Source organism: Intestinimonas sp. RTP31139st1_F5_RTP31139_211217, assembly GCF_040226735.1.
In the GTDB taxonomy this organism is placed as follows: Bacteria; Bacillota; Clostridia; order Oscillospirales; family Oscillospiraceae; genus Intestinimonas; species Intestinimonas butyriciproducens.
The window spans coordinates 22,311-64,400 of sequence record NZ_JBCOAQ010000017.1 but is presented as its reverse complement, the minus strand read 5'-3'; the positions used below and the strand labels follow the sequence as shown (position 1 = coordinate 64,400).

General features: G+C 59.9%; 36 protein-coding genes, 1 tRNA gene and 1 pseudogene. 25 read left to right on the top strand and 13 right to left on the bottom strand.

Annotated elements, in window-relative coordinates:
* Positions 1–405 precede the first annotated feature (405 nt).
* Positions 406–642 (top strand): helix-turn-helix domain-containing protein, encoded by a 237-nt coding sequence (locus ABUA09_RS11435; RefSeq protein ID WP_279202647.1) that lies wholly within the window; start codon positions 406–408, stop codon positions 640–642.
* Between the two features lie 3 nt (positions 643–645).
* On the top strand, positions 646–1,947 hold the full coding sequence (locus ABUA09_RS11430) for a tyrosine-type recombinase/integrase (protein WP_279202646.1): 1,302 nt from the start codon (positions 646–648) through the stop codon (positions 1,945–1,947).
* A 228-nt stretch (positions 1,948–2,175) separates the two neighbouring features.
* Here ABUA09_RS11430 and ABUA09_RS11425 read toward each other — a convergent pair.
* Positions 2,176–2,264 (bottom strand) — tRNA-Ser (locus tag ABUA09_RS11425).
* Between the two features lie 13 nt (positions 2,265–2,277).
* Entirely contained in the window at positions 2,278–2,481 is a 204-nt protein-coding gene (locus ABUA09_RS11420; RefSeq protein WP_279202645.1) for a hypothetical protein, read from the bottom strand.
* Between the two features lie 86 nt (positions 2,482–2,567).
* Here ABUA09_RS11420 and ABUA09_RS11415 point away from each other — a divergent pair, with 86 nt between their 5' ends.
* The 7 genes from ABUA09_RS11415 (at position 2,568) to ABUA09_RS11385 (ending at position 13,813) form a co-directional block, all read left to right on the top strand.
* Entirely contained in the window at positions 2,568–4,556 is a 1,989-nt protein-coding gene (locus ABUA09_RS11415; protein WP_075703569.1) for a DNA gyrase/topoisomerase IV subunit B, read from the top strand.
* A 50-nt stretch (positions 4,557–4,606) separates the two neighbouring features.
* Positions 4,607–7,072, top strand: a complete 2,466-nt coding sequence (locus ABUA09_RS11410) for a hypothetical protein (RefSeq protein WP_279202644.1) — start codon at positions 4,607–4,609, stop codon at positions 7,070–7,072.
* Positions 7,073–7,140: 68 nt separating this feature from the next.
* Positions 7,141–8,868, top strand: a complete 1,728-nt coding sequence (locus ABUA09_RS11405; protein ID WP_279202643.1) for a stalk domain-containing protein — start codon at positions 7,141–7,143, stop codon at positions 8,866–8,868.
* Between the two features lie 33 nt (positions 8,869–8,901).
* Positions 8,902–11,151, top strand: a complete 2,250-nt coding sequence (locus ABUA09_RS11400; RefSeq protein WP_033117797.1) for a DNA gyrase subunit A — start codon at positions 8,902–8,904, stop codon at positions 11,149–11,151.
* Between the two features lie 20 nt (positions 11,152–11,171).
* A complete protein-coding gene (locus tag ABUA09_RS11395; RefSeq protein ID WP_033117796.1) occupies positions 11,172–12,041 on the top strand; it encodes a YitT family protein in 870 nt (289 codons plus the stop codon).
* An 18-nt stretch (positions 12,042–12,059) separates the two neighbouring features.
* The gene (locus ABUA09_RS11390) at positions 12,060–12,647 is read left to right on the top strand and encodes a lactate utilization protein (RefSeq protein ID WP_033117795.1); all 588 of its coding nucleotides are present in this window, start codon (positions 12,060–12,062) and stop codon (positions 12,645–12,647) included.
* Positions 12,648–12,679: 32 nt separating this feature from the next.
* Positions 12,680–13,813 (top strand): hypothetical protein, encoded by a 1,134-nt coding sequence (locus tag ABUA09_RS11385; RefSeq protein WP_349949370.1) that lies wholly within the window; start codon positions 12,680–12,682, stop codon positions 13,811–13,813.
* 162 nt (positions 13,814–13,975) lie between these two features.
* Here the strand turns inward: ABUA09_RS11385 and ABUA09_RS11380 are convergent, their stop codons facing one another.
* A complete protein-coding gene (locus ABUA09_RS11380; RefSeq protein ID WP_195615112.1) occupies positions 13,976–15,358 on the bottom strand; it encodes an MATE family efflux transporter in 1,383 nt (460 codons plus the stop codon).
* Positions 15,359–15,588: 230 nt separating this feature from the next.
* On the opposite strand from ABUA09_RS11380, the gene ABUA09_RS11375 reads away from it, so the two are divergent.
* Together ABUA09_RS11375 and ABUA09_RS11370 are read left to right on the top strand one after the other, a co-directional pair.
* Positions 15,589–16,290: a gamma-glutamyl-gamma-aminobutyrate hydrolase family protein gene (locus tag ABUA09_RS11375; RefSeq protein WP_195615113.1), complete on the top strand. Its 702-nt coding sequence runs from the start codon at positions 15,589–15,591 to the stop codon at positions 16,288–16,290.
* 20 nt (positions 16,291–16,310) lie between these two features.
* A complete protein-coding gene (locus tag ABUA09_RS11370) occupies positions 16,311–16,889 on the top strand; it encodes a xanthine phosphoribosyltransferase (protein ID WP_033117793.1) in 579 nt (192 codons plus the stop codon).
* 103 nt (positions 16,890–16,992) lie between these two features.
* On the opposite strand, the gene ABUA09_RS11365 is transcribed toward ABUA09_RS11370, so the two are convergent.
* From ABUA09_RS11365 to ABUA09_RS11345, 5 genes are all read right to left on the bottom strand, one after another.
* Entirely contained in the window at positions 16,993–18,516 is a 1,524-nt protein-coding gene (locus tag ABUA09_RS11365) for a DUF4153 domain-containing protein (protein ID WP_349949369.1), read from the bottom strand.
* 100 nt (positions 18,517–18,616) lie between these two features.
* Complete coding sequence (locus ABUA09_RS11360) at positions 18,617–18,835, bottom strand: helix-turn-helix domain-containing protein (RefSeq protein WP_033117791.1); 219 nt, start codon at positions 18,833–18,835, stop codon at positions 18,617–18,619.
* An 11-nt stretch (positions 18,836–18,846) separates the two neighbouring features.
* The gene (locus ABUA09_RS11355; RefSeq protein WP_075703560.1) at positions 18,847–19,395 is read right to left on the bottom strand and encodes a DUF2975 domain-containing protein; all 549 of its coding nucleotides are present in this window, start codon (positions 19,393–19,395) and stop codon (positions 18,847–18,849) included.
* Between the two features lie 125 nt (positions 19,396–19,520).
* The gene (locus ABUA09_RS11350) at positions 19,521–20,249 is read right to left on the bottom strand and encodes an NAD-dependent protein deacylase (RefSeq protein WP_195416827.1); all 729 of its coding nucleotides are present in this window, start codon (positions 20,247–20,249) and stop codon (positions 19,521–19,523) included.
* Positions 20,246–22,840, bottom strand: a complete 2,595-nt coding sequence (locus tag ABUA09_RS11345; RefSeq protein WP_349949368.1) for a diguanylate cyclase domain-containing protein — start codon at positions 22,838–22,840, stop codon at positions 20,246–20,248. Before ABUA09_RS11345 ends, ABUA09_RS11350 begins: the two co-directional genes overlap by 4 nt.
* Positions 22,841–23,228: 388 nt before the next feature.
* Here ABUA09_RS11345 and ABUA09_RS11340 point away from each other — a divergent pair, with 388 nt between their 5' ends.
* Complete coding sequence (locus ABUA09_RS11340; protein WP_338135495.1) at positions 23,229–25,004, top strand: Na/Pi cotransporter family protein; 1,776 nt, start codon at positions 23,229–23,231, stop codon at positions 25,002–25,004.
* A 44-nt stretch (positions 25,005–25,048) separates the two neighbouring features.
* On the opposite strand, the gene ABUA09_RS11335 is transcribed toward ABUA09_RS11340, so the two are convergent.
* Positions 25,049–25,849: a hypothetical protein gene (locus ABUA09_RS11335; protein WP_195615118.1), complete on the bottom strand. Its 801-nt coding sequence runs from the start codon at positions 25,847–25,849 to the stop codon at positions 25,049–25,051.
* Positions 25,850–26,037: 188 nt separating this feature from the next.
* Between ABUA09_RS11335 and ABUA09_RS11330 the strand changes: the two genes are divergently transcribed.
* The 5 genes and pseudogenes from ABUA09_RS11330 to ABUA09_RS11310 all read left to right on the top strand — a co-directional run.
* Positions 26,038–27,105, top strand: a complete 1,068-nt coding sequence (locus tag ABUA09_RS11330; RefSeq protein ID WP_195615119.1) for an FAD:protein FMN transferase — start codon at positions 26,038–26,040, stop codon at positions 27,103–27,105.
* Positions 27,086–27,487, top strand: a complete 402-nt coding sequence (locus ABUA09_RS11325; protein WP_058117332.1) for a NusG domain II-containing protein — start codon at positions 27,086–27,088, stop codon at positions 27,485–27,487. The genes ABUA09_RS11330 and ABUA09_RS11325 overlap by 20 nt, the downstream gene beginning before the upstream one ends.
* 14 nt (positions 27,488–27,501) lie before the next feature.
* Complete coding sequence (locus tag ABUA09_RS11320; RefSeq protein WP_058117331.1) at positions 27,502–28,017, top strand: Gx transporter family protein; 516 nt, start codon at positions 27,502–27,504, stop codon at positions 28,015–28,017.
* A gap of 86 nt (positions 28,018–28,103) precedes the next feature.
* Complete coding sequence (locus tag ABUA09_RS11315) at positions 28,104–29,375, top strand: polysaccharide deacetylase family protein (RefSeq protein ID WP_195615120.1); 1,272 nt, start codon at positions 28,104–28,106, stop codon at positions 29,373–29,375.
* Between the two features lie 248 nt (positions 29,376–29,623).
* Positions 29,624–29,773: pseudogene (locus ABUA09_RS11310) on the top strand (RNA polymerase sigma factor); the annotation flags it as partial.
* A gap of 426 nt (positions 29,774–30,199) precedes the next feature.
* On the opposite strand, the gene ABUA09_RS11305 reads toward ABUA09_RS11310, so the two are convergent.
* Positions 30,200–31,366, bottom strand: a complete 1,167-nt coding sequence (locus tag ABUA09_RS11305; RefSeq protein ID WP_195969534.1) for a tRNA(Met) cytidine acetate ligase — start codon at positions 31,364–31,366, stop codon at positions 30,200–30,202.
* A 154-nt stretch (positions 31,367–31,520) separates the two neighbouring features.
* Here ABUA09_RS11305 and ABUA09_RS11300 point away from each other — a divergent pair, with 154 nt between their 5' ends.
* The 6 genes from ABUA09_RS11300 (at position 31,521) to ABUA09_RS11275 (ending at position 37,837) form a co-directional block, all read left to right on the top strand.
* Complete coding sequence (locus tag ABUA09_RS11300; RefSeq protein ID WP_033119262.1) at positions 31,521–32,726, top strand: acetate/propionate family kinase; 1,206 nt, start codon at positions 31,521–31,523, stop codon at positions 32,724–32,726.
* 278 nt (positions 32,727–33,004) lie between these two features.
* Positions 33,005–34,354: an NADP-specific glutamate dehydrogenase gene (gene gdhA / locus ABUA09_RS11295; protein WP_058117327.1), complete on the top strand. Its 1,350-nt coding sequence runs from the start codon at positions 33,005–33,007 to the stop codon at positions 34,352–34,354.
* A 358-nt stretch (positions 34,355–34,712) separates the two neighbouring features.
* Positions 34,713–36,293 carry an NAD(P)/FAD-dependent oxidoreductase gene (locus tag ABUA09_RS11290; protein ID WP_349949367.1) on the top strand — a complete coding sequence of 527 codons (1,581 nt, stop codon included), beginning with the start codon at positions 34,713–34,715 and terminating at the stop codon, positions 36,291–36,293.
* A gap of 27 nt (positions 36,294–36,320) precedes the next feature.
* Positions 36,321–36,776 (top strand): AlbA family DNA-binding domain-containing protein, encoded by a 456-nt coding sequence (locus tag ABUA09_RS11285; protein WP_033119259.1) that lies wholly within the window; start codon positions 36,321–36,323, stop codon positions 36,774–36,776.
* An 11-nt stretch (positions 36,777–36,787) separates the two neighbouring features.
* Positions 36,788–37,297 (top strand): hypothetical protein, encoded by a 510-nt coding sequence (locus ABUA09_RS11280; protein WP_349949366.1) that lies wholly within the window; start codon positions 36,788–36,790, stop codon positions 37,295–37,297.
* 27 nt (positions 37,298–37,324) lie between these two features.
* Entirely contained in the window at positions 37,325–37,837 is a 513-nt protein-coding gene (locus tag ABUA09_RS11275; protein ID WP_349949365.1) for a hypothetical protein, read from the top strand.
* Between the two features lie 56 nt (positions 37,838–37,893).
* Here ABUA09_RS11275 and trxA read toward each other — a convergent pair whose 3' ends face one another.
* Genes trxA through ABUA09_RS11260 form a run of 3 tightly spaced genes read right to left on the bottom strand, consistent with a single transcriptional unit; the run spans position 37,894 to position 39,409 of the window.
* Positions 37,894–38,211, bottom strand: a complete 318-nt coding sequence (gene trxA / locus ABUA09_RS11270) for a thioredoxin (protein ID WP_058117324.1) — start codon at positions 38,209–38,211, stop codon at positions 37,894–37,896.
* A 53-nt stretch (positions 38,212–38,264) separates the two neighbouring features.
* Entirely contained in the window at positions 38,265–39,113 is an 849-nt protein-coding gene (locus ABUA09_RS11265; protein WP_058117323.1) for an NAD(P)/FAD-dependent oxidoreductase, read from the bottom strand.
* Entirely contained in the window at positions 39,068–39,409 is a 342-nt protein-coding gene (locus ABUA09_RS11260; protein WP_033119265.1) for an ArsR/SmtB family transcription factor, read from the bottom strand. Before ABUA09_RS11260 ends, ABUA09_RS11265 begins: the two co-directional genes overlap by 46 nt.
* Before the next feature lie 159 nt (positions 39,410–39,568).
* On the opposite strand from ABUA09_RS11260, the gene ABUA09_RS11255 reads away from it, so the two are divergent.
* Both ABUA09_RS11255 and ABUA09_RS11250 read left to right on the top strand, forming a co-directional pair.
* Entirely contained in the window at positions 39,569–40,645 is a 1,077-nt protein-coding gene (locus ABUA09_RS11255) for a linear amide C-N hydrolase (RefSeq protein WP_058117322.1), read from the top strand.
* A 189-nt stretch (positions 40,646–40,834) separates the two neighbouring features.
* Positions 40,835–42,052 (top strand): S-layer homology domain-containing protein, encoded by a 1,218-nt coding sequence (locus ABUA09_RS11250; protein ID WP_058117321.1) that lies wholly within the window; start codon positions 40,835–40,837, stop codon positions 42,050–42,052.
* Positions 42,053–42,090: the final 38 nt, after the last annotated feature.

Here is a 42,090-nt window from a genome sequence, read left to right as displayed (position 1 = left end):
TTTCCTTTTGTACTCATATGTGTACCGCATAATAATACCCCCTCTACTGGGTGTCCAGTAAAGGGGGTACATATCAAGTATAGGGCAAATCGGATACGTTCCTTTTGCGCCGAGCCACGCGGCGGGTGCGCCATGACACTTTTCCCCATAGGGGAAAAGCCGAGCGACCAACACCGACGCCGGAAAACAGGCATAGCAGCTTGTAGGCCACGACGCGCAAAATACATAATGATACTCCTGTATAGCCACAGTCCGAGCGTTAAAAGCGTCGCAGGCAATGGGTACAGCTCTGGCAGACCGTCGGAGGGGTGAAACGCCCGTGAGGTTGCTGCTAACAGCCGTCCGATCTAAAGCCCTCTTTTCGTATCAAACCTTTTAGCCATTTTACGAAAGGGGGATTTTCCTATGGCGAAAAAGGAATCTATAAGCCAAGCTGCCCCAATTCTTCCCATGCTCAAAACCGTTGAGCAAATGAGCAGGATTAGCGGCATTGGCGAAAACAAGCTGCGCGAGCTGATGGACAGCGGCGAGCTTGAATATATACAAAACGGGAATCGCCGCTTGCTTGCCGACGCCGCTATTTGGGATTGGTACGAGCGGGCGAAAAGGCCAGCGAAGCCCCCCGAACAAAAGGAGGGTTAGCCTATGGCAGTATCAGCAAGAAAAGTACAGAACAAGCGGGACGCGAACAGCGTTCTGACTGGAAAGCCGGGTACCGTCTACGATGTGAATATCAAGTACAATTCCCCGGAGGGAAAAAAGACCTATTCCAAAAAAGGATTTGCGACCAAGAAAGAAGCGACCCAGCATGAAGCGGAAATGAAAGTAAAACTTTCAAATCCCGTCTATACGCCTGTTGTCGCTTCACAGGGGAAGCAGACCGTCAAAGAGTATTTGGAGGAATGGGTAGAGAATCATGGTAAAGCGAACTTGCGCCCAAGCACTTTTGCGGGCTACAAGAGCCATATCAAAAACCACATCGTGCCGTACATCGGTCATGTGCAGCTCAACCAGCTAACTCCTGCCATGCTGGACAATATGTTTCAGCAGCTATTTGACAAGGGCTTATCCAACAGCACCGTCCGCTATGCACAGCGTATTTTAAGCGTATCAATGGAACACGCCCGCAAGTATCGCTATATCGAACATAACCCTGCCCGTGACATTATTACCAAATTTGGAAAGCAAAGCAAGACCCCAGACCCATACACTGTTGAGCAAATGCAGCAGTTTATGAGCAACGTGATCGGTACGGAGTGGGAAATGCCCGTTGTTCTTGCGGGAATGTACGGTTTGCGCATGAGTGAGATTATCGGTTTGCGGACGACCAACATTGACCTTGAAAAAATGCAATTTGGCGTTGTGGAGCAAATGCCCTTTAAGGTGCCGCCGGGAACAAAGATCATTACCGAGATGGCACCGACAAAATCCAATGACCGCATTTTGCCAATTACCGAGGAAACACTACCGTACTTTCTGCGGCAGTTTGATTTGATTGAACGGCAAAGGGAGCTGATCGCTGCCAGTGGCGGCGAATACTACGACAATAAGCTATTTATCGCAAAGCCGGACGGCTCACCGCAGCGGCGGGATAGAATGTCCGCGAACTTCGGACAGCTTATCCGTCACCTTGAAATGCCGCATATCCGTTTCCACGATTTACGCCACACCGCAGCGACCAATATGCACCAGCTTACAGGCGATTTCTACACCGTAGGCGAGATTTTGGGGCATACGCTGAAAGGCATTGGTATGTCGCTGGGTATCTCCACCAACCTTGAAGCGGTAACGGCACAGTACGTTGATGTGCGGCTGGAACGGAAAAAGGCGGTGCTGGAAACCTACCACAAGGCCCTACACCCGCAAAAGGCCGCGCCAAAAAAAGACGCAGCCAGTAAGGACACCCCCAAGAAAGCAAAAAAGAGAAGCAGCGGAATAGAGCTGTGAGGGATGTATCTCTTTACCGCTCCGCGCTGCTTTTTATATGTTTTTAGGGAATCCGGGCACCATCAGGGCACCACAGCATACATTTTTACAGAATGAATTGCATACGGCAACCTTTGCGGGGCACCACAAATCAGGGCACCACGAGCACCATTTCAGAAAATCCAGCAGAACAGGGCACCACAGGAAGCAAGAAAAAAGCCTTGAAAACGAAGTGCTTTCAAGGCTTTGTGGCGGAGGCGGTGGGATTCGAACCCACGAGCCCTTGCGGGCTACCTGATTTCGAGTCAGGCTCGTTATGACCACTTCGATACACCTCCGTGGGAAATTTATTCAGTTTTCGGCACAGATAACATGATTTCGAGTCAAGCTCGTTACGACCACTTCGATACCGCTCCATATCATAGCTGCGCCGGTGTCCCAGAGGATGCCCTTCTCAATGCCTTCTACCGGCGCTTTTAAAAAGATACCCCATTTTGCCCCGTTTGTCAATGCCGCTGTACACGCATCGGGCAAAGAACCGTCGGTCCCGGTCATATGGCGTCCCCTTCCTTGACACAGGACCCTGAAATGGGATAAACTAAGATGATATCGTATAAATATTGGAATGTGAGGGAAGTCCAATGCCCAAAAGCACTGGCAAGCAGCAGTATGGCAACGACTCTATCTCCGCCCTCAAAGGGGCGGACCGGGTCCGGAAACGGCCCGGAGTCATCTTCGGGTCCGACGGCCTGGAGGGCTGCGAGCACGCCGTTTTTGAAATTCTCAGCAACGCCATTGATGAGGCCCGCGAAGGCCATGGAGACACCATCACCATCACCCGCTACGAGGACAAGTCCATCGAAGTGGAGGACTTCGGCCGGGGCTGCCCGGTGGACTGGAACGAAAAAGAGCAGAAGTTCAACTGGGAGCTGGTTTTCTGCGAACTCTATGCCGGAGGCAAGTACAACAACCTAGAGGGAGACAATTATGAGTACTCCCTGGGTCTCAACGGCTTGGGCACCTGTGCCACACAGTATGCTTCCGAGTATTTTGACGCCCTGATCCATCGCGACGGCTTTGAGTACAGCCTTCACTTTGAAAAGGGTGAAAATATCGGCGGTCTTCAAAAGGCCCCTTGGAGCGGCAAAAAAACAGGGTCTCGGTTCCGTTGGAAGCCGGATCTGGATGTGTTTACCGACATCAACATTCCGGTAGAGTTCTTCCTGGATGTACTCAAGCGCCAAGCGGTGGTCAACGCCGGCGTCACCTTCCGCTTCCGCAACCAAGTAAACGGCAAGTTCGAGACCACCGACTTCCAGTATCAGAACGGCATTGTGGACTATGTTCGGGAGCTATCCGGCGAGAACGCTCTCACCACCCCCGTCTTCTGGCAGACCGAGCGACGGGGCCGGGACCGGGTGGACAAGCCGGACTATAAGGTCAAGCTCTCCGTTTCCTTCTGCTTCTCCAACACGGTGAACATCATCGAACACTATCACAACTCCTCCTGGCTGGAACACGGCGGTTCTCCGGAGAAGGCCATGCGCTCCGCTTTTGTCTCAGCCATCGACGCCTATCTCCGTCAGCAGGGCAAATACCAGAAAGCGGAGAGCAAGATCACCTGGAACGATATCCAGGATTGTCTGGTCTTTGTCTCCAACAACTTTTCCACCCAGACCTCCTATGAAAATCAGACGAAAAAGGCCATCAACAATAAATTCGTCCAGGAGGCCATGACCGATTTTCTCAAAAGTCAGATGGAAGTCTATTTCATCGAAAACCCCTTTGACGCGGGGAAAATCGCCGAGCAGGTCCTCATCAACAAGCGCAGCCGCGAGTCCGCGGAGAAGGCCCGGCTCAACATCAAGAAGAAGCTCTCCGGCAATGTGGATATCTCCAACCGGGTTCAGAAATTTGTGGACTGCCGCACGAAGGACACAGAACGCCGTGAGCTCTATATCGTGGAGGGCGACTCGGCCTTGGGCTCGGTCAAGCTGAGCCGGGACGCAGAATTTCAGGGCATCATGCCGGTCCGCGGCAAGATCCTCAACTGCCTGAAAGCGGATTTCGGCAAGATCTTCAAAAGCGAGATTATCACCGACCTGCTGAAGGTCCTTGGCTGCGGCGTGGAAGTCCACGACAAACGGGCCAAGGATATGGCGGACTTCGATCTCATGAACCTCAGATGGAACAAGGTGGTCATCTGTACCGACGCAGACGTGGACGGCTACCAAATCCGAACCCTTATCCTCACCATGCTCTATCGGCTTACCCCCACCCTCATCCAACGCGGTTACGTCTATATTGCCGAGTCCCCTCTTTATGAGATCAACTACAAGGAAAAGACCTGGTTCGCCTACAATGAGACGGAGAAGACCAACATCCTGTCTGAACTTGGAGACAGGAAGTATACCATTCAGCGCTCCAAGGGACTGGGCGAAAACGAGCCGGACATGATGTGGCTCACCACGATGAATCCCGCCACCCGCCGGCTCATCAAGGTCATGCCGGAGGATGTGGAGCGCACCGCTCAGGTCTTTGACCTCCTGCTGGGAGACAACCTCAGCGGCCGAAAGGACCACATTGCAGAAAATGGGTATAAATATCTAGAACTGGCCGATATCTCTTGACCCGCCGGAGCGGTGCCGCCGCTTCTGAAATGATAGAAGGAGGTCCCACGATGAAAAAGCTGCTCACATCGATGCTCGTTCTCGCTATGTCCCTGTCCCTGCTCACCCCCGCTCTGGCTGTCGAAGCGCCGGAGATCCCCTCTGTTCCGGATGTGTTTCCGGACGTCGCTGTGGCCGTGACCACAACGCCCGACGAATCGCTTTCGGATGGAGAGCCCGAATGGGAGGCGGAGAAAACCGCCTGGCTGGCCGCCCACCCCGAGGAGGCCGCTTCCTTTGACGCCGACGCTTGGTTCGCGTCCATCTACGGCGACTACTCTACCAAGGAGGACTACCTCTATTGGAACGGGTCCACGGAGGAGGACTTCCAACAGGAGATGCTGGATGAGTACATCGCCTTCCAGCTCTACCAGGAGGAACGGAGGACCACGGTGGAAGCGTACGAGACCGCCCACCCCGGCACTTTGGCCGCCTTTGACGCCGATGCCTGGTTCGAGACCAACTACGGCGCTTACGATTATACCAAAGAGGAGTATATGGTCCTTTATGGCCTGGCGACCGAGGAGGACTTTCTCCTGGACATGCAGTATGAGTATGTCTCCGGCCTGCTGGAGGCGGACAACCGCCGGCAGCGGGTAGAGGCGTATGAGGCCTCTCACCCCGGCGCTTTTGCCGCCTTTGACGCCGACGCCTGGTTTGCCCAGCATCATCCCTACTATGAAAAAGAGGAGTACATGAGTTCTTTTTCCAGTGCGAAAGACGACGCGGCGTTCCGGGACATCATGTTCTGCGAGTACCTGGACGAGCTGGACCTGAAGCAGGCCCAGAGGGACGAAGTGGCCGCCTACGCATCGGAGCACCCCGGCGTACTGGAGGGGTTCGATCCCATGGCCTATCTGGCCGACCACTACGACTATCAGGATCCCAAGGCCGCCTTTATGGAGGACTACGGACTTTCTGATGATCAGGAGTTCCTGGAATACCTCCAGTACGCCTATGTCAGCGCCCTAAAGGCCCGGGAGGAGCGCGCTGTACGCATCGCCGACTATGAAGCGGCAAACCCCGGCTCCACCGCGGGCTTCGACGCCGACACCTACTTTTCGGAAAACTACTCCTATTATACCAAGGAGCGGTTTATGCTCAGCCGGGAGCTGGACACCGAGGAGGACTTCCACGATTATCTGCTGTGCGAGTGGATCGACTACCAAGAGTACGGCGACTGGTGGTGGGGGGCTCCTGCCGACTATGATGCGGAAAAGGAACTGCTGGGCGGCGTCCCCGGAGAGCTGGGCATCATGGTAAACGGCGTGTACCTCCAGTTCGGGTCAGATCAGAAGCCCTACGCCCAGGACGGCACCACTTTTGTGCCCTCCGAAATCCTGGCCCAGGCCCTGGGGCAGACGCCCAGGACCGTCACCACGAACGGCTACTCCCCCCTGCGCGCCTCCGCCGAAGAGGCCGGCTATACCGTCTACTGGGATCAAAACTTCGAGACCGCTGTTCTGCTGGACCCGGAGGAGGCTGCGGCGGCCATGGATGAATCGTTCACCATTCTCAACGGGGCGCTGGCGAAGTGGGCGCCCGCCTCGGGGCAGAATCACCAGACCGACTGCACCATCGCTTTGGATACCACCCTCTTCAACTCCATCGACGGGGACAAGACCTATGCCGTCTCCGCCGCCTTCCGCCAGCTTCTCTCCCCGGCCGGCATGGAACTCTCCGGCACCTACGACCTCTCCGAGCTGGAAGAGCTGATCCGCGGTCTGCTGGGCGACGAGATGTACGACTATCTCTCTCAGGATGCGGGCACGGAGTTCCAGGCCCTGATGGATCTGCTTCGGGCCGGAGACTTCCAGATCCGGGCCGACTATGAAAGCGGAATGCTCTATCTCACCTCCTCCTCTTTCCCCTCCCTCTTCTCCATCATGGGCAAGACCTACCCCAAAGACGTGTGGTTCTCCTGGGACAGCGGCCTCACTTCCGCCGGGGCTACCGCTACCGTCGGCGCCGCAGTAGCCGCCGCCTCCCTGGCCTCCGATCTGCAATCTCCCTACATCTCCCCCGTCTACTATTATCAGAACATCCTGAATGCCGGGTCCATGACGGCTGCGGTACTGGGCGACGACCAATTCGAGGCCAAGGGCAGCGATCATGTCCTCGCACTGGACGCCGAAGAGCTCACCGCGCTCTTCTACGGCGTTCTCGGCGATTCCTATTACGACCTCTCCTTCCGGGAGCTGTCCCTGACGCTCACCGTGGGCGAAGACGGCACCATCGACGGCAGCTTTGCCCTGCGGCCCGAGAGCGAATATTCCTTCCTGCTGGACATGCGTCTGGCCGGCGACTGGTCCTTCAACGGGAAAGAGGATTCCTTCCACCTGGAACTGCATGTGAAAAACCTCTGCAAAATGGCCATCTCCGTGGAAAGCGAGACCTCCGTCACCAGCCAGGAGCCCCAGACCACCCCGCCGGAGGGCGACGCCGTGGTCCCTGTGGATGAATCGTTTGGCGGCTGATATCCCGTCTCTCCGCCCTGGCATGGATCCGCTTCCTGCGTTTTCCCGGTGAAGAAAGGAGTTTTTCAATGAGACGGCGTCTGTATTCTTTTGTCACCGCGCTGGTCTGCCTGTGTGCTCTGCTGCCCGCCGCCTTTGCGGCGTCGGACTCGCCCACACCGCCGGGCTGGATCCCGGAAAAAAACTATGTGGTGCTCCCCGGAGACGAGGTCTACCAGTCTGAGAACTGGGCCAAGGTGCTCTCTCTGCGCGCCGAGGCCGAGGCCGGGGCCCAGCTTCCCGACGCGGGCGCAGAGGTGGCCGACACCTCCGCGGGCATGTGCTATGAGACCGGACTTTTGCGGCTGCGGTATGCCCAGAACGCCCCGGATGCCGCCGGGGCCCAAAGGGCCTACTACTCCGCCTACCGCGCCTTCAGCGCGGCTGCCAGCAACTGGAAGGACCAGAACGGAGACCAGTTGGACTCTGTTTATTACGCCCTGAGCCTCTGGTCGAATCGCGCGGCCCTGCTCTATGATTTCGACTACAGTCCCTATCTGGCCGTATCCCTGGACCGGAACCTCACCGCCCTCGGCCTGACGCTGGCCGACTTCTACGATGCGCCCTATATGGATCAGGTGAGCGACGGGGACCGCGAAAAGGTCGCCCAGGCCGTCCATGCCTATCAGAACCGAGTGGCCCTCTATCTGGACGGACATCAGCTCTTTGCAGGGTACAACGTGGGGGGCGTAACCGCGGCACAGCCAGAAATCCGCAATAACCGCACGATGATCCCCATCCGCACGCTGGCGGAGCACTTGGGCGCAGATGTGGAGTGGGTGCAGGAGACCAGCCAGGTCGTGATGACCCGGGCAGGCGTCCAGGTAATCATGACCCTGAATCAGACCACCGCCACAGTGGACGGCAAGGCCATTCAGATGGACGTAGCTCCATACGCCGCCGACGGCCGCACCCTGATCCCGGCCCGTTATGTCGCGGAGTTCTTCGACCAGAGCGTGACTTGGGATGCGGAGAATCGCCGGGTTGACGTTCAGGAGGACAAAACGGCGGTCGGCGACTCCAATCTGGAGGCCTGGGCGCTTCCCATGGGGGCCATGCTCTCCTCCCTGAATGCGGGTGACCCCTCCTGGTTCGGCCTTTATTCCCGGGGGCTGCCGGTCGCCGGCAGCGGCAGCGGGGCCTACACCACCAACGATCCCCCCTACAAGAGCTGCCGCCGGACCCTCTCCGACGACTGGGGCATTGACAGCCGGGAGGCCCTCATCACGACCGTCTGCTCCATGACGCTCCACGGTCACAACGATTCCTTCCAGGAGGCCGCCGGACTGGTCAACGGCCTCAGCGCGTCCGGCTATCAGGAGCTGCTGAATGAAAGCGGGGAGGTGGACCGCTATATGTGGCCGCAGACCAAGGCTCTCTCGGAAAAATGGGGGGATCGGGGCATCCTGTGCTGGGACCTCTTCCGCATGAGCAATTTGGTCCAGTGGGGTTATGAGGCGGGCTATCTCACCTACCCCGAGGCTCTGGCCCTGCTGGAGCCCGCCGCCGTGCGCCTGAAGGAAGCCTTCTCTTCCTGGGATGAAGCCTATGAGAACTATCTGGACGGCTACAACTGGTGGGCCCGCAACGATATGACTGGGCAATCCGTCTGGGAGACTTCCCGCGGAAAACGCTATCTCCTCCTGAAAGAGAGCGAGGCGACCTCCGCCCTGTTTGACGACGCGCTTTTCTCCTGCGCCGTTCTCCCTGTCCCCGGGCTAAGCGCCGCGTCTCTCTCCGCCGCCCTCTCCGCATGATCCGTCTCTATTTTTCGCAAAGGACTGATACCATTGGCTAAGAAAAAGGGCCCCCAGGAGGGGGCCAAACGGGTGGACAATCCCAATGTGCAGGGCCTCCATGCCGAAGTGCTGGAACAGCCCATTACCCAGACCCTGGAAATCAATTATATGCCCTACGCCATGAGCGTCATCGTCTCACGGGCCATCCCGGAGATCGACGGGTTCAAACCCTCCCACCGGAAGCTTCTCTACACCATGTATCAGATGAAGCTGCTGGGCGGAGCGCGGACCAAGTCCGCCAACGTGGTGGGCCAGACCATGAAGCTCAATCCTCACGGCGACCAGGCCATCTACGACACCATGGTCCGCCTCTCCAGGGGCTATGGAGCCCTCCTCCACCCGCTGGTGGACTCCAAGGGCAATTTCGGCAAGGTGTACTCCCGCGATATGGCCTGGGCGGCCTCCCGCTATACGGAAGTCCGGCTGGATGCCATCTGCGCCGAGCTCTTCCGGGACATCGACCAGGATACGGTGGACTTTGTCCCCAACTACGACGGCACCCTCCAGGAGCCCACCCTTCTGCCCACCACCTTTCCAAACGTGCTGGTATCCGCCAACCAGGGCATCGCCGTGGGCATGGCCTCCAACCTGTGCGGCTTCCATCTGGGCGAGGTGTGCGACGCCACCGTGGCCTATCTCAAAAATCCCAACTGCGACCTCACCGCCACCCTCAAGGCCCCCGACTTCCCCACCGGCGGGGAGCTGCTCTACGACGCGGAAGAGCTCTCCGCCATCTACCGGACCGGGCGGGGCTCCTTCAAGGTCCAGGCAAAGTGGCGGTATGTCAAAGAGGAAAATCTGATCGAGATCTATGAGATCCCCTATACCACCACTGTGGAGGCCATCATGGACAAGGTGGCCGAGCTGGTAAAGGGCGGAAAGGTCAAGGAGATCTCCGACATGCGGGATGAGACCGATCTCACCGGCCTCAAGCTTGCCATCGACCTCAAGCGGGGCACCGACCCCGACAAGCTGATGGCCAAGCTCTTCCGCATGACCCCGCTGCGGGACTCCTTTGCCTGCAACTTCAATATCCTCATCGCCGGCATGCCCCGGGTCATGGGGGTGCGGGAGATCCTGGAGGAGTGGACGGCCTGGCGGATGGAGGGCGTCCGCCGCCGGACCTACTTCGTTATGAAGAAAAAGCAGGACAAGCTCCACCTTTTGAAGGGCCTTAAACGGATCCTGCTGGATATTGACCGGGCCATCCAGATCATCCGGGACACCGAAGAGGACGCCGAGGTGGTGCCCAATCTGATGATCGGCTTCGGCATTGACGAAGTCCAGGCCGAATATGTGGCCGATATCCGCCTGCGGAACATCAATAAGGAGTATATCCTCAAGCGCATCGAAGAGACTTCCTCACTGGAGCAGGAGATCGCTGATCTTCAGGACATCGTGAACCGCCCGGAGCGGGTCAAGGAGATCATCATTTCAGAGCTCGCCAACGTGAAGAAGAAGTATGCGGTCCCCCGGCGCACTGCGCTGGTCTACGAACATGCGCTGGAATCCTCCGATCCGGAGGAGGACATCCCCGATTATCCGGTGAACGTATTCCTCTCCCGGGAGGGCTATTTCAAAAAAATCACCCCCCAGTCCCTGCGCATGAGCTCGGAGCAGAAGTACAAGGAGGGCGACGGTGCCTTTCTCTCCTGGGAGTGCGGCAATCGGGACGAGCTGCTGGTCTTTACCGACAAGCAGCAGTGCTATAAGACCCGTATGAGCGACTTCGACGACGCCAAGGCCAGCGTACTGGGCGACTACCTTCCCACCAAGCTGGGCTTCGACGAGGGCGAGAGCTTTGTCTGGGCCTGCATCCCCGGCGACTACAGCGGAAATCTGCTGTTTTTCTTCCAAAATGGCAAGGCGGCCCGGGTAGAACTCTCCGGTTATCAGACGCAGACGAGACGCAAGCGCCTGACCGGGGCATACTCTGATAAGAGCCCGTTGGTGACGGCCTATCTGCTGCGGGAGGAGATGGAGATGGCCGTCTGGTCCACCGAGGGCCGCGCCCTGATCTTCCACACCGCCTCCCTTGCCCCGAAAGCCACCCGCTCTACCCAGGGGGTCAACATTATGACGCTCAAGCCCAAATACCGGCTGGAGGGTGCCGCCCCGCTGTCCGCCACCCCTATCCAAAATGCCGCCCGCTATCGGGCGCGTTCCCTGCCTGTGGCCGGCGCCCTGCTCAGGGAGGAGGACCGGGGCGAGGAGCAGATGTCCCTGATGGAACTGTCCTGATTCTCTTTTGAGGTGCTGCTATGAAACAATCTCCGGGAAAAACCTTTTTGACCTATGTCTGGATCACCCTGGCCTCCGTCGTCTATGCGTTCGGCTTCAACTGGTGCTACGCGCCCAACCACATCGGTTTCGGCGGCATCACCGGCGTGGGCCAGATCATCAATGCCATCCTCCCCTGGGCTCCCATCGGCACGGTGGTCATCATCCTGAACATTCCCCTCTTCATCCTGGGGTGGAAGTTCATTGGAGGGCACCTGCTGGTGACCTCTCTCTTCGCCATGTTCGTCTCCTCCGCGGCCATCGACGCCCTGAACGCCATCTATACCTTCCAGCCCATGGATCCCATGCTGGCCACCATTTACGGCGGCGTCCTCATGGGTCTCTCCCTGGGCGTGGTCTTCCTTCAGGGCGCCACCACCGGCGGTACCGACCTCATCGCCCGGCTGCTGAAGCTGAAAATGGCCTGGCTGCCCATGGGCAAGCTGCTGATGGTCATTGATCTCGTAGTCATTCTGGCCGTGGCCGCCGCCTTCGGCAATGTGGACAGCGCCCTGTACGGCGTGGTGGCACTGTACATCTCCTCCATGGTGATGGATATGGTGCTCTACGGCCTGGACACCGCCAAGGTGGCCTATATCATCAGCGACCGGCATAAGGAGATCGCCGACACCCTGGTGCGGGACCTGGACCGGGGCGTTACCATCCTCCACGGCGAGGGTGCCTGGTCCGGTCAGGAAAAGCAAGTGCTCATGTGCGCCTTCAAGCAGCGGCAGATCGTCACGATGAAGCAGCTGGTGAAGGAGCTGGACCCCGCCGCCTTCCTCATCGTATGCGATGCCCATGAGGTCATGGGCGAGGGTTTTCGGGAGTACAAACAAAACGATCTGTAAAGAAGGGAGCGACCCTTGATGGCCAACTTTGCACGGGTAAGAGAACACTTAGAGGCACGGGGCTTCACCGTCTCCTGCTTCGCCACCGCGGCGGAGGCCTGCGACTACCTCGACCGCACGCTGGACGGAGAGAGCATTGGGATCGGCGGCTCTGTGACCATCCGGGATATGGGCCTTGCCGAGCGGCTGGGGACGCATAACCGGATCGTCTGGCATTGGGCCGGCGGGACTGCTCAGGAGGCGTCTGAGACCCAGATATACCTCTCCTCTGTCAACGGTCTGGCCGAGACCGGCGAGATCATCAATATCGACGGCACCGGCAACCGGGTGGCCTCCGGCCTCTACGGCCACAAAAAGGTCTATTTCATCGTGGGGCGGAACAAGCTGGCCCCCGATTACGACGCGGCCCTCTGGCGGGCCCGGAATATTGCCGGGCCCAAAAATGCCCAGCGCCTCCAGAAAAAAACGCCCTGCGCTGTCAAGGGCGACAAGTGCTATGACTGCAAGAGCCCAGAGCGCATTTGCAGCGCGCTGGTAGTCTACTGGCGCAAGCCCTCCTCGATGGACTTCGAGGTGGTGCTGGTGGATGAGGACCTGGGTTTCTGACTCCCTTGACGCATCAAAAAGGAGGTGTGCCCGTGAAAAAGCGGCTTCTTGCACTGTGCCTGTGTCTGTCTCTGTCCCTCACGGGCTGCGCCGCCATGCTGGAGCGGGATTATCTGTCGGTCACGCCCCACGCCAGGCTGCCGGCGGCTGCCGATGACTCCACCACCGTGTGGGTGGAGACATACCCGGAACTGGTGGACGCCATTTTCAGCCTGGTGTCCGAGCACCGGGAATCCGGCGTGATCCGACTGCGTAACTGGGAGGGAAATGTGCGGCAAAATCTCTCGGACGCCTGTGATGAGGTGAGCCACGACGATCCTCTGGGCGCCTATGCAGTGGACCGGATCAAGCCTGAGTTCGTCCGCATCGCCACCTACTACGAGGCTACGGTCAGTATCGATTACCGCCGCACCGCCGAGCAGGTGGCCTCCGTCAACACCGTCGCAGGCAGCGGCGCCATCCGCGGAGAACTTCGGGACGCCCTCACCTCCTTCGTGCCGGAGACCGCCTTCCGCGTCAACTACTTCGACCAGGCCCAGGGGGACGACTACATTCCCCGGCTCATCCGTCAGGCCTACTACGACAGTCCCGCCGCCGCCCTGGGTCTGCCGGAGGCCGTGGTGAACCTCTATCCCGAAAGCGGTCAGCAGCGGGTGGTGGAGGTGCTCTTCACCTATCCAGAGGAGCCGGAGCTCCTGCGGGAAAAGAGTCAGGCCCTCACCTCCGCCGCACAGGTCCTGGTGGACCCCTACCGCACTGGCCTGCGGGATTCCGCCCTCATTCCCGTCCTGTACCGCGCCCTGCGGGAGCATACCGGGCTGGGAGAAGCGCAGGACGCGCCGCTCCCGGCGCCTTCCGTATCGGGTTCCACCGCTTATGCCGCCCTGGTAGAGGGCCAGGCGGACAGCGAGGGGCTGGCATTGGCCTATAAGCTGCTCTGCGACCTGGCCGGTGTGGAGTGTACTGTGGTGGATGGGACGCTGGAAGGGACCCCCAGGTTCTGGACCATCGTTACGGTGGAGCAGAATGTCCACCGCCACGTGGACCCCTCCCGTGCCGAAGGGCTCCTCCTCACCGACACCCAGATGTCCGAGTCCGGCTTTGTGTGGGACACCCAGGAATACCCCTCCTGCGGGGAATCCCTCTCAGAGACCTCGACCACATAATTTTCCGCACCATATCCGCCGGTTCCCCCGTCCGGATAAGGTACGATAAGTTGCGCAAATTATCGTACCTTATCCCCTTTTATCTTAATGTGTTGATTTCATTCTATATGAATTTACTTCATATAAGCTACATTCTGTTATTCCCTCTATAATTTTACAGTCTTATGAACATTCACGCAACCACTTCCATAGCATAATACCTGCTATTGTAAGCGCTATAAAAGCCATAATCGGTGATGCCCAAAGAATGTATTCTGTTCCGAACAGTTGTCTTATTACAAAGAACAGTGGAATATCAAAAGAACCTTTATGTAATAAAGACAGCAAAAACGGTTTTTTACTTTGTCCTACTGCCTGAAAGACAGCTATAATGACAAACAAAGCCGGATATATCGCTACGGCAATACACAGAACTCTCAAAAATTTTGTACCATAAAAAATTGTTGTGGAATCATCAATAAAGAAGCGAATTAAATATGGTGCAAAAGCAAAAGAACATATACTGCTTACGAGGGAGAACCCAACCGTACAAACCGTTGAAAACCCGATGACCGATTTCATTCGCTTATGGTTATTTGCTGCAAAGCAGTAAGCTACAATAGGAAGCATGCCCTGCGTAATTCCCTGATTCACCGAATAAGCAAGCGAATCAATCTTGCGAACAACACCTATACCTGCAATAGCAGCAGAAGAACCCATATGACCCAGCATACTGTTTAAAACCAAGTTGGATATCTGGCTTGCTCCAAGCAATGTAAAGCTCGGCAGTCCGCATTTTAATATATCTGACAATATTTTACCGTTTTCTGTATGCTTCGGCAGAGAAAATCGAAATACTTCCGTGCTTCTGTTTCTGCACACATACGCGATGAAATATATCATTGCAACGCAATTGGAAAGCGCAGTGGCAATCGCAGCTCCGATTACTTCGTTACCCTTTGGCAAAATCACAAACATAAACAGGGGGTCTAAAACCATATTCAGAATTGCCCCCAGCGTAATACCGAAGCTTGCAATTTTTGGTTGTCCTGTGCTTCTGATTAAATGCGCAAGTATAGCAGACAAAATGGTAGGAATACCGCCGATGATCATGGTGATCCGAGTGTACCAAACGGCATAATCAATACTGTCTGCTTCACCGCCAATCATCAGCAGAAGCGGCCTTGCGAACAATAGCAGCGCAAGCGAATAAATAACTGTGACAAGAAATGCGCCCCTGAGTGCAAGAGAATATGCCGCCTGAGCCCGGTCAGTCCTTTTTGCGCCGATTGCTCTTGCTATTACACTGGAGCCTCCAATGCCGAAAAGATTTCCGATAGCGGTCATGATACAGTATACGGGCAAGCACAACGATATTGCCGCAACCGTCGCCGCATTTCCGGTAAGTCCTACATACCAGGTATCCGCAAGATTATAAATAACCGTTATTACCTGACTGATAACCGTTGGAATTGCCATTGCCGCAACAGCTTTTCTGACAGGATATTTCTCAAATATTTGCTGTTCACGGCTTAAACTTTCCAATTCTTCACAATCCTCTTCCATTTTTAATCAGCCTCTAATGGTTTTATTTTCTAATGCCCATGCAAATTCCAGTTTGTCTTTCGACTATTTTACCATATGTTTCCTCTCGTTTCAACGATCAGTGAAATTGCCGAAGTTTGGGCCGCCAACACATTAAGTTAAAAGGGACTCAGGCGGCGTCCACTTGCAGTTCTCCGCTGTTTCAGGTATAATGGGAGTCTGGACATCCCTTTTCTCGGGAGGAAGCATCTATGGAACGCCCTTGCATTCTGCTCTCAGCCTCCCGCTCAGGCTGGCAAAACTATGAAAACGCGGTTCTCCGGGCCGGGGGCAGCGTGGCGGGCGGCTATTGTCCCCAGCCTGACGCCGGGTATGACGGCCTGCTGCTCTGCGGCGGCGAGGATATTGATCCCGACCGCTATGGCCAGAAAAACTGCGGCTCACTCGGCATCGATCCCGACCGGGATGCCGCCGAGTTCGCTCTCGCGGAGGCCTATGCCGCGGCTGGAAAGCCTATCTTCGGCATCTGCCGGGGGCACCAGGTATTGAATGTGGTCCTAGGCGGTTCCCTGCTCCAGGACCTCGGACCGGAGCGGAACCTGTTCCACCGTCGGACGCCCGGCACAGATGTGGACAGAATCCACCCGCTGCGGACAGAGGAAAACTCCCTGCTCCGCCGCCTTTACGGGCCAGTCTTTTCCTCCAACAGCTCCCACCACCAGGCCGTGGACCGGCTTGGAGACGGTCTGCACCTCACGGCCTGGTCGGAAGTCGGGATTGCGGAAGCGCTCGAACACGAAACCCTCCCTCTTTTTTCCGTGCAGTTCCACCCCGAGCGAATGAGCTACGCTATGCGCAGGCCAGACGCCGCGGACGGTGCCCTTCTTTTCGAGTGGTTCATCCGCCTCTGCGCCGGCCCGATCCCATCGACCCCTCATCTTGCTATGAAATAACGGAGGAAATCTGACACACTATGGATGAGCTGAAAAAACGCATTTTAAAAGACGCAGAGCTGGGAGACGGGGACATCATCCGGGTGGATATGTTTCTCAACCACTGCATGGACGTGGCGCTTCTGGAGCGGGTGGGCAGGGCTCTGGCCAAACGCTTCAGAGGGGAAAAGATCACCAAGGTCCTCACAGTGGAATCCTCCGGGATTGCCGTCGCCTGCTTTACGGCCCTGGCCCTGGGCGTTCCGGCGGTATATGCCAAGAAGTTCCAGACCGGCTACATTGACCCCTCGGTCTACACCGCGGAGGTCCACTCCTTTTCTATGGAGAAGTCCTATACCATCCGGGTCTCCCGGCGGTATCTGGATGAGGATGACCGGGTCCTGCTAGTGGACGACATTTTGGCCAGCGGGCAGGCTATCCTGGGCCTCCTGGAAATCGCCTCCAAGGCGGGGGCCGAAATCGCCGGGATCGGCGTCGCCATTGAAAAGGCCACCAAGGATGGAGGAGACGTTCTGCGCCGTATGGGCATGCGGGTGGAATCCCTGGTCACGGTGGACCACATCGAGGACGGGCGGATTATTCTGGCGGAAGACGACTAGGACTTGCCCCAAAATAGTTGCCCCTCCCAAACACCGGGCACAGGGCTGCCATACAGACAAATTCTGAAAAGCGGTGCAGTTTACAAAAACTGCACCGCTTTTTTCAACCGCTCCGGGCCGCCCTCCATGACGCCAGATTCCATGTGCGCCAGCTCCCCGCCATCCGGGCCGCATGTACCCTTCTCTCTTCCAGCAGCCGCCCCACGGTATTCCCTTCCTCGTACTCGTATACGGACATATCCGCCGGCAGCCGTGCCAGTGAGGGCAGCGCCTCGTCGGAGAGTCCGGCCAGGTATGCCACATCCAGGGCAGAGATATTGCCTGTCAGGTAGGCCTCCACATTGTACTCCGCTACCACCGCGTCCACGCGGAGGAGGTTGAGCAGCAGCCATCCGCTTACGCCTGCCGCCAGCAGCACCCGGAAGAATCCGAAGTCCCGGCGCCAGATCTTGAGGAGTGCCGCCCCGAAAAATACCGCCAGCAGGGCCATTCCCCAGTAGGTGAGCAGGCGCTTGACGGACAGTCCGTAGGTGCTCACATAGAGCGTCATGCGCCAGGCCGCGGAGACCAGCATGAGGCAGGAGAGGGCGACCATCCCCGTAGAGAGGGCCCAGACCACCAGCCACAGCTTTCCCTCTCTGCGGCAGAAGTGGACCGCCGCCACCACCACCGCCAGGTTGATACAGGACACCCATACAAGCTGGAAAAACCCGCTGCGGGCATACTCCGCATAGCTGATTCCTGCCGCCTCCAGATAGGCGCTCCCCCTAAAGAGGGCAGCGGACTGCACCGCGGCAAACAGGACATAGAGGAGGTCCAGGGGAAGCAGCACCGTCACCGGCAGGGCCGGGTCGACCACAAAGGTTCCCGCCTGCCCCGCCCCGGTCGCCCGTGCCTCCCCCCTGCGGAGGAAGTAGAGCAGACTGAAGAGAAAGGGAGCCAAAAACAGTCCCAGCACCAGCCTGCCCAGCAGGCTCCCAAAGTGCTCATAGAGGAATCGGAGCGTCTCCGCCGTCAGCCGGTCGAACAGCGCGTCCGCAGAGGCCAGAAGGGGCGCCACCAGCATCAGCAGCGGGATCACACAGCACAGCCCAAGCAGGATGCAGCGCCGCCGGCGGCCCCGCTCCCGTTTCCTGGACAAGAGCAGTTGGAAAGGAGCGCCGAGCTGTCCGAACAGGCCGTCCAGGAGCAGGAAGCCCCGCTCGGCCAGCATAAGCGGAGAACTCCACGCCCGCCGCGCCGGACCGAAGAGCTGAAACATTTGCAGGACCAGCAGGGCCAGCAGAGCGAGGGCGTTCAGCAGCCAGAGCCAGCTCACGCACAGCGAAAAGCACAGTCCCAGCAGCACCACCGCCACAGTCAGGCCCAGGCCCGCCCCCCGCTTTGCCTTCTCCGGAAGCCCGGTCCCCTCCCTGGCATACCACAGCAGTGTTCCTTCCCAGAGCAGTACCAGCAGCGTGACCCCCAGCGCCGGTACCCCGTACCACATCGCCAGGCACAGGTCCGCCGTCAGAAAGCCCAGCCCCAGCGCCAGCACCAGCAGCACCCGTTCCCTGCCGTCCGTTTGGTAGTGCCTCCTGCTCCCCGCCGGGTGGGAGGGCATTGGCAGCGCATTGGATTCCGTCATCTATATCACCCTTTATTTTTCATATTTTTAATTTTATGGTATTTCATATCGTGACAAATACCGGAGGCGCACGGCGGCCGCGCCTCCGGCTGGCGTTCCCCTATTTCGTCGTCTCCTCCGGCACATATTCCAGAATGTCTCCCGGCTGGCAGTCCAGCGCCCTGCAAATGGCCTCCAGTGTGGTAAAGCGGACCGCTTTGGCGTGGTTATTCTTCAGAATGGACAGATTGGCCAGGGTGATGTCCACCCGTTGGGCCAGCTCGTTCAGGCTCATTTTTCGCTTTGCCATCACCACATCCAGGTTGACTACAATCGGCATGGTCCCGCCCCCTAAATCGTCAGGTCGTTTTCCGCTTTCAGCTCCGCCGCCTGGCGGAAGAGCGCGGACATGACCAGGCACAGCAGCCCTCCCATCAGAAAAACCGGGCAGAAGAGGGCGTTATAGGTGAACAGCGGCCTGAGAGAGGCGTAATAGCCGAAGCCCCACACCGTCCGGACCAGCGCCGCCGCCGCGATCAGAAAGCAGCACACCGCCGCCCTGCGCAGATTGCGGGCGTTGGGCATGGCGAAGGGATCGCCCGCCAGAATGGTGTTGAGGACCCTTCGTCCCTGCCAGAGGATCACGGCGGTGCATCCTCCGCAAAACACCAGAAATACGGACAGCACATATCCATATTCGTTCATCTCCCCCGCCCGCGCCAAAAGCAGGAGGCCGCCCAGTCCCGGGTCAGAAGAGAACAGGCCCAAAAGTCCCAGTCCCTCCCTCCCGATCATGACAAGAACAGGCACCACGGGAAGCGCCGCAAGATTGCAGATAAAGGTAATGGTCACCAGGACCTTCAGCACGCCGGCCAGTCTCTGTACCCCTGTTTTTTCCATGGGACTTTCCCCCTTCTTGCGGCCATCATACCATTCATATCTCTGTATGTCAATATATTTTTACTGTTTTTCAATAAAAATATTAAAAAAGAGCCGGACGACCCGCAGGTCGTCCGGCTGTCCGGTCAGTTCACTTGGATCTGCCCAAGCACCTCGCCGATGGGGCCGGAGATGACCAGATCGGCCCGCATGTCCATAGCGGTGGGGCTCTTATTGATGAGGACCAGCTTATCACCCTGGTAGTAGTTCACCAGTCCGGCCGCCGGATATACCACCAGAGAGGTGCCTCCGATGATCAACACCTCCGCCCGCCGAATATAGTCTACCGCCCGGTACATAAGATCGCTGTCCAGCGCCTCCTCATAGAGGACCACATCCGGCTTGAGCATCCCGCCGCAGGCGTCGCACACGGGAACGCCTTCCGCCTTCTTGACATAGCGGGCGTCAAATTCCCTGCCGCACCTAGTGCAGTAGTTACGGTGGACGGAGCCGTGGAGTTCCAGTACCTCCCGGCTGCCCGCAGCCTGGTGGAGCCCGTCTATGTTCTGTGTGATCACCGCACGCAACCTGCCCGCGCGCTCCAGCTCCGCCAGTTTTCGATGGGCGGCATTGGGCGCCGCGTCCAGATAGAGCATCCTGTCCTTATAAAAGCGATAAAACTCCTCCGGGTCCCGTTCAAAAAAGCTATGGCTGATGATCGTCTCCGGCGGATAGCGATAGCTCTGGTTGTAGAGCCCGTCCACGCTCCTGAAATCCGGGATCCCGCTCTCGGTGGATACTCCGGCTCCTCCGAAAAAGACGATGTCGTCGCTGCCGTCCAACCAGCTCTGCAGCGTCTCCAGTTCCGTTTTCATCCACTGCCTCCTCCCTCTCCCTCCACCGGGTAGCACGAGATCAGATAAGCCCCCCGCCTCCCCCGCCAGGGGATCTCGGTCGCCACCGCCTCTACCTCCCGGCCCAGCAGACGGCTGAAGATGCGCCTGCCTGTCCCGTCCGCCTGCTCATCCCCCAGAGGACAGACCGGGCAGGGGGTGTCATTGCCGAAAAAGGCACGGTAGCAAGTGTCGCCCAGCCGCAGTTCGGGTGCCGCTTTTCTCGTTCTGTCGTTAACGAACAGGACCGCGTGGGTGTCAGGATCCACCACATAAATACACGCCTGCTGATGATTCAGGATCGCGGTCAGGTCCTCTGCCACCCGCTCCGCCTTCTCCCGCGCCCGGTAGCGGACCAAGAACGTCCCCACGATGTCTGCGACCAAAGAGAGTACCTCCACCTGCTCCTTTGTCCAGACATAGGCCCCCCGGCACTCATCGAACCCCACCGTCCCCTTGAACGTGCCGCCACTGCGGACTGCGCACTGGAGCATAGCGTGAATGCCCTGGGGTTCCAAGATCATCCGTGTGCCGCTCTCCTTGGGCAGTTTGGAGACATCCCGGATATATAGTGCACCCCTTTCCTTCAGCACGTCGACGGAGTCCTTGATCGATTCCAGCTCTACGCGCTGCAGGTTGCCGATCTCCGGCTGCGTCTGCTCATCACACCATTCAAATGTGTTGCGCAGATACTGTCCGTCCTCCTCCAGCTCAAAAATATAGGCGCGGCTCACGCGCATCTTTTTCCCGATAATCTCCAGCAAAAGTGCGATGGCCTTCCCCACATCGTCCGCCTCATACAGCGTCCGGAATACATACCCGGCCAGATCTCCGGACTGGAAGCCTTCGCCCCGCTCCGATTCGATCTCTCCCCGCTCCCGGACCAGGGTCGTCCCCTTTCGCTCTGACCAGCCCATACCATGCACATAAAAGGTAACCTGGTTCTTTCCCTTGTCTTTTGCACAGTAGAGGGCGGCGTCCGCATTTCGAAAGAGGCTGTGATAGTCCTCTCCATCCTGCGGGCTCACGGCAACGCCGATGCTGCAGGAGAGGCAGTGCCTGTCCTCCCGTTCCATCAGGCGGCGGAACAATTTCAGCATCTCCTCCGCCTTTTGCGCCAAAATCTCCCGGCTCCGGACCCCGGAGAGGTAGACGCAGAACTCATCTCCGCCGATGCGGACCACGATATCCTCCCCCCGGAAGCTCCCTTTGAGGGCCCCTGCAATATCAGTGAGCACCGCGTCTCCGCCCAGATGACCGTATCGGTCGTTGACCAGCTTGAAGTCGTCCACGTCCAGAACAAAGAGCGCCCCCATCTCTCCCGGCACCATACCCTCCAGCTTCTGGGCGATCAGTTCCTGGGCAGTCCTCCTGTTGTAGATGCCGGTGAGGGTGTCCTGCTCTGCCATGCGCCGTAGCTTTTGAGTCTGGCGCTTTATGGAGTCGATGTCGATGACGATGCCCACGGCCCTCCGGCGCGTCCCCCCTTCCAGATGCTGAAGCGTGATCCGTATCCGGTACCAGGAGTGGCGGCCCTCGGCGTTTGAGATCCGCGCCTCCGCCTCCGCGTAAGGCACACCGCTCTTCACCCGCCGTGCCAGCTCATAGAGGTTTTCCCGATCCTCGGGATGGATCCGTTCATCCCACTGCGTTCCCGCCTCCGGCGTGTCCAGCAGCGGAGGATATCCGAATTTCTGCCGCCAGTTCTCGGAATATCTGACTGTGTCATGCTCCAGATCCCATTCAAAGATCACGTCATTGGTCTGGGAGGAGATGATCTGATACCGCTCCAGACTGTCCTGGAGCTTTTGCCTGGCGTGCTTGTCCTGCGTCTCATCCATGAGAATGCAGTGGAAGGCACCCTTCCCGTCTCCCTTTCTCACCAGACGACCTCTGTCCAGGACCCAGATCACCGCCCCGTCCTTCCGGCGGATGCGGTATTCGACTTCCCTGTCGGCGCCTCGGCTGAGCTGCTCCCCAATCTGTCCCCGCGTACGCTCCAGATCCTCGGGCAGAATCATTCCGGCCAATTGGCCGTCAAAGCGGTCACGCACCTCCTCACGGGTATAGCCGGCCAGGCGCAGAAATCCCTCGCTGTATTGCAGAAGACGCAGCTCCGGGCTATTGTCGCAGCAGATGATGGCCCCGGGCAGATCCAGAGACAGCAGGTCGGCCCCCGGGCCCCATCCGTCTGCGGGGCTCCGCTCCGGTCCGGAGGCCGAGGGCTCCCCCTGTACCGAGGTATGCACGTGCAGAAGCCGCATCTCATCTTCAACACAGAGGCACAACGCGGAAATCCGCAGTGCCGCTGTCCGGCGGGAGGGGTCTTCCCCCCGCACTGCGGCCGTTCCCGTCACCAGACACAGCCCCTCTCCCAAGGAAGACGGGATCAGCTCCATTCCGTCCACATACAGCCGCGCCCTTCCGTACAGGGCCTCCAGGCAGTCTTTTCCGGCCCAGTCCGTGCCCTCCGCCAGCGCAGCCCAGTCCGGCCCCAGACCCGGGTGCTCCCCATATCCGCGCACTTTCCTCTCCACAAGCTCCAGCGCGGCGCGTTCCAGTTCCATCTCCATGGGGCGCTCTCCTTTCCATCTCATGTCGGCCCTCGTGCCGCAAGAGCGTTTCCCAGCAGATCTCTCCGATTTGTCTTTATCATACCGCATCTTGCGGAAAAGGACAAGGATAACCCTGCTTTTTCTGCGCAAGGGCCGTATCCCCGTCGTCGTCCTCTTCTCCCGCCGTCTCCAGGTTTTTGACCGATTTCTACGAAAACCCCCACACGGTTTTAGCCGAAATGTAAAACTTGAGGAAAGTGCTTTACATGGGATTTACGTTTACGGAAAACACGGATATAATTTATGTTGGGGCAATGAGGCGATCCTCTCTATCTCCGTGCCCGGAGCATCGTTCCGGCCGCCCCTAACGCAATTTGACAGAGAAGTCAGATTTGGAGGCAGACAGGTGAATATAACGGACGTGATCACCCTCATCGGAGCCATCGCTACCTTCCTCTTCGGCATGTCCACCATGACCGACGGCTTGGAGAAGCTGTCCAGCGGCCGTCTGGAGGGCATATTGGAACGGCTGACCAGCAATGTGTTCCGGGGCGTCCTGCTGGGCGCGCTGGTCACCGGATTGATCCAGAGCTCCGCCGCCACCACCGTCATGTGCGTCGGCTTCGTTAACGCGGGCATCATGAAGCTGGAGCAAACCGTCGGCATCATCATGGGGGCCAATATCGGCACCACCGTCACGGCACAGCTTCTGCGCCTGGGGGATATCTCCTCCGACAACCTGCTTCTTTTGCTGCTCAAGCCCTCCGTACTGGGACCCCTCCTGGCTGCGGCGGGCGTTGTGCTGTATCTGTTCCTGCGCGGCGGGCGCAAACGCATCGTGGGGCAGATCATCCTGGGGCTGGGCCTTCTCTTTATCGGCATGAACACGATGGAGCGCGCGGTCTCCGGTCTTAAGGATCTGCCCGAATTCCAGGAGCTCTTCGTCGCTTTCTCCAATCCCCTCCTGGGGATTCTGGCGGGTGCCGCCGTCACCGCCCTGATCCAGAGCTCCTCGGCCTCTATGGGCATCCTCCAGGCCGTGAGCTCCACCGGTGTGGTTCGCTTTTACACCGCCATCCCTCTTATCATGGGGCAGAATATCGGTACCTGCGTCACCGCCATTCTCTCCTCCATCGGTGCCAGCAAAAACGCCAAACGGACGGCCATGATCCATCTTCTCTTCAACGTGATCGGCACCCTGTTCTTCCTGGCGCTCCTATATGTGGGCAACACCCTGTTCCACTTCACCTTCTGGGACAGTGTGATGAACCGGGGCTCTATCGCCAATCTGCACCTGTGCTTTAATGTCGCCTGTACCGCTCTGCTGCTGCCCTTCCACAAGATTCTGGTGAAAATCGTGGAAAAACTGGTCCCCGGGGATACCGTGGCCCCCGAGTTCAACCTGCTGGACGAGCGCTTTCTCTCCTCCCCCTCCGTGGCTCTGGACCAGGCCCGCACCGCCGTCATTACCATGGGGGAGAAGGCCCGCGAAGATTTCCTTCTGGCCGTGGAGCTGCTCTCCGACTATGATGAAAAAAAGCTGGAGCGCCTCCAGGAAAATGAGGCCACCATCGACAAGCTGGAGAACACGCTGGACAGCTATCTGGTCAAGCTGACGGACCGGGCCCTCACAGACCCGGAGAGCGCCCTGGTGTCTGAGCTGCTCCACACCCTCACCAATTTCGAGCGCATCGGCGACTACGCCGTCAATGTCTCCGAGATCGCCTCCACCATGCACCAGCGGGACATCGCCTTTTCTCCCGTGGCCAGAGATGAGATCCGGAGCCTTACCGACGCCGTCATGGAGACTTTGGACACCACCCTGACCTGCTATCGGAATCGGGACCATGCCCTGGCCCTCCATGTGGAACCGCTGGAGGAAGTGGTGGACCTCATGCAGGAGGTGCTGAAAAACCGACATATTGAGCGACTCAAGGCCGGGGCCTGTACCATCGAGTTGGGCACACAGTTCCTGGAACTGCTGATCAATCTGGAGCGTATCTCCGACCACTGCTCCAACGTGGCCATGCTCATTGTCCGTACGACCGCTCCCGTCAGTGAACATCTGCCCGACACCCATACTTACCTCAAATATCTCCATGCCGGCGGAGATCAGGAGTTCGACCGTCTCTTTGCCGAATACCGGGAAAAGTACTTCAGCCCGATCGAGATGGAGAATTAAAAAAGGGCCGCCTCCGACGATGTCGGAGGCGGCCCTTTACCAGGTTACATCAACTTCACAGTGTAATAGACCGCCATCACGAAGAGCCAAGCCACCATCACAAAAATGAGATAGTACGCAGCGGCGGTCCCAAGGATCAGCGCCGCCGCCAAAGCAGCGGCTACGATCCCACATGTGAGGTAGACCATCCCGTACCCCGCGTTTCGGCCTAATACCTGGATGCTGCGGCCGCCCAGGCGGAGGACGCCGCCGTTTTTCTGCATGGAGCGGCAGACCAGCACCGCCGCTACCAGCACCACAGCCGTCACGGCCATATAGCCGTAGACTACGGCAGCATGGCCGCCGTTGGCCTTGCGGAACAGCCAGAGCCCCAGGATACCCAGAGCCGAGAGGACCGTCACAGCAAAGAACTCATGCTGATAGAGGTAATAGACCAGTGCCAGCACCGCAATGGCCGGAACCAGTCCGCACAGGAGCTGCACACCGGAGGCATAGAACCGATAAGTGACCGCCGCGATGACCATCAGGATACCAAACGCCACGGTGAGACATCCGGGAAGCACAATGTTTTTCCCACCCCTGCGCCAGAACAGCAGCCACACCAGACAGAGCACGAAGCCCCCCGCCGTGACCCCCAGAATGGCCGGAAAGGCCGCCAACAGGGCGCCCTGGAACTCAATCTCGCCCGGCCGGGTGGTGGCGTTGATATAATAACGGTTCAGAAGAAGCAGAATAAGCTCTGCCACCACGGCGGCGCCGAACCAGATCAGCACCCGGTTGAGGGCTGCATCCTCTTTCCGGCTTTGTGCCGCGCGCTTTTCTGACACGCGTTTCTCTTTATCCATGGATCCATCTCCTTGTACGATGCTCGCAGAGACCCGGCGTCCACAGGACGACCAGTCTAACAGATGGTATTCTATCAGAAATCGCCGGGGTTTGCAACTAGAAAAAACGGATATCCCTGCTTAGGTTGTCATCAACCGGCCAATATGATACAATTATCTTATCTTTTTTAATCGGCTGTGAGGATAGTATGAAACGTCTGCTCCCCCTTTTTTTGTCGCTGTTTCTGCTTGCCGGCTGTTCCGGCGCAGATACGCCGGTCACCCAGCAGCTTTTTGCCATGAACACCACGATGACATTGACGCTTTACGGCTCACACGCCTCTGACGCTGCGCTGTCCGCCCAGCAGGCAATCAACCGTCTGGATGGCCTGTGGTCCCGCACCAAGGCATCCAGCGACGTCTCCCGTCTCAATGCCGCCGCAGGCGATCCGGCGCCGGAGACAGAGGTCGCCCCCGAAACCGGCGCTCTCCTTTCCCGCGCCCGGGAGCTGGGCGCACTGACCGGCGGCGCCCTGGACATCACCATTGCCCCCATCATGGACGCCTGGGGCTTCGGCACCACCTCCGTTTTCCAGGAGTCGGACTTCCGGGTGCCCTCCCGAACGGAGCTGGACGCTCTTCTGCCCCTGGTGGACAGCGGCAGGCTGCACGTGTCCGGCTCCGCGGAGGCCCCGCTGGCCTGGCTGGACGGCCCCGGCATGGCCGTGGATCTGGGCGCGGTGGCCAAGGGCCGCGCCGCCGACCTCCTTGTCCCCCTCCTGACGGATTCCGGCGTGACCTCCGCCATATTGGATCTGGGCGGCAACCTCACGGCGCTGGGCACGCGGCCCGACGGCACGCCCTGGCGCATCGGTGTCAAGGACCCCCGCAACACTGAAACCTACTTTTGTATCCTCTCCCTTTCCGATAAGACCTGCTCCACCTCCGGCAGCTATGAGCGGAAGTTCGAGGTGGATGGGACCACCTATCACCATATTCTTGATCCCGCCACCGGCTATCCGGCCGAAAGCGGTCTGCTCTCTGTAACGGCGGTTTCCTCTGACGGAATGCTTGCGGACGGTCTGTCCACCGCCTGCTACGTCATGGGGGCGGAGCAGTCTGTCCGGCTCTGGAGGGCGCACGGCCTGGAGGGCGCCGGTTTTGACCTGGTCCTGGTGCGGGAGGACGGCTCCGTCTGGATCACCGAGGGGGTGGAGGACGGCCTGGATTTTCGAGGTAAGGAGGCGGGGTACACCTATGAGATCATCCGCCGCTGAGCGTACCCGTCCCACGTTTTGGGACGCGCTGGTGGTCCTGGCCGTTCTGGCCGCCGCCGGATCTCTTTTGTTTCTTTTCCGCCCCCGGAGCGGCAACTTTTTGACCGCCCGGATCGTCTTAGATCATGAATTGGTGGCAGAGATCGAGCTCACTGCGCTCACCGGCCCCGTCACGCTGGAGGTGCCCGGCGCGCCCTATCCCATCACTGTGGAGGCGGAGCCCGGGCGCATCCGGATCGCCCACAGCGGCTGCCCCAACCAGGACTGCGTCCATATCGGCTGGGTCTCCCGCTCCGGCGGGCAGATCGTATGCCTGCCCAACCGCCTTGTCATCTCGGTCTCTGGGAGCGATGCGCCTGAGGTCGACGGTATAACGGGTTAGGAGGGCCGCGTATCATGAATCATTCCGTCCGCCGGCTTACCCGGTGCGCAGTGCTGACCGCCCTGGCCCTCGCCATCTCCGTGTGCGAGGGGCTTGTCCCTCTTACCGTCCTGATCCCCCTGCCCGGACTGCGGCTGGGACTGGCCAATCTGGTCACGGTCTACGCTCTGTGTATCCTCTCCTCTAGAGAGGCCCTCGCCATCCTGGTCTCCCGCTGCCTCTTGAGCGCGCTGGTGGGAGGCAATCTGACCGCCCTGGCCTTCTCTCTCACGGGTGGCGTGTTTGCGTTGCTCACAATGTGGGCACTGCTCCACTTCCGGGGCTTCTCGCTCTTCGGCGTCTGCATCGCCGGCGCGGCCGCCCATAACGCCGGACAGATCCTGGCCGCCATCGCCGTGCTGGGCTCCCCCGCCATCGCCGTGTACCTGGCCCCGCTCCTGCTCGCCAGCGTGGCCACGGGCGCCGTCACGGGGGCCGCCTCCATCCTGCTGGTCCGCCGGATACCGCAGCCCGCCGACAGGAAATCTTAACCGATTCGTAACCGCTTTGTAGTGTTTTCTTCTCTGCCTTGTCTTATCATAGGGAGCAAGATAGAATAATAGGAGGAACTTTACCAATGAACCAGCTCAAACGCGCCTGCGCCCTGCTTTTATCCCTGGGTCTGACTCTATCCCTGGCCGCCTGCGGCAGCGGCGGAGCGCAGCCCTCCGGGACCGCCGACACCACTCCTGCGCCCTTGGAGACCGCCGCGCCGGAACCCACGCCCACCCCTGCCGCCGACCCCTACGATGCGGTGAAAAATTACTGGTCTGCGGATCAGCTCACACAGGCGTGGGGACCCGATCAGGTGGTGGAGCATCTCTTCTTTCACCCTGTCATCGCCTACCCCAAGTACGCCTTCACCGACAGCTCCGCCTCCCAGGCCCAGAAGGACGGGCTGGACGACTGGATGGTAACGGTGGACGAATACAATAAGATTCTCAACAACCTCTATGAGAGGGGTTACATTCTGGTACGGATGGAGGATGTGTGGACCGAGACCAGCGACGGTACCGGCGTCCCCCACATGGTCCGCAACACCCTCATGCTCCCCGAGGGGAAAAAGCCGCTCGTCATCTCTTTCGATGATGTGAACTACTACGACTACATGCTGGCCGAGGGGTTCACCTCAAAGCTGGTGGTGGGGGATGACGGACAGATCTGGGCCCAGTGCACCGACCCCTACACACAGGAGACCTTCCTTACCCAGGACCTGGATGCCACCCCCATCCTGGACAACTTTGTGCTGGAGCACCCCGACTTCTCCCTCAACGGCGCCAAGGCGATTTTCTCTCTCACCGGCTACCAGGGCATTTTGGGTTACCGGACCCAGAACGACCGTGACATCGCCGCCGGCTCCCCCGACCGCCCCACCTTTGAGGCTTACCGCCAGAGCGAGATCGACGCGGTAAAGCCGGTGATCCAGCGGCTCAAGGAGACGGGCTGGACCTTTGGCTCCCACACCTGGGGCCATATCAATCTCTCCACCAAGTCTTTGGAGGTGGTGAAGAACGACACCGAGCGCTGGGCCGAAGAGGTGGGCAGTCTGGTAGGCCCCACCACCATCCTCTTCTATCCCCACGGCGCCCGCCCCGACGGCAATGACGACGTCAAGCAGACCGGCCCCATGTTCCAGTACCTCCAGAGCATGGGATTCCGGGTCTTTGCCTCTGTGGGGATCGAATCCTATTCCAAGATCAAGACGGATATCTCCGCCGTCATCTGTGACCGTCTCCACCCCGACGGCACCACCCTGCGGAAGCAGCGGGACCGCTACCTCCAGTTCTACGATGCCAAGGATATCATCGACCTGGAGGTTCGCCCTGATCTGGGCGTGAATTGGGATTGACCTCCACCCTGTTTTGTCCGGCAGACGACGTCTGCCGGACAAAATTTATATGTGGGTGAAAAATTCAGTCCCTCTCTTCCCAGCGTGGTCCGCGCCGCTTACACCTGCCTGAAAAACCGTGCGGAGGCCGAGGATGTGGCCCAGGAGGTCTTCCTCATCCCCTCTGGAAAGGCCCTTCGGCGTACGGGACGGGGACCACCTGAAGGCATGGCTGCTGAAGGTCACGGCCAACAGAGGAAAAGTACCGTCTTCCCCTTCACCTGCATTACTATGAGGGCTATTCCATCCGGGAGATCGCCCGCATTCTGGTCCTGCCCGCCGCCACAGTGGGAACCCGCCTCTCCCGGGGCCGGGCCCTGCTCAAGCGAGAACTGAAGGCGGTAAGTTATGAATCTTGAACACTATCACGATGCCATAGAGCATGTGCCCTTCGACCCCGCCCTGGAGGAAAAAATCCTGGCCCGCGTGGCAGCGCGCGGCCCGCGGACGCGCCGTGCCGTCCCCTGCCGGGGGAAAGCGTCCCCGCCTCCCAGGACGCCCTGGATGGAACCAGCAGCGCCCTCAAAAAGGGGGGCTTCGTCCTCACCCTGCGGGACGGTACCGCCATCGACCTGATGGAATGCGATACCGACTTCTGAACTTACGGCTACTTCTATAAAGGGGGAGAGCTCTACATCTCCAGTTTCGATGTCACATTTACCGATCTCATCGCACTCGGGGAGATGGAATCCCTCTCCTTCTGTGGTGTGGAGATCCCCCTGGACTTTTCCGGGGCATGACCGCACGCAAATGCGGCGGGTGAGCGCCCGGCTCACCCGCCGCATTTATTGCGCTTCGCAGCGTACAGGGTTTGTGGTCCACTCCCTGCCGCAGGGCCATGGCTCTGCAAAGCACAGTCCGTAAAGGTCCGTACACCGGGCCTCCAGCTCGAAGAGCCGCCGGGCCGCAGGCTCTAAATCCCTGGCGTGGGCGGGCTTGGTGAGAATGGGGGCTTGGGCCCGCCCCTCCATCTCCCGCAGCACCGCGCGTCCCCGCTCGTTAAAGCCCAGCACCCGCAGATAGGGCGCCCGCTCCGGCCGATCCTCCGCGGCGAGGCCCAGATAGGCCCACAGCGCCAGCCTCCGGATGCGTGCGTGGGCGTATCGCTTGGTCTTTGCCAGCGCATAGAGTTCCTCCAGGCTTCGGGCCGCCCTTCCGGCCGAAATCAGCCGGGCAGCCACGCCCTCCCCACTGTCGGGAAGGCGCTCCGCCTCCTCCGGGCACATAGTCCGCAGCCGGGAGAGCACCGCGCGTTCACACCACTCCATGGAGGCCACGTCACCCTGCCAAGGTTCGGGCAGATATGCCTCCGCCCGCTGAATCTTTCCGCAGTGTAGCCATCCCCGGATGGCGGACGCCGAGGCATAGCCTCCCACCGGGGCCCCGTCGTGCTCCGCCCCCACCCGCCTCACCGCCAGGGCCCCCATCCGCTCCGGCAGGGCGCGGAGATACTCCACGGCCAAGTTATCATTGGGGCGGCTCAGGCAGAGGGCGGCCTCCCTGCCCAGCAGCTCCTCCACCGCCGCCTGCCTGCACGCGGCAAAGGGCAGCCCCTTGTCCAGGAAGCGGCGCAGAGCGGTCCGGTATTCCTCCGAGTCAAGACAGGCGGCCGCGCGGTACAGGGGCGCCGTATCGCCTCCCTCGCTCCCGAAGGACAGGGTGTCCACCACCCCTGCCGCGGCCAGTATCCCCACGCCCCCCCGCGCAAAGGACTCCGCCGAGGAGGTGGCCCAGGGCGTGGGCAGCTCCAGCACCAGATCCGCCCCACCCCGCAGGGCCATCCCCGCCCGGGTCCACTTGTCGGTAAGGGCGCACTCCCCCCGCTGGACCCAGTGGCCGCTCATGGCGCAGACCACGGCACAGTCCCCCAGTGCCCTGCGGGTCTCGGCAATCTGCCGGGCATGTCCGAGATGGAAGGGATTATATTCGGCGATGATGCCCACAATGTTCATGGCAGGAACCTCCAGGCGGAAAAAGTTTGACTTTTTTCGAAATAATGGGTTGTTCTTTTCTTCGGAATGGTCTACAATTATAATTGCTATTTTAGCGGAACACACGCCTTCTATCAAGGCGGAACCAAACTTTTTTAAGGAGCGGGATACGATTATGAAAGTCCTCGTCATCAACGCTGGCAGTTCTTCCCTCAAATATCAGCTCATGGTCCCTGAGACCAAAGAGGTCCTGGCCAAGGGTCTCTGTGAGCGCATCGGCATCGACGGCCGCCTGACCCACAAGGTGCCCGCCACCGACGGCAAGTACGAGTTCAACATCCCCATGCCCACCCACGCGGAGGCCATTCAGGCCGTCCTCGACGCTCTCACCAGCCCCGAGCACGGCGTGATCAAGAGCATGTCCGAGATCGACGCCGTCGGACACCGCGTGGTCCATGGCGGCGAGAAGTTCGCCTGCTCCGTGCTCATCGACGACGCCGTAATGGCCGCTCTGGAGGAGTGCATCCCCCTGGCCCCCCTCCACAACCCCGCCAACATCACCGGCATCCAGGCCTGCCAGAAGGTCATGCCCGGCGTCCCCATGGTGGGTGTGTTCGACACCGCCTTCCACCAGACGATGCCCCCCCGCGCGTTCATGTATGCCATTCCCTATGAGTATTACGAAAAGGATCACGTCCGCCGCTACGGCTTCCACGGCACCTCTCACCTGTACGTCTCCCGCCGTGCCGCCGATATGCTGGGCCGTCCCATTGAAGAGCTGAAGATCGTCACCTGTCATCTGGGCAACGGCTCCTCCATCTGCGCCATCGACGGCGGCAAGTCCATCGAGACGTCCATGGGCTTCACCCCCCTGGACGGTGTGCCCATGGGAACCCGTTCCGGCGCCGTGGACCCCTCCATCATCGAATTCTTGATGCACACCCACAGCCTGACCATCGACGAGGTCATGAATATCCTCAACAAGAAGTCCGGTGTGCTGGGCGTTTCCGGTGTGTCCTCCGACTTCCGCGATCTGGAGAAGGCCGCCGAAGAGGGCAATGAGCGCGCCAAGCTGGCCATCGACATGTTCTGCTATAAGGTCACCAAGCGTATCGCCTCCGCCTCCGCCGCCATGGGCGGTGTGGACGCCGTGGTGTTCACCGCCGGCGTGGGCGAAAACTCCGCCGAGCTGCGCGAGCAGATCGTGTCCAGCCTAGGCTTTATGGGCATCAAGATCGATCCTGAAAAGAACAAGGTTCGCGGCGAGGAGACCGATATCTCCGCTGCCGACGCCACTGTGCACACCCTGCTCATCCCCACCAACGAGGAACTGGTCATCGCCACCGACACCGCCGAGATCGTCTCCAAGCTGGGCAAGTAACCCCGCCCCGTGCACACCGGCCCCTTCCACGACATTCGCCGAGCCGCCTGCCGCATCCCGCGGCGGGCGGCTCTTTTGTTCTTCACCCACGTACAGCAAAAGCATTTCTTGTCCCTCCCTCCTGCACCTCCTCCTGCGCAGGGAAGAATTTATGGATTCAAACTGCAAGTTTTCATTTTTCTCTTGCATTCCGGGGCCTGCCGTCGTATAATACTCCCAACACATTTTGGTAGTCTCCATTTTTTAGGAGAGCACGCCATACAAAGGGGGTTGGCAACATGGAATTTAAAAGTGCTTACCTGCAAAACGTCTATGCCACCGTGGAGAAGAAAGATCCCCATCAGCCGGAATTCCTCCAGGCTGTGGGCGAAGTGCTGGAGTCCCTCCAGCCTGTCGTGGAGAAGCGTCCCGAGCTGGAGAAGGCGGGCGTCCTTCAGCGCATCGTGGAGCCGGAGCGTGTGGTCCAGTTCCGAGTGCCCTGGGTGGACGACCAGGGCGCCGTCCAGGTAAACCGCGGCTTCCGCGTCCAGTTCAATTCCGCCATCGGCCCCTATAAGGGCGGCCTGCGCTTCCACCCCAGCGTCAACCTGTCCATTATTAAATTTCTTGGCTTTGAACAGATTTTCAAGAACAGTCTGACCGGTCTTCCCATGGGCGGCGGCAAGGGCGGCTCCGACTTCGACCCCAAGGGCAAGAGCGACGCCGAGGTCATGCGTTTCTGTCAGTCCTTTATGACCGAGCTCCAGCGCCACATCGGCCAGTTCACCGATGTCCCCGCCGGCGATATCGGCGTGGGCGCCCGTGAGATCGGCTTCCTGTTCGGCCAGTATAAGCGCCTGCGCAACGAGTTTACCGGCGTGCTCACCGGAAAGGGTCTGACTTACGGCGGCTCTCTGGCCCGGACCGAGGCCACCGGCTATGGCCTATGCTATTTTACCAAGGAGATGCTCTCGGCCAACGGCAAATCCTTCGACGGCCAGCGGGTCGTGATCTCCGGCAGCGGCAATGTGGCCATCTACGCCAACCAGAAGGCCACGCAGCTGGGCGGCAAGGTCATCGCCATGAGCGACTCCAACGGCTATATCGTGGATGAAAACGGCATCGACTTCAAGATCATCCAGGAGATCAAGGAAGTCAAGCGCGCCCGCATCAAGACCTATCTGGACTATGTTCCCGCCGCCAAATATGTGGAGGGATGCTCGGGTATCTGGAACGTCCCCTGCGACATTGCCCTTCCCTGCGCCACACAGAACGAGCTGGACGGCGTGGCCGCCCAGGCCTTGGTGAAAAACGGCTGTTACGCCGTGGCGGAGGGCGCCAATATGCCCTCCACTCCCGAGGCGGTGGAAATCTTCCAGCTCAACGGCGTGCTGTTCGGACCCGCCAAGGCGGCCAATGCGGGCGGTGTAGCCACCTCCGGCCTGGAGATGAGCCAGAACTCCCTGCGGCTCTCCTGGACCTTTGAAGAGGTGGACGAAAAGCTCCACGGTATCATGACGAACATTTACCACAGCGCCGCTCAGGCTGCCGAAGAATATGGTATGCCCGGCAACCTGGTGGCCGGCGCCAACATCGCCGGTTTCCTCAAGGTGGCCGACGCCATGCTCTGGCAGGGCATCGCTTACTAAGGCCGGCGCCCGACAGGCTCAGGCCGCCGTCCTTCTCTCCCCGGCTGCGGGAAACACCTCGCCACAGGGCGGGATCTGTTCCGATCCTCCGTCCCCAAAATACGCCGCACTTGCCGGATGTTTGTAAAGCAGCGGAGCGCAAACTCACTTAAATACAGCCTTTGTCAGGCGAGGTCGACCAACCAGAAAATAAGCGGTACTCGGCTTTGGGGCCGAGTACCGCTTATTTTTGCGCTTATGCAAATACAATATGATGAAGTCTGGGCTGCTTTGCGCCTTCCAGGCTCCGGACAAAAGGCACGCGCCTTTTTCTTGTCACCCTGTCCTCCCTGTGGTACACTATCTGTAAGGTGATGACATGATACGAATCAGCGACCTCCCTCTCTCCCTCGACGCGGACCTTCCCGAGCTCCGGGCCAAAGCCGCACGTATGCTCCGCATTTCCCCCGACGCTGTTCAGGCCCTCACGCTTGTCCGCCAATCCATCGACGCCCGGAAAAAGTCCGACGTCCACTATGTCTGCACAGTGGACCTGTCCGCCGAGGACGAGGCCTACCTGGTCCGGCGGGCACAAAACCGGGCCGTCACGCTCCATGCGCCCCATCCCTACCGCTTTCCCGCCCCCACCCGCAGCGCATCGCTCCGGCCCGTGGTGGTGGGCATGGGCCCTGCCGGGCTCTTTACCGCCCTTTTTCTGGCGCGTGCTGGCCTGCCCCCCATTGTTTTGGAGCGGGGCCGTCCCGTGGAGCAGAGGAGCCGCGACGTATCCGCCTTTTGGGCGGGGGGTGCGCTGGACCCCGCCTCCAACGTCCAGTTCGGCGAGGGCGGGGCCGGGGCCTTCTCCGACGGAAAGCTGACCACCGGGACCCATGACCCCCGTCTTTCCGCCGTGGTGGAAGCCCTGGTGGTACACGGCGCGCCGGAGGATATCCGCTATTCCCACAAGCCCCACATCGGCACCGACGTGCTCGTGGAGGTGGTGCGGAACATCCGTCTGGAGCTGTTGCGCCTGGGCTGCGACATCCGGTTCGAACACCGTCTCTCCGGCCTCTCCATTCGGGGCGGCGTGCTCACGGCTGTAACGGTGGATGCGCCAACCGGCCCCTATACGCTGGAGACGGATGCTCTGGCGCTGGCTCCGGGCCACTCGGCCCGGGATACCTTCCGCATGCTTTTTGACGCGGGCGTCCCCATGGAACCCAAGTCTTTTGCAGTGGGCGTGCGCATCGAGCACCTGCAATCCGATATCAGCGCCGCCCAATATGGGTCGGCCTGGAAAAGGCTTCCCCCGTCGGACTATAAGCTCGCCTGTCACCTTCCCGACGGACGCTCCGCCTTCACCTTCTGCGTCTGTCCCGGCGGCGAAGTGGTCGCCGCCGCATCAGAGCCGGGGCACCTTGTGACCAATGGCATGAGCCGGAGGTCCAGAGGGGGGCGAAACTGCAACGGCGGACTGCTGGTGGGCGTCTCCCCCGCCGACTTCGCCTCCTCGCATCCCTTGGCCGGTATGCAGTTCCAGGAGCTGTGGGAGAGTCGTGCCTTTGACTTGGGCGGCGGCAGCTATTTCGCGCCCGCCCAGACCGTCGGCAGCCTGCTCTCAGGCTCCACTCCCTCCCTCTCCTCCACGGTGGAAGCCACCTATCGTCCCGGCGTGGTACCCGCCGATCTCCGCTTCTGTCTGCCCGGATTTGTCACGGATACGCTGCGGAGCGCATTGCCCCTCATGGGGAAGCGCCTGCACGGCTTTGACGCTCCGGAGGCCCTGCTGACCGGAGTGGAGACCCGCTCCTCTTCTCCGGTCCGCCTGCTGCGCGGCGCGGACCTCCAGTCGCCGGTCCGCGGCCTCTATCCCTGCGGAGAGGGCGGCGGCTGGGCCGGCGGGATCATGAGTGCCGCCGCGGATGGGATCCGTGTGGCGGAGCGGATCGCCGCACCCTGAAATATCGATCATCGGGAGGTGTTCCCCTTGCTGGACCTCAACCATATCGAGCAATACCGGGAAAATAACCGCCTGGAGGCCAAGCTGGCCACCGGGGGACTGCCCCACAGCATTTGGGAGACCTATTCCGCTTTTGCCAACAGCTACGGCGGGCTCATCCTTCTGGGCGTGGAGGAGCGTCCCGACCACAGCCTTCGGGTCCAGGGCCTGCTGGAGCCCCACGAAATGGCGAAGGAGTTCTGGCGCATGGTCAGCGACCCTCAGGTGGTCAGCGTCAATATTTTACGTCCGGAGGACGTCTGGGTGGCGGGCACCGACGACGGCGCCGTGCTGGTGATCCAGGTCCCGCCCGGGGAACGGGACCAGCTCCCCGTCTATCTGGGGCAGGACCCCTTCCATGGCTCCTATCGCCGCAGTGGAGACGGGGACTACCACTGCACCCGGGCCGAGGTCCAGGCCATGCTGGGCGCGCGGACACACTGAGGAGGGCGCCGATGGATTTTTCCTGCTGGCAGGCTGCCCTGCCCAAATATGACGTGATCGCGGTCCTGGGCCGCAGTGCCGTCCTCCCGGGCGGTGCTCTGATCGAGCTGCTGGGGTTTTTGCTTCAAGAGAAAACGCTGCGGCTGTATCTGCTTCAATACGACGGCGAGGCCTGGCGGCAGGAGCGGGACGCGCTCCCCCGTCCTCCCCGCACTCCCGCCACCAACCGCCGGAAGCTCACCCGCCGGGCAGGAGATTCTTACCGCCCCCCGCTTCCGCATATCTCACGGATGGCCCTGGATGACCGCGTCCTCTCCATTGCCTCCGCCTCCAGCGGGCGGCTGTCCGGCGATCTCTTCCAAGGGGCACCGGAGGACATGCTGACCGTCCACGAATTTCTCCGGGCCGGCTGTCCGATCTCCGCGCCGTTGCAAGGGGCGGACCTCCCGGGCGTCTGGCTGACCTGCCTGGAATTTCAGGGGGAATTTGACACCATACCCCCGGTCGGACCGGATTGCTAGGTCTCTCTGACCCTAGGGGTGGAATGGGTGCAGTACCCCGCCGGGAAGCGGCTGACCCTGCAGGTGGGAAAAGGCCGTCCCCGCCCCCTCACCTGCGGCAGCGGCCCCCAGGCCGTCCGCTTCTACATCCACAACGTCTACCTCCAAGACCTGTACGGCGACGTGGAGACGCTGCTCTCCGATCCCAGGCGTTATGAGGGCCTTCCGCCGGAGGAGGCGGAGAGGGCAAAGCGGGACATTCACGCACATGTGCAGCAGCTCTGTCCCCCGGGGATGCGCCTGCCCGTGGTGGAGTATGAGACGGAGCATGCCTCTCTGCAGTTCTATTCCCGGGCCTTTTTGCGCCAGGCTCCGGTCTCCGCCGCCTCTTCCGTAGGGTTTGTCCTGAAGCCGGAGCATCCCACCGGCAGCCACGGTCTCCCCTTGCGGGCGTCCCTCCTGGAGAGCGCCGTCCCGCCGGATACAGCGTCTGTGGATGTGGAGCTGCTGCACTATCAGCTCCCGGTGCCGGAACAGACCATTTCTTTTTTGCGGATATAAAAGACCTCCTCCGCGCACTTTTGTGCAAGTGCGCGGAGGAGGTCTTTCTCTCTGCCTTACAGGTTGGCGTCCAGCGTCTGGGTGTAGACGCTGGCGGGCTGTACGCCCACCTTCCGCCCAATCTCCTTGCCGTCCTTGAAGAAGATGACGGTGGGAATGCTCATAACGCCGTACTTGCCGGCCAGCGCCTGGTTCTCATCCACGTCCACCTTACCGATGAGCGCCTTGCCCTCGTACTTCTTGCCCAGGTCCTCCACAACCGGAGCCAGCATCTTGCAGGGACCGCACCAAGTGGCCCAGAAGTCCACCATGGCGATGGGGGCAGTGGGGATTTTTTCGTTGAACTCGGATTCATTCAGATGCAGAACAGACATGATTCATTTCTCCTTTTTATAATGAAATAGATAAAATATGCATGATTTTCCTCTTACAGCCCGTCGAGATACTCGGCGGCCTTCTGTCCGGCGATCAGGCCCTCGCCGGCGGCTTTTGAAAGCTGGAGGGGCAGCCCGGTGCAGTCTCCGGCGGCAAATACGCCCGGCAGGTTGGTCCTCATCTCCCGGTCCACCCGGATATAGCCGTTTTCCAGCTCCAGCGCCGGCAGCAGATCCGTGGGCGGAATGGCGTGGCGGAGGAGGAACACGCATTGACATGGGATTTCCTCGTCCCCCGCTCTCAGGGCGGTGACGGACGCTTCGCCCACGATCTCCAGTTTGGTCGCTCTCACATAGGCAATGGCGGGGTCCAGCCCCTCCGGCGCCTTGCCTGAGACGTAGGTCACCCGGCAACCTAACCCCTGGAGAAAGTTGGCCTCCTCAGCCGCATCGGGGGCCAGCCCAACCACCACGACCTGCTTGTCTCGGTAGAGCATCCCATCACAGGTCGCGCAGTAGCTCACGCCCCGGCCCAGAAACTCCGCCTCGCCGGGGAACTTCTTCCCCCGCGAGACGCCGGTGGCCAGAATGACCGCCCCGGCCTCCTCCATATCGGTGCCGATGCTTAGATAGCATGTGTGCTCCATGGGCATGATATTCAGCACTCGTCCGTGTCTGAATTCCACGCCCATATCCTCGGCGTGCCTCTGATAAGCGTCCAAGAGCTGGGCTCCGGTAAGTCCGGGCATCCCCAGATAGTTGTCTACCCGCTCCGCCCGGTACAGAGGACTTTCCCGGTAATCGTTGCCGACCACCAGCACCGTCTTGTTCCGGACCCTGGCATTGATCGCGGCGCTCAGGCCTGCCGGACCGCCTCCGATGACCGCAATGTCATGGGACAATTATAATCACACTCCTTGTCTCCGAACAGCGCGGCCACCACAGCGGCGGCGTCCGGGTCCGACACCTCATAGTACATCTCGTTGCCCTGTCGTTCACACCGTACCACCCCCGCCGCCTTCAGGCGCATCAGGTGCTGGGAGATGGTGGACTGTGACTGCCCGGTGCCCGCCTCCATACAGCGGACATTGTGGCATCCCCCCACCAGCAGGCCCCGGACGATCTGCAGCCGCAGAGGGTGGGAAAGGGCCTTGAGCAACTCGGTCTTTTCCTCATAGAGCTCCTTGCTCTCTTCCATTGGCCTCACCTTCATTCGCTTGTTCTAATATTAGTATATTCAAATATTTTCATTTGTCAAGTCACTTTTAAAAATATTTCTTGACAAACCGGTCCTGCCGCTCTATGATGTATCTCGTTTGATTTTCAAATTATTTGATATTCAAAGGAGATTGCACACATGAAGGAAACTCTGCCCCAAGCCCCACACAAGCCGCGCAGGCTCCTCCCCAAGCTCCTGCTCGCCCTCGCCGCCGTGCTGGCCGCGCTGATGCTGGCCGTCCTGCTGCTGTTCCAGCGGGAACTGAGGACCCTGGGTACGCTGGAGCGGGTGGGGAACACCTCGCTTTTTACCATGGAGTACATCGGGGATTACGGCTTTGACGACTTTCTGGAGACAGGGGCCTCCAGCGACCCGGAGCTCATCCGCTTCATCGCTGGAAAGCTCTTGAAGGGACTGCCCATGGAGTTCGATCTGCCCGATCTGGGCTGCTCTACCTTTGCCGCCCACACCCCGGAAGGAGATGCCGTCTTCGGAAGGAATTTTGATATGTATTACTCCCCTGCGCTTTTTGTCAAAACCGCGCCGTCCAACGGCTACCGCTCCATCTCCATGGTCAATCTGGCCTATATCGGTTTTGGTGAGGACAAGCTGCCCACCGGCCTTCTGGACAGCTTTTTCTGTCTGGCCGCCCCCTATGTGCCCCTGGACGGCGTCAATGAAAAGGGCGTGGCCGTGGGCGTTCTCCTCATCGACACCGAGCCTACGAACCAACAGACGGAAAAAGTGGACATCACCACCACCACAGCCATCCGTATGATCCTGGATCAGGCTGCCACTGTGGAGGAAGCGCTGACGCTGCTGGGCGAATACGATATGCACGCCTCCGCCAACTCCTGCTACCACTTTCAGATCGCCGATGCCTCCGGGCGTGCGGTAGTGGTGGAATACATCGGAGACACAATGAACGTGGTGGAGAGCCCCCGGGCCACCAACTTCCTTCTGACTCCCGGCGATTGGGATTTCGGCACCGGGCAGGACCGCTTTGAGACCCTGACGGCCGCCATGGAGGCGGCGGAGGGCATTCTGACCGAAGAGGAGGCCATGGACCTGCTGGAGGCCGTCAGCCAGCAGCCACAGCCGGAAAAGCGCAGCTCCACCCAGTGGTCCTGTGTTTATAACCAAAGCAGAGGCACCGTCTTCATCGCGATGGGGATGGATTATGACCACCTGTACCAGTTCAGTATCTGGGACTGACAGATTTTCCCCCCAGTGCGCCGCAGTTTTTCCTGCGGCGCATTTTTTGTGCTTGTCTGTGTCGAATTTTATATGATAAGATAATTTCAGCCCTTCTCTCTATGGGCGCAGCGGGCCGTGCTCGCCGCACGGTCCGCGCTTCTCTCCTCCGCGCACACAACACCAATGGAATAAGAAGGTGCCGCCTCCATGAAAAAGACCGCCGCTCTCCTTCTGACGCTGCTGCTCTCTCTCCCGCTCTCCATCTCCGCCCTGGCCGCAGATTATCCCGACTTGGATGAGTCCCACTGGGCCTATGACGCGCTGATACGCGCCTGTGAGCTGGGGATCCTCGGCGGGATGCCGGATGGCACTGTGCAGCCCTCCGGGACGCTCACCTGGGGACAATACCTGGCCATGCTGGGCCGTGCCTTCTATCCGACTGTCTGCGACGCCCACAGCGGGGCGGACGGCCATTGGGCCATGCCCTATTATCTGGCCGCCTGTGAGGCTGGCGTGCTCCAGGCCGATGACTTTCTCCCCGTGGCCTCCGACAAACTGGACATGCCGCTCCTGCGCCGGGATGCGGCGGTGCTGCTCTCCCGTCTGCTGCCGCAGGAGCCCGCTTCCCCCGGCACGGGTTCCGCCTTTGTCGATTGGGAGACGCTCCCGGTCTGCTACCGGGAAGCCGTCTCCGCAGTCTCTGCCTGTGGGCTGATCAGCGGGATGCCGGACGGCAGCTTTCAGGGAGAAGCCCCCCTGCTCCGTGCCGACGGCGCGGTGCTTCTGCTGCGGCTGAGCGATCTGCGCGGCGGGGCGCCCTCCGCCCCAATCCCGGAGCACGAGGCGCCGGCCGCCGACCTGCCGGCCTCCCTTCCCGGCGAACAGTCCCCGTCGGAAGACCCGGACTGGCGGGTCCAGGGAGAAAATCAGGCCAAGTACCTGCGTCTCTTCGGCAGCGCCGACCAACGGCGCTTCACCACCAAGTCCGAGGCAGACGCCCGGATGAAAGAGGTGACGGTCCCCGTATGGCACCTGGACCCATCTACCGGAGAAAGGGCATCCTCCGCCTGTACCTTTACCATCCATGAAGCTCTTGCAGACGATATGACGGCCATCTTCACCGCCATCTATGAGGACCCGGAGCAGTTTCCCATCAAAAATATCGGTGGTTACCGCTGGACAGACGCCGCCAAGGGGGAGCACAACTGCGGCACCGCCGTGGATATCAACTGGGAAGAGAATTACCAGATCTATGACAGTGGACAGGTCGGCGCCGGTTCTCACTGGCTGCCCGGCGAGGATCCCTTTTCCATTCCCGCCGACGGCAGTGTGGTGCGTATTTTTGCCCAATACGGCTATAGCTGGGGCGGTACCGCCTGGGCAGGGAGCAGAGACTATATGCACTTCTCCTACATGGGGAAATAGCGTCAGGCCGCGCCCGGTGCCGCGGCCCGACGCCGCTC

What these genes read in the sequence shown, in the direction of transcription:
- ABUA09_RS11435 (WP_279202647.1), top strand. Translation starts at nt 406, where the DNA reads ATGGCGAAAAAGGAATCTATAAGCCAAGCTGCCCCAATTCTTCCCATG.
- ABUA09_RS11430 (WP_279202646.1), top strand. Translation starts at nt 646, where the DNA reads ATGGCAGTATCAGCAAGAAAAGTACAGAACAAGCGGGACGCGAACAGC.
- ABUA09_RS11420 (WP_279202645.1), bottom strand. Translation starts at nt 2,481, where the DNA reads ATGACCGGGACCGACGGTTCTTTGCCCGATGCGTGTACAGCGGCATTG.
- ABUA09_RS11415 (WP_075703569.1), top strand. Translation starts at nt 2,568, where the DNA reads ATGCCCAAAAGCACTGGCAAGCAGCAGTATGGCAACGACTCTATCTCC.
- ABUA09_RS11410 (WP_279202644.1), top strand. Translation starts at nt 4,607, where the DNA reads ATGAAAAAGCTGCTCACATCGATGCTCGTTCTCGCTATGTCCCTGTCC.
- ABUA09_RS11405 (WP_279202643.1), top strand. Translation starts at nt 7,141, where the DNA reads ATGAGACGGCGTCTGTATTCTTTTGTCACCGCGCTGGTCTGCCTGTGT.
- ABUA09_RS11395 (WP_033117796.1), top strand. Translation starts at nt 11,172, where the DNA reads ATGAAACAATCTCCGGGAAAAACCTTTTTGACCTATGTCTGGATCACC.
- ABUA09_RS11390 (WP_033117795.1), top strand. Translation starts at nt 12,060, where the DNA reads ATGGCCAACTTTGCACGGGTAAGAGAACACTTAGAGGCACGGGGCTTC.
- ABUA09_RS11380 (WP_195615112.1), bottom strand. Translation starts at nt 15,358, where the DNA reads ATGGAAGAGGATTGTGAAGAATTGGAAAGTTTAAGCCGTGAACAGCAA.
- ABUA09_RS11375 (WP_195615113.1), top strand. Translation starts at nt 15,589, where the DNA reads ATGGAACGCCCTTGCATTCTGCTCTCAGCCTCCCGCTCAGGCTGGCAA.
- ABUA09_RS11370 (WP_033117793.1), top strand. Translation starts at nt 16,311, where the DNA reads ATGGATGAGCTGAAAAAACGCATTTTAAAAGACGCAGAGCTGGGAGAC.
- ABUA09_RS11365 (WP_349949369.1), bottom strand. Translation starts at nt 18,516, where the DNA reads ATGACGGAATCCAATGCGCTGCCAATGCCCTCCCACCCGGCGGGGAGC.
- ABUA09_RS11360 (WP_033117791.1), bottom strand. Translation starts at nt 18,835, where the DNA reads ATGCCGATTGTAGTCAACCTGGATGTGGTGATGGCAAAGCGAAAAATG.
- ABUA09_RS11355 (WP_075703560.1), bottom strand. Translation starts at nt 19,395, where the DNA reads ATGGAAAAAACAGGGGTACAGAGACTGGCCGGCGTGCTGAAGGTCCTG.
- ABUA09_RS11350 (WP_195416827.1), bottom strand. Translation starts at nt 20,249, where the DNA reads ATGAAAACGGAACTGGAGACGCTGCAGAGCTGGTTGGACGGCAGCGAC.
- ABUA09_RS11345 (WP_349949368.1), bottom strand. Translation starts at nt 22,840, where the DNA reads ATGGAGATGGAACTGGAACGCGCCGCGCTGGAGCTTGTGGAGAGGAAA.
- ABUA09_RS11335 (WP_195615118.1), bottom strand. Translation starts at nt 25,849, where the DNA reads ATGGATAAAGAGAAACGCGTGTCAGAAAAGCGCGCGGCACAAAGCCGG.
- ABUA09_RS11330 (WP_195615119.1), top strand. Translation starts at nt 26,038, where the DNA reads ATGAAACGTCTGCTCCCCCTTTTTTTGTCGCTGTTTCTGCTTGCCGGC.
- ABUA09_RS11325 (WP_058117332.1), top strand. Translation starts at nt 27,086, where the DNA reads ATGAGATCATCCGCCGCTGAGCGTACCCGTCCCACGTTTTGGGACGCG.
- ABUA09_RS11320 (WP_058117331.1), top strand. Translation starts at nt 27,502, where the DNA reads ATGAATCATTCCGTCCGCCGGCTTACCCGGTGCGCAGTGCTGACCGCC.
- ABUA09_RS11315 (WP_195615120.1), top strand. Translation starts at nt 28,104, where the DNA reads ATGAACCAGCTCAAACGCGCCTGCGCCCTGCTTTTATCCCTGGGTCTG.
- ABUA09_RS11305 (WP_195969534.1), bottom strand. Translation starts at nt 31,366, where the DNA reads ATGAACATTGTGGGCATCATCGCCGAATATAATCCCTTCCATCTCGGA.
- ABUA09_RS11300 (WP_033119262.1), top strand. Translation starts at nt 31,521, where the DNA reads ATGAAAGTCCTCGTCATCAACGCTGGCAGTTCTTCCCTCAAATATCAG.
- gdhA (WP_058117327.1), top strand. Translation starts at nt 33,005, where the DNA reads ATGGAATTTAAAAGTGCTTACCTGCAAAACGTCTATGCCACCGTGGAG.
- ABUA09_RS11290 (WP_349949367.1), top strand. Translation starts at nt 34,713, where the DNA reads ATGATACGAATCAGCGACCTCCCTCTCTCCCTCGACGCGGACCTTCCC.
- ABUA09_RS11280 (WP_349949366.1), top strand. Translation starts at nt 36,788, where the DNA reads ATGGATTTTTCCTGCTGGCAGGCTGCCCTGCCCAAATATGACGTGATC.
- trxA (WP_058117324.1), bottom strand. Translation starts at nt 38,211, where the DNA reads ATGTCTGTTCTGCATCTGAATGAATCCGAGTTCAACGAAAAAATCCCC.
- ABUA09_RS11260 (WP_033119265.1), bottom strand. Translation starts at nt 39,409, where the DNA reads ATGGAAGAGAGCAAGGAGCTCTATGAGGAAAAGACCGAGTTGCTCAAG.
- ABUA09_RS11255 (WP_058117322.1), top strand. Translation starts at nt 39,569, where the DNA reads ATGAAGGAAACTCTGCCCCAAGCCCCACACAAGCCGCGCAGGCTCCTC.
- ABUA09_RS11250 (WP_058117321.1), top strand. Translation starts at nt 40,835, where the DNA reads ATGAAAAAGACCGCCGCTCTCCTTCTGACGCTGCTGCTCTCTCTCCCG.